We start from the raw sequence: 54,938 nt of genomic DNA, 5'->3' as shown, positions 1-54,938 counted from the left end.
AGGGTTTTCCCCACCACAAAGTCGATCTTATCCAAACTTTCCAAAAAACCCTTCTCCCCAAACCTATCGGCATAGGCCGCTTGCAACTCTCCAGATATCAAAGGAACGGTAATCAAGTATTTTCCATGTGCAATGGGTGTAATTTGATTGTGCTTTTCGGATAGTATCCTGTGGGAGCCATAACTGCCATTTAAGTCATTGGCTTCATAGGAATATAACGCCGCGATGGTTTGGTCAAAATGTTCCGCAATCTTTGTTAGATTCTTGATAGGGATATTGGCGTCTCTCTTTTCATAAAGCTGAATGGTACGTAGGCTTACCCCGACGATTTTTGCCAAATCGGTCTGGCTCATATTTTTTTTTCGTCTCAGTTGCTTTAAAATAAACATAATATTGTATTTTGCGTAATATTTTTACATATTTTATTATTTACGCAATAATAATGCATATATCTGTAATCAAATTACGAGCAAAGATAACAAAATATGCAAGGATATAATGTACCTCCCAGATATACCAGGAATAACAGTCTTTTACTAAAACCTTTACACTATGTTCGAAGAAAACGATTACGGAAAGCCGATCAGTGAAAAACTATCCACTATACTAAGAAGGAACACCGGCAAAGAGGATTATGCGAATATCGCAGCAAGAACCAGTATCAGTTTTTCAACCATTCGGGATGTGGTATACCGGACCAACAGTTTAACCAAATCCAATTCCAGAGCTCTGAAGGTGCTGGTGCAGACTGCTTTTGAAAATGCCCTGGAAAGGCAGCTACAGGCCGAAAACGACAAACTGTTCCTGGACAAGGCCTCCAGGTACGGCCGTTGATCCAAAACCCTCTTTTTTTATCGTTGTCCATAGGGAATTTTGCTACATTTATATCCCAGTACCTATTCTATGTCAGCACCCGGGCCGAAACTGCATTCCAAACTTCCACAAGTGGAAACCTCCATCTTTACCACCATGGGCAAGTTGGCTGTAAAGCACAAGGCCATTAACCTTTCCCAGGGGTTTCCCAATTTTAAGCCAGATCCGGTGCTTCTCGATCTGGTGAGCCGTGCCATGGACGACGGATACAACCAATATGCCCCCATGCAAGGTATCTTCTCGCTGCGTGAGACTATTTCAGAAAAAATTGCCTCCCTCTATGGAAAGCGGTACCATCCCGAATCGGAAATAACGGTAACTGCGGGCGCTACCCAAGCTATTTTTACCATTATTACCGCCTTTATCCGCAGCGGTGATGAAGTCATCGTTTTCAAGCCTGCCTATGATTGCTATGAACCGGCAATCCAGATCAATGGTGGTGTTCCCGTTTTCCAGCAACTGAACGACTCCGATTTCCGTGTAGACTGGGAGGCCTTTCAACAGGCGATTAGCCCAAAGACCAAAATGGTCATTATTAACACGCCCCACAATCCCAGTGGAACCTTGCTTATGGCCGAAGATATGCTACGCTTACAGGAAATTCTGAAAAATACCGACATCATCGTGATCAGCGATGAAGTATACGAACATATTGTGTTTGATGGGAACACGCACGAAAGTGTTGCCAAATATAGCGACTTGGCTTCCCGTAGTTTTATCTGCGCTTCCTTTGGAAAGACCTTTCATGCCACCGGCTGGAAAATGGGGTATTGTGCAGCGCCGGCAGCGCTGATGGTCGAATTTCAAAGGACACACGAGTTCAATGTTTTCTGTGTCAACCATCCGGTACAAAGGGCCCTGAACCAGTACCTGAAAACGCCGGAACACTATCTGGGCCTAAACCGTTTTTATCAGGAAAAAAGAGATTTTTTTCTCGAGGCTCTTCGAGATTCGCGCTTTGAGCCGATTCCCTCCAAGGGCACCTACTTTCAACTGCTGGATTATTCCAATATCACGGAAGAATCGGATATCGCTTTTGCAAAAAGGCTTACCATAGACCACGGTGTGGCCAGCATTCCCATATCCGCATTCAACGTGGACGGGAAGGATAACAAGGTGCTGCGGTTCTGTTTTGCCAAAACCAAGGACACCTTGGAGCGGGCAACAGCTATTTTATGCGGTATTTAAGGCAAAGCTGCCGTCAATCTGTTCATAAATTCCCCGATCATTTTGGGTTCCAACCAACGGGTAACCACCAGCAGGTCGTTCGCTTTGTCAATGATAATGAAATTGCCTCCAAAGCCGGCAGCATAGTAAATGTTTTCCGAGAGGCCCTCCCAATGTCTGTTCCCCTTTCTGTTCAGCCACCACATATAGCCATAATTGACATTGGGCACCGAGGGTTCAATGGCTTCCTGTATCCATTCTGTACTGATCAGCTGTTGGGACCCCCATTTCCCGTCGTTCAGGAACAGGAGGCCAAACCTGGCCATATCTTCCGTATTGATAAACAGACCGGCTCCCGAATGTCCGCCACCCGTAACCGACTTCATTTGAATACCATCGATCTCTGTCCATGCGTTTTCATAGCCGTGCCAGCGCCAAGTGGTGGATGCGCCGATTTTGTCCATAACTTCCTCTTTTAATACCATGGGCAGGGGTTTTCGCCATACATGGGTAAGCGCATAGGCCAGCACGTTCACCCGCACATCATTGTACTCCATTACTGTGCCTGGCTCCCTTAATTCACGGTTTTTCCAATCGTCCAGTCCCCCTTCCCTTGGAGGTCTATCCGCCCAGTCCTTTCCGCCCCAAAGTTCTCCGGACCAGTCCGAATTTTGCTGTAGCAGGTGGGCCCAGGTAATTTTTCCATTGTGTTCCCCGTCAAAAGTACCGTCCCACAGATAGTTTGCCACCTTGTCATTGGTGTTTGCGATAAGCTTCTGGTCAACGGCCAGGCCGGCCATAGTGGACAAAAAGCTTTTGGTAACACTAAAGGTCATATCTACGCGTTTGGTATCGCCCCATTTTGCCACGATATATCCCTGCTTAAGCACAAGCCCTGCCGGGCCGCCCCGTTTCTTGGTAGGCCCCAGGATTTCGTGGAAAGGTTCCCGTTCAAAACCTTTTACTATTGCGATGCGAAGATCTTTTGATCCGGAATATTCGTTTTCCTGGGCAAAATTGATCGCCTCCTTCAGCTTTTTTTCATCAATATCAAATGCTCTGGGCGTTTTTTCTTCCCAAACGCCATTTTTCTCGGGAAAGAAATACGTTTGCTGTGCAAAGGCACCAAAAGGTTGATAACTGTAAAGAACCAGCAGGAGGGCAAGCCCTTTTATTTTTTTCATTTGTCTCATATGTTTAATTTATTGGGTATCTAAACGCATTAACCAATCTATTTGTCTGTCCTTCCCAATATAGTAGGGATGGGTACCAAACTTTATGAATCCATGCTTTTCGTAAAACCGTATGGCGCCCGTATTTTTTTCCCAAACCCCCAGCCACAGATAGGTTTTGCCCCGTTCCGAGGTCAAGCGAGAAACCTGTCGCAGCATCCATTCGCCTAGTTTTTTGCCTTGATATTCGCTTAGCACATAGATACGTTCCAGTTCCAAGGCTGTTTTATCCCTGATGTCTGTTTGGGCATTATTCTCATTGATCTTAAAATATCCCGCCAAACAGCCGTGTAAGTATACAAAATAAAAGGAAACATCGGGGTCTTTCAGTTCCCTTAGGAGGCTATCCTGGGAAAATGCCGTATCCATATAAGTTTTGAAATCTTCAGGGTCATTATCCTTTTCAAAGGCGTCCACAAAGGTCTTCCGGGATATTGCGGCCAGTTGTTCCGCATCTTTAATAGTACACTTAAGAAGCCGTGCTTGCATGGCTTAAAAATAGGCATTTTTGCCCTTTGGTAAAACGGCAAAAAAAAGAGCCCCGATACATCGAGACTCTTTCTAAATCATATGCCAAACAGCTTGTTATAGCATAAACAGCTTTTTGGCCAGCATTAAAATTCCGCTGTAAAAATCATTTCTGTACACCTGCACCTCTTCTTCTGCAGGCAAGTGGTTCATTTGGGGGTCCATAGCTCTTGGGTTTTGTAAAAGGTTAATTCGGGATTTTCTTTTTCTAATCAGATTTCCCTATAAATGTATATCTAAACTTTCTATTCTCGAAATTATTGTTGTGAAGTCCTTTCAAAATGTGGTGTATTAAGAAAAAAAATGGGAATCTTCGATGAAATGCACTATCTGGGCTCATTACAACACCATTTCCGGGATCTCACCATCGATAAGCAAGGTGCCCTCCGTGGCCTGCTCAATTTCGGCCACACTTACCCCGGGCGCCCGCTCCAGTAACTGAAACCCTTTTGGCGTAACGGCGAGGACCGCGAGGTTGGTCACTATTTTTTTTACGCAACCTACCCCGGTCAATGGTAGGGAACACTTTTTTAACAACTTGGATTCCCCGGCCCTATTCGTATGCATCATGGCTACTATGATATTCTCGGCAGAGGCCACCAAATCCATTGCTCCGCCCATGCCCTTTACCATTTTCCCTGGTATCTTCCAATTGGCAATGTCCCCATTTTCCGCAACTTCCATGGCACCCAAAATGGTCAGGTCCACATGTTGGCCTCTGATCATGCTAAAACTTGTGGCCGAATCAAAAAATGACGCCCCAGGTAGGGTGGTAATGGTCTGCTTCCCGGCATTGATAATATCGGCATCCTCCTCCCCTTCAAAAGGAAAGGGACCCATGCCCAAAACCCCATTTTCGCTCTGAAATTCCACACTGATGTCCTCCCGCACAAAATTGGCCACCAAGGTGGGAATCCCTATGCCCAGGTTTACGTAGTAGCCGTCTCTGACTTCCTTTGCTATGCGTTTTGCTATTCCGTTTTTATCTAACATATAAATGTGAAAATTAACTGATGTAACAATTTCATTTGGTCGCGTTTTTTTTGCTTGTACTTACTATCTTATACATAATCAGTCCCAGCTCCTCAACACCAGCATTTAATCTGTTATTAAATGGATATGATTTCGTTCTTTCACATAAAGTTAACCAATACTTGGTCTCTTCCAGCTCTTTTAGTGCAACCTTTATTTTGTGAATGAAATCAGCTCGACTTTCTGCATTTTGTGCCTCGTGAACGTTAGCCCCAATGCTTGTACCTGATTTAAGCAGCTGATTTGCTACCACAAATTTTCTTTCTTTCTCCAGCAACTCGCAAAACTCGATTACCTTGATGGCAAAGTCAATTGATTTTTCTACTACAACATTTTTACGATGCCCCATTACTATATTTTCCCATTGAGTAATCGACTAACTGCGAGATCTAACCGTTCGTTGTTCAATGCGTTTTTCATAATGTGTTCCCTGAAAGATCCGCTGCACAAATATTCCGGGTATGTGTATATCATTGGGATCCAATGCCCCGGCAGGCAACAACTCCTCAACTTCGGCCACGGTGATTTTGGCCGCTCCACACATGCAGGGGTTAAAATTGCGGGCCGTACCCTTGAACATCAGGTTTCCGGCCTCATCGCCCTTCCAGGCCTTTACAAAGGAAAAATCGGCCTTATAGGCTTCTTCCAGAACGTACATCTTGCCGTTAAACTCTCGGGTCTCTTTTCCCTCCGCCACCTCGGTCCCAAAGCCTGCCGGGGTATAGAAAGCGGGAAAGCCGCCTTGGGCCGCCCTGCATTTCTCCGCCAATGTTCCCTGTGGGGTAAGTTCCACTTCCAGTTCCCCACTTAGCATTTGGCGCTCAAACTCATCATTTTCCCCCACATAGGACGATATCATTTTTTTGATCTGGTGTTTTTGCAAAAGCAATCCCAATCCAAAATCGTCCACTCCGGCATTGTTGCTGATACAGATGATATCCTTTATTCCCAAAGACACCAGCTCCGCGATGGCGTTTTCGGGAATCCCACAGAGACCGAAGCCGCCGAGCATAAAAGTCATGCCGTCCTGCACGCCCTTTAGGGCCTCATTTACATTACTAACTGTCTTACGAATCATAGTGTTTTGTTTGGAAAAAATTGGGATGACCCACTCGACTAATTTACGGTTTTTAAACAAAAAAAAGCCCTTAACTTTAGGTTAAAGGCAAAGCGTTCATCTGAAAATAAATTTCCTTAAAAATCCAGGTCCTCCAAATCGTCTTCCAGATCGGTATCCTTTTCTATGGCTTCCCTGATCTTGGTACAATCTATGTTTATGGACATGCCCTCGGGCTCGGGAAATGCCCCGGTGGAAACATCCAGTTCCTCGTTGGCGTAGTTCTTTTTCATATAAAGTCCCCAAATGGGCAAGGCCATGGAAGCGCCTTGGCCGTAAGTAATGGTCTGGAAATGAGTGGCCCTGTCCTCACCGCCTACCCAGACACCGGTGACCAAATTGGGAACCATACCCATAAACCAGCCATCGCTTTGATTTTGCGTGGTCCCTGTTTTTCCCGCTATGGGGTTCTTAAGTTCGTAAGGATATCCGGTAATAATCTCCTTGTATTCCGTGGCCTCCTTCTTATAGGTGTGGCGCAAGCGGGTACCGGACCCTCCTTGGGTAACACCTTCCATCAGGTTGATCATGGCGTAGGATACGTCCTTGCTCAGTACGTCCTTTGTTTTGGGAACATACTCGTATAGTACCGTCCCATTTTTATCCTCTATTCGGGTCACCATGACAGGCTTCACATACACCCCTTGGTTTACGAAGGTGCCGTAAGCCCCTACCATCTCATAGACATTAAAGTCTGGCGTACCCAGGGCGATGGAGGGCACTTCCAGTATTTCCCTGGTGAGTCCCAAGTTCTTTACAATAGAGACCACGGCCTTAGGACCTACCTGGTCTATAAGCTGTGCGGTGACGGTATTGACCGAATTGGCCAGCGCATTTTTTAGGGTCAGCATCTTACCCGAATATTTTCCAACGGAGTTTTTGGGACACCAAGGCTCCGGGTTTCCATGTTTTTCCGCTTCTATGCAGTATTGATTGTCCGGCAAGGAATCGCAGGGGGAATACCGTAGTTGGTCAATGGCCGCAGCGTATACGAAAGGTTTAAAGGTAGAGCCTGCCTGACGTGCGCCCTGTATCACATTGTCATACTGAAAATGTTTGTAGTTAAGGCCGCCCACCCAAGCCTTAACATGTCCTGTCTGTGGCTCCATGGACATCATGGCCGCCCTGAGAAAGGTCTTGTAGTACCTAATGGAGTCCCTGGGCGTCATTACCGTATCTTTTTCCTGTGTCTCACTGTTCCAATCAAAAACGGTCATCTCGGTTTTCTGATCGAAGGAAGTCTTTATTTCTTCTTCGGATTTTCCTTGGGATTTTAACACCCGCCAACGTTCGGAATTCTTCATGGCGCGTTCCATGATCCGGTCTATTTCACTTTTCTCAAGATCTAGGAACGGGGCCGTTGGGTTGCGATCCGGCGTATTTTGATGAAAAAATTCGGCCTGCAAGCGTTTCATGTGCTCCCGCACCGCTTCTTCCGCATTGGCTTGCATACGCGAGTCAATGGTCGTGTAGATCTTTAGTCCGTCCAAATAAATATTGTATTTGTCGCGCTCCCCATCCTGTATGGGCTTAGGGTTTTCCTGGATCCATTTGTTCATAAAACCTTGGAGGTACATCCTAAAATAAGTGGCCAAACCTTCACGATGGGATTCCGGGCTAAAATTGATGTCCATCCTTAGGGCCTGCAGCGAATCTTTCTCCGCCTCGGTGATATAATCGTATTTTGCCATTTGGGCCAAGACCGTATTTCGTCGGTTCAACACCAATTCCTCTCGCCGAATGGGGTTGTAGAGTGAAGAATTTTTGAGCATACCCACCAGCACGGCGGCCTCCTCAATCTTCAGGTCTTTGGGCTCCTTTCCAAAGTAAATTCGCGAGGCAGAGCGGATTCCATCGGCATTGTAGTTGAAGTCATAGATGTTCATGTACATGGCAATGATCTCTTGCTTGGTATAATTCCTTTCCAAACGGGTTGCAATGACCCACTCCTTTACTTTTTGGGTAATCGCTTGAAACTTATTTTTGGAACGGACTCCCACGAACAATTGTCTTGCCAGCTGCTGTGAGATGGTACTGGCACCACCTCTAGTGCCAAGAAAGGCCAAGGCCCTAAGCGTGCCCCTGGCATCAATTCCTGAATGTGAATAGTAACGGGCATCTTCCGTGGCCACCAGGGCGTCTATAAGGTCCTGGGGCAGGTCCTCATAGGAAATTGGGGTCCTGTTGTCGTCCAAATAAAATTTTCCAAGGGTCTTGGCATCGGAGGAAATGATCTCCGTGGCCAGGTTGGTCTGCGGATTTTCCAAACGCTCAAAGGTGGGCATTTCACCGAAGGCTCCCCAGGAGGCCAATAGAAAGACAAGGATCGCCAAAAAAAAGCCCGAGGCAAATAAGATCCAGAACCATTTGATGAATTTAAAAAAGGGATTTTGTTGCTTTTTCTTTTTCACTGCTGCCATACGCTATTACTTGCTTTTTTCAATTTCGAAACCGACATCGACAATGCCGCTCAAATCTACCACCCCGTCCACACTTCCGTTTTTTCGCATGGCATGGGACAGCAGTAAAGTATATACGCCGGTATCGGGAAAAACGATGTTTTCCCGGTACCATAATTTGTTCTCCTTGATACTCCCATATCCTTTCCCCAACCACTGCCCGTCTGGCATGGCCATTTCATACTCCAGGGTATCCCTTACGCTCTCGCCGTTCGGATAGGTGAGCTCGGTTATTAAAAAAAGGTTGCTATAGGGAAAGGTATTATCGTTCCGGATATTGATGAACATATCATAGGGTATTACCGTATCCAGTTCGGAAAAAGAAAACTTGATCGTATCATTCTTGCTCCAGCTGTTTCCCTTTGTTGCCTGATACTCGGAATGCACCGTGCGCTCATTGCAGGAAAGAAGCAAAATGAAAAGTATGCTGATAGCGATAAACTTATGCATTTTTGGCAGGTCTTTTTCTTTGGTTCCTTCTTTTCTTGTTCTTGTTTTTGTTTCGCTTTCTAGTGTTCTTGGGCCTATCGAAACGGGTAAGGCTATCCTGCCCTACAACATTTTCGAAGACCGATCTTTCCTCCTGTATATTGTCTGCCGCGTATTCTTCCAAACTGGCCACCTTCTCCTTTTTTTTGTTTTTTTCGAGGATTTCGTGAACCTGCGCTTTGGTGAGGGCATGCCAATTGGCCGGTTCGTCCTTATAGGAGTACCAGAGGGTTCCCTTGAAAATATCCGTTTTTTGACAAAAGGCTAGGCCCTTTTCCGTAAAGAGCTTGCTATCATGTCCTGGAAAATCCTTTAGGGCCTCGAGATAGACATCCAACTCATAATTAAGGCAACATTTTAGTTTGCCGCATTGTCCGGCAAGTTTCTGGGGATTGAGGGAGAGTTGCTGGTAGCGTGCAGCCGCGGTGCTTACCGATCTAAAGTCGGTCAGCCAAGTGGAGCAACAAAGCTCCCTGCCACAGGACCCGATTCCCCCCAAGCGTTGTGCTTCCTGCCGATAACCTATTTGGCGCATCTCGATTCGAATGCCGAAGGCTTTTGCCATATCCTTGATCAACTGGCGAAAGTCTACCCGTTCCTCTGCGGTGTAGTAGAAGGTGGCCTTGGAGCCATCGCCCTGAAACTCTACATCGGAAATCTTCATTTGCAGTCCCAAAATAATGGCTATTTCCCGGGAGCGTTTTTTTATCTCCTCTTCCCGGTTCCTGCATTTTTGCCATTGATCGATATCCCTTTGGGAAGCTTTGCGGTATAGCTTGGGAAGGTCGCTATCCTTCGCATCCACCTTTTTCCTTTTCATCTGCACCCTTACCAACTCTCCGGTAAGCGTTACCATGCCTACGTCATGGCCCGATTTTGCCTGGGTGGCGACGATATCCCCTATGGAGAGGGATAGGTTATCCGGATTCCTGAAAAAATCTTTTCGGCTATTTTTAAACCGCACCTCAACACAGTCAAATGGTTTTTCCCCAGTAGGTAGGGACATATTGGAAAGCCAATCAAAAACCGTTAATTTGTTACAACCATCTGTGCCACAAGTACCATTGTTCTTGCATCCACGCGGTTGTCCGTCTTTACCGGTCGAACAACTGCTACAACCCATAATCTATATCTTGATTTAACAAAAACCCGTTGTTTTTGCTAAAATAGGTTCATACTAATTTCCCCAAAGATAGTACAAATTGTAGCGGATGCGAAATGCCAAGGACGTGGTAAAAACGGATTTTTGGGATTCACTTCTTAAATTTCAGGACCTCGGAACGTCCTTTTTTAAAAATCTTGTTGCTTGCGCCTTTCCCCTTTCTTAATTTCTTTTGCTCTTCAAAAGGCAGGTTGTGCACCTGTTTGCACTGGTCCGAGCAACAGTTGTCCATGGCCCTGGCACATGCTTCGCATTGAATGAACAACAAATGGCAGGCTTCATTGGCACAGTTTACATATGTATCGCAGGGCTTCCCACATTGATGGCAGTGGGCAATGATATCCTCCGAAATACGTTCGCCCCTTCGGTGGTCAAAAACAAAATTTTTGCCCCTAAACTTGTTCTCCAGTTGCTGTTGCTCTACTTGTCGTGCATATTCAATAATGCCCCCTTCCAATTGATACACCTTTTTAAAGCCTTTGTGCTTATAGTAGGCACTTGCCTTTTCACATCGGATCCCACCCGTACAGTACATGACCAATTTCTTGTCCTCCTTATGGTCTGCAAGATCTTTTTCTATGATATCGAGTGAATCCCGAAAGGTATCCACATCAGGGGTGATGGCATTCTCAAAGTGTCCTATTTCACTTTCGTAGTGGTTGCGCATATCAACCAAAAGGGTATCGTCATCCTCAATAAGCGCATTGAATTCCTTGGCATTTACATGCGTCCCTTTGTTGGTAACATCGAAGGTGTCGTCATCCAAGCCATCTGCCACGATCTTTTTTCGGATTTTTACCTTAAGCTTTAAAAAAGACATATTGTCCTGTTCAATAGCTATGTTCAGGCGGATATTCTCCAAAAAACGAATACTGTCCAAGTGATTTTTGAAGGCCTCAAAATTCTCGGCAGGAACGGATAGTTGTGCATTTACTCCCTCATGGGCCACATAAATGCGGCCCAGGACGTCCAGTGCATTCCAGTGAATAAACAAATGGTTCCTAAATATGGTCGTGTTGTGAATATGCGCATAGGCATAAAAAGAAATCGTAAGGCGTTCCTTTCCCGCTTTTTCGATCAATGCAGCCCTTTCCTTTGCGCTTAATGTATTGTACAGTTGCATGCTATACCTCTAGATTAAGTTGAAGAAATTGTTTAGGGTGCAAAAATAATCATAATACGGTCTATAAATTAAAAAGAGCCTTGAAAATTTTCAAGGCTCTTTGAAGACCACTCCATTTTTTCTTTTTCACAGAATTTAAACCTAGGGTCGTGGCCACCGCTGCCCATGGGCCTTTTACAGCCATGGTATATCTTTGAACTATAGCACTTTTATAGCTTAGATACAGGTTTTCCAAAAAGGTTGCGTGCCCGTTGGGATATGCAAAAAGAAATGCTAATTTAGCATCCCTAAGATTATATGAAATGAGTACCGAAAAAGACGCAAAATTAAAGGCCCTTAAGCTGACCCTTGACAAGTTGGATAAGACATACGGCAAGGGTGCCGTTATGAAGATGGGAGATAGTGTTGTTGAAGATGTGGAAGTAATTCCTTCCGGTTCCCTTGGTCTGGACGTTGCTTTGGGCGTTGGTGGGTATCCTCGGGGTAGGGTAATAGAAATCTACGGTCCCGAGTCTTCGGGTAAGACCACACTTACCCTGCATGCCATGGCGGAGGCCCAAAAGAACGGTGGTATAGCGGCCTTTATTGATGCGGAACATGCTTTTGATCGCTTTTACGCGAAAAACTTGGGTGTGGATATCGATAATTTGATCATCTCGCAGCCCGACCATGGGGAGCAAGCATTGGAGATTGCCGATAATTTAATTCGTTCCGGTGCCATTGATATTGTCATTATCGATTCCGTCGCCGCCTTGACCCCAAAAAGTGAAATAGAGGGGGAAATGGGCGATTCCAAGATGGGACTTCATGCACGCCTCATGTCACAGGCGCTCCGGAAGCTGACCTCTACCATAAGCAAGACCAATTGCACGGTGGTCTTTATCAATCAATTGCGTGAAAAAATTGGGGTGATGTTCGGAAATCCGGAAACGACCACAGGGGGCAATGCACTCAAATTTTACGCCTCGGTGCGGCTCGATATCAGAAGGTCTACCCAAATCAAGGATACCGACGGAAGCGTTCAGGGCAACAAGACCCGTGTAAAGGTGGTGAAGAACAAAGTGGCCCCGCCCTTTAGAACGGCCGAATTTGATATTATGTACGGCGAAGGGATTTCCAAGGTCGGAGAGATTCTTGACCTGGGGGTAGAATATGAAATTATCAAGAAAAGTGGTTCCTGGTTCAGTTATGGCGACACCAAACTGGGACAGGGACGGGATGCGGTAAAAAGCCTACTTCAAGATAACCCCGAGCTCTCCGAAGAATTGGAAACCAAAATAAAGGAAGCCATCAAGGTGGTAAAGGCCTAAACCAAAATTCGGGTATTTCGGCGGATTTGCTCTTTTAACTACGCAACCTTTGTCAAGGCCCAACATCTTTAAACTAAAAAAGTAAAGATGGCTGTAAAGAAGATCTTTTTTATCCTTTTTATTGCTCTGGCAACACTCCTCTTTACATCATGCGATATTGATGATGGAGTAAGTTTCAATTTTGTTCCCTTGCAGATTGTAAGCGTGGAGGTTCCGGAATCCTTTGATTTAAATCGCACCCATCAAATACGCGTCACCTATTTAAGGCCGAACGGTTGCACCAGCTTTCAAGGATTTGATATTAGCAACCCGGACACAACGGTCCGCAATGTGGTCGTAATCGGTGCCGTTAGGGCCGATGAGGCGTGCTCCCAGGAAACAGCCGAGGTGGAGGTCTCGTTTGACTTTATCGCTTTGTTTACAGACACCTACTTATTTCGGTTTTGGACCGGTGAAGACACGGATGGGGAATCTCAATATTTAGAAGTGGAGGTACCTGTCAATGCAACGCCAATCAATTGATTTAAGTAAGTAGATAATCTAACCAACACGTATTTTGAGTCTGGAAGAACTCATAGCCAATTGCAAAAAAGGCAATAGAACAGCCCAAGAACAGCTTTATAGGAAGTATTCCCGTATTCTGTTTGGTATCTGCCTTAAGTACTCCCGCAATAAAACGGAAGCGGAGGATAATCTGCATGATAGCTTTATGACCATTTTCAGCAAAATCGACCAGTTTAAGTTCAAAGGTTCCTTTGAGGGTTGGATCAAACGGATTACGGTGAATACCGTGTTGCAGAAGTACCGTAAGGAGGAATATTTAAACGTGGTCTCGGAAAATATCCAGGAAGAGGCCGAAGTAGATTCGGGCTATGCCGATATTAGTTTGGCGACCCTGTTGCAATATATACAGGAATTGCCCAACAAGTACAGGCTTACCTTTAATCTATACGTTTTGGATGGATATACACATAAGGAAATTGCGGGGCTGTTGGGCACATCTTCCGGAACTTCAAAATCCAATCTTGCACGGGCAAGAATGATTTTAAAAGAAAAAATAGAGACCGACCGCACCAAGGTAATCGTTGGTATGCTGGTCTTTTTTTTGGGGTCTTATGTATAAGGTCTTGAAGAGGGAAAGAACATATAAAATTGCATAATTCATTGCAACATGAGTAAGAAAAAAATTGACAATTTGTTCCTAGCAAAGTTGAAGGACTTTGGTGAAGTTCCCGACGAAAAAGTCTGGAAGGCCATTGTTACTTCCCTGGACCAAAAGAAAAAAACCCGCAGGGTAATCCCCATTTGGTGGAGGCTTGGCGGTGTGGCTGCGCTATTGGCCATTGTATTTTATTTGACAGACCCCTTGAGCGATACGGAAGGTGATACCATTATTACGGATACGCCCCAGGTCGAGGAAAACGACGGTACACTTAGGGACAGTTTTGAGGTCCCCGAAACGGCTGATGAAAAAGTAGCAACATCCCCGGAAAACACCGAGAGCGGTACCAAGGAAGACCAGCAAACGCCCTCCTTGAATACATCCCCCCAGGACACAGGTGAAGACGCACAATTGGCAGGTACGGATAAAGGAACAAACGAAAAAGAAACCCAAGTTGCGAACGTGAAGGGGTCGGCAAGGAACAAAACGACCCAAATTGCCGCGACGGACACACAAAAGGATATAAGCAAGAATCAGGTCCCTGTTGACAGGGATAAAAATGTGGTGGCAATGACGGAAGGAAGGACCAAGAACGACCCGGACAGCGTGGGGGAGAATACCCCTGTGGAGGAAAAGGGCAAGGATGGACTCCCTGTTGAATCCAACTTGAAAAACCCTTCCAGGACGGAGGGAATAGCGGAAGCTCAAGGGCAAAAGGAAGAGAATACGGCGGAAGAAGCAAATAAAAAATCTATTTTCGAAGCCATTGCGGAACAGGAAGAGGAAACCCTGGTAACAGAAAACAAGGGTGGTAAATGGTCCGTAGGACCAAATGTAGCTCCGGTATTTTTCGATTCCTTCGGCGAGGGATCTCCGATCCATTCGAGCTTTGCCTCCAATTCCAAATCCGGGAATTTAAATCTCAGTTATGGGCTTTCCGTTTCTTACGAGCTCAGCAAGAAATTGAGCGTCCGCACGGGAGTCCACAGAGTGGATTATGGCTACGATACCGATGAAATCTTATTCTCCTCATCCATAGATGGCTCTACCAATGACATCATTGATAATATTAATTATGCCCAAGCTTCTAGAAATTTGGTGGTGCAGAGCAAGGCCGATGGTAATCTCGATTTTGCGTCGGCCAACCTTGAGTTTGCTGCGGATGTTCCCTCGGTAGATGGTAGGATGGTACAGGAATTTGGTTACCTGGAAGTACCGTTGGAACTCAACTATGCCCTGGTAGATAAAAAAGTTGGGGTAAACATCGTTGGCGGTGTAAGCTCCCTGTTCCTCGTGGACAATTCCATTACGTTGGTGGGCAACGGACTTTCCACAGAAGTAGGGGAGGCCAATAATTTAAACAGTGTAAACTTTAGTACAAACATAGGTTTTGGTATAAATTATAAGTTTAACCCTAAGGTACAATTGAATGTGGAGCCTGTATTTAAATATCAACTGAACACTTTTTCGGAAACGGCTGGCAGTTTTAGACCGTTTTCCATAGGTGTCTACAGCGGGCTCAATTTTAAATTTTAAAGAGGTTGGTTAGGTTAGTTATTGCCCCAAGCAATAACGCCTTTGACGCCCTGGCGATACCGTCAGGGCGTTTTTTCTGGTTCTTTGTGGCCCATATCGGCCTTTAGTTCCTGTAGAATCACATTTCTCACCTGTTCCCGCAGTATGGATTTATCCTCCTCTTTCAGTTGATCCGTTTTGAAAAAAGTATGTACCCTTACCCTGGTCCTACCCGGACCCCCGCTAAAAAAGGTGAACGAAAATCGCTTTTTGTTGTCATAGAAGGTAATGGGAACAACGGGAATGCCATGGGCTATGGTCATCTTAAAGGCGCCGTCCTTAAATTCGTCCAACAGCACATGTTCCTCGGGGACCCCGCCTTCGGGAAAAATACAAATGCTCAGGCCTTGGCCCAACCTTCTTTGCGCCCGCATATAGACCCCTGTTCTACTCCTGCTGTCCTCACGATCTACCATGATGCAGACCCGTTTATAAAAAAACCCAAAAATGGGAATCTTCACCAATTCCTTCTTTCCCACAAAGACAAAGGGGTTTTTACTTGTTCTGAGCATGAGCATAATATCGAGCATACTGGTGTGGTTGGCCACCAACATATAACTCTTTCCCCGAACCATCTTCTGTTCCCGGATAATCCTTGGGAAACACCCCATGCCATAAAGAATAGGTGCTGCCCATAGGTTGCGGGCCAGCCAAAAAAACTGGGGATAGGTCCTTTCGGAAAGGGTAGACAACAAGAGGAATGGAAAAAAAAGTGCGATGGGAAGGGTAACCAAAATATAAAACCAAATACGGTAGAGGGTATAGCCAGTTTTTTTCAAAAGGGAAAGCATAGGGCCAAAAATACTAATTTAGCGCAGTATTCCTTTCATCTTTTTTGTGTTGGAATCCTTGTTTGGCCGATAATGCCAGCGACCGCGAGAAAGCCCTCAAAACATACCAATAAGTATTTTTGTGGTTTTATTTCCTTTGGCACCGATGCCCGAATTAATCGGATTTCTTTTACCTTTGAGGTCTTAATTCATTTAAATGGCACGAATCCTTACGGGAATACAGAGTACGGGGACCCCTCATCTGGGCAATATTTTGGGCGCAATAATCCCTGCAATTGGCATGGCTCAAGATCCAAAAAACGAATCCTTTCTCTTTATTGCGGATATGCATTCGCTCACCCAGATAAAGGACGGAAACACACTTCGCGCCAACACCTATGCAACCGCCGCGACTTGGATGGCCTTTGGGCTCGATATTGAAAAGACCGTCTTCTACCGTCAAAGTGATGTGCCACAGGTTACAGAGCTAGCCTGGTATCTCAGCTGTTTTTTTCCATATCAACGGTTAACGCTTGCCCATTCCTTTAAGGACAAGGCCGATCGCTTGGAGGATGTTAATGCCGGTCTGTTTACCTATCCGATGTTGATGGCGGCCGATATTCTTCTATACGATGCCCATATCGTTCCGGTAGGTAAGGATCAATTGCAACATTTGGAAATGACACGTGATGTGGCCTCACGTTTTCACAATCAATTGGGGGAGACCTTTGTACTGCCCGAGGCCCAGGTTCAGGAGGAGACGATGTACGTTCCCGGTACCGATGGTGAAAAAATGAGCAAAAGCAAGGGGAACATCATCGATATCTTTCAACCCGATAAAAAATTGCGGAAGCAAATTATGGGCATCATAACGGACAGTACTCCTATGGAAGACCCGAAGGATCCCGACAGTGATAACGTATTCGCCCTTTATAAAATACTCGCTTCGGCCGAGCAAATTGATGAAATGCGCTCCAATTACACCAACGGTAATTATGGGTATGGACATGCAAAGCAGGCGCTTTTTGAGCTTGTTCTTGAAAAATTCGGCAAGGCCAGGGAACAATTCGATTATTACATAAACCACCCCAAGGAAGTGGACGAAGCACTGTTTGTAGGGGCCGAAAAGGCCAGAAAAGTGGCTGATACCGTACTGGACAGGGTCAGGAACAGGTTGGGGTACTGATTTAGCGGGTAAAAAACCACTCGGTCGGTTTAACATCCCAAGCTGCGCCCTGTTTTTGTCTGACTTCGGATTTCTCAACCCCTTTTATCGATTAAGTACTGGAAACAATGCATTGAGCAGGCCTTAATTCTTAGGGAAAAACCGTTTGGTCGGTTAAAATGCTAGATCGCTTCGAACAATTTTCCCGGCAGCGGACGTATAACCCCTTTCATTTCCATGTTCAAAAGGGTGGCGGACGCCTTAAAAATTGGAATTTGACATTCCAAGGCTATCCGGTCCATAAGTTGCCTGCCCTCTTTTTGCAGATAGGTATAGATTACCTTTTCAATTCCATCCAACTCCACAAACAGCTGCTTTTGTACCCCTGTGGCCTTTTTTTCGGCCACTTCCCAATTCAAAAGATAGACCAGGTCCGCAGCGGAGGTCATTATATGTGCTTTTTGCTGCTTTAGCAGCTTGTTACAGCCTACACTATACTTGTCCTTAATTCGCCCAGGCACAGCAAAAACATCCCTGTTGTAGCTATGGGCAATGTCTGCTGTGACCAAACTGCCCCCCTTTTCGCCAGACTCAACAACAACCGTTGCTTCGCTTATACCGGCAATAATCCGATTTCTTCTAAGGAAGTTTTCCCTTTCCGGCTGGCTAGTACTCCAAAACTCCGTTATGAATCCCCCGTTTTTTTCAATTTCCTTTACGTATTTCCGGTGGATTTTGGGATAGGTCTGGTTAAGTCCGTGTGCCAAGCAACTTATGGTCTGCAATCCATTGGCAAGGGCCGCCCGTTGTACACAGATGTCCACTCCGTAGGCAAATCCGCTCACGATCACCGGGTTTAAAGGGGCCAATTGGGCCATAAATTCTTCACAAAAGCTAGCTCCGTAACTGGTAATGTTCCTAGTGCCCACCACGCTGATCACCTTACGTCCCTTAAGGTCAATATTGCCCCTTTTAAACAATAGGATAGGGCCGTCCAAGCAATGTTTTAAATAAGCGGGGTAGTCGGCGTCCCCAAAGTAGGAATAGGAAATATTACGATTCTCAATATATCGGAATTCGGCTTCCGCCGCCCGTAAATACTGGGTATCGTGCAAATGTTTGACCGTGAGGGAGCCTATTCCCTCTATTTTTAAGAGCCGCTGCACTTTATCCTGAAAAACTGCAATTGGACCACCACAATGGGCAATTAGCTTTTTTGCCTTAACGTCGCCGATATTTGGGATATTCTGCAAACGAAGGACCGCAACTAGTTCATCTTTAGTCATTTACGAATTCCTTTTGGTTAGTTGTTCACAAAACGCATATGGTATAATGTTAATAAAAAGTTAGGTATGGTGCATAGAACCTTTGGAATTTTTGCAATATTTGTTCCTATGGGAACGGAAAACTATATAGGAGAGCTTCTATATAGGTACAATTGTGTGGTTGTGCCCCAGTTTGGTGCGTTTCTTACGCAACCCAAGTCTGCCGTTATCCACAAGGCCACCAATACCTTTTACCCCCCCTCAAAAACCCTTGCCTTTAACGAACAACTTTCCACGAATGATGGATTGTTGGTGTCCTATATGGCTGAGGCGGAAAAAAGAACCTATGAGGAAGTGCTCCAACAGCTTCAGGCAACGGTGAAGTTATGGAGGCAAACATTAAAAAAGGAACGTTTGCAGTTATCCAATATCGGAGAACTATGGTTGAATAAGGAGGGCAAAATCCAATTTCAGCCTTCTTATCAGACCAACTATTTAACCGCTTCCTATGGGATGTCCTCTTTCGTTTCTGTTCCTGTGGTACGGGAGGAGTTAAAAGAGGAAGTGGTGGCGCTGGAAGAAAAAATTCCGTTTATCATTACCCCGGAACAACGCAAAAAAACCTCGTATAGGCCCTATCTGAAATATGCGGCCATCCTTCTATTAGCTGTTTCCACGGGACTTACGGGATATAAGTTCTACAATGAGAATCTGGGTACGCAGGAGTTGGTAAGGGAACAGGCTCAGGAACAACTTTCCAAGAACATACAGGAAGCAACCTTCTTCAATACCGCGCCGCTAGAGCTGCCGAGTCTTACGGTAGAGGTGGTAAAAAAGAACCGCAGGACCCATCATGTAATCGCCGGAGCCTTTAGAATTGCTGGAAACGCTGATAAGAAGGTGCTGCAACTTCAAAAAAGAGGGTTCGATGCCGCCAATATCGGCACCAATCAATACGGCTTGCACCAGGTTACCTATGCCAGTTTTACTGATGCCCAAGAGGCTTTGGAATTCCTGAGAAAAGTAAAACGCACCGAGTCTAGCGAGGCTTGGTTGCTCTCCAAAAAATAATCCTTCCTCCGCTTTCCGTTCTCTTTTCCCGATGTATCTTTGTGCAAAATTACAACTATGCGTTCCAAAACACCCAGTAATTCCAGAACCGTTATGACCGATATGGTCCTCCCAAGCGAAACCAACCCCTTGAACAACCTTTTTGGCGGTGAGCTTTTGGCCCGAATGGATCGGGCGGCAAGTATTGCCGCAAGACGGCATAGTAGAAGAATTACGGTGACCGCTTCGGTTAATCATGTCGCATTTAACCGTGCTGTGCCCTTGGGTAGCGTGGTAACCGTTGAGGCAACGGTATCCAGAGCCTTTAGTACCTCAATGGAGGTATACCTGGATGTTTGGATGGAAGATCGTTTTAGCGGGGAACGTTCCAAAGCCAACGAGGCCATCTATACCTTTGTAGCTGTGGATGATACCGGAAAACCTACCGCGGTTCCACCAATAGCGCCGGAAACCGAACAGGAAAAGGAGCGTTTTGAGGGTGCTTTGCGAAGAAAACAATTAAGTTTGGTCTTGGCGGGCAAGATGAATCCCAACGAGGCTACGGAGCTCAAGGCCCTGTTCACGAATTAAACGGGCATTCAGCTCAAAAATCAAAATTATCGGGGTCGGGACCAAAGCGTTGCCCTTTGTCCAAGCTGTCCAAAAAGGCCACGTCTTCCGCAGATAGTTCAAAATCAAAGATTTCCGCATTGCGCTGTATCCGCTCTTCCTTTACCGATTTTGGAATGGTTATCACCCCCTTTTGCAAGTCCCATCGCAATACGATCTGGGCAACGGATTTCCTGTATTTACTGGCCAGTTCCTTAAAACTGTCCATGGCGAAAATTTTGCCTTGCATCATTGGCGACCAGGCTTCATACTGTATTCCCTTGGCTTTACAGAAATCCAGCAAGGGCTGTTGAACCAAATACGGATGGAATTCCATTTGATTTACCATAGGAACGACTTCGGCCTGTTCCATTACATCTTCCAAATGATGTTGCATAAAATTACTTACTCCTATGGCACGTATGCGCTTTTCCCTGTACAATCGTTCCAATGCCCTCCAAGTCTCCTTGTATTTGTGCGCCACAGGCCAATGAATCAAATATAGGTCCAGATAATCCAGGTCCAACCGTTGTAAGCTGGCATCAAAGGCCCTTAGGGTGCTATCGTAACCCTGATCTGCGTTCCATACTTTGCTTACCACAAATACCTCTGAACGGGCTATGTCACTTTCCTTAAGGCCCTGGCCCACTCCCTCCTCATTCCTGTATATGGAGGCCGTATCGATATGACGATAGCCTGTCTGAAGCGCCCATTTAACCGCATTGATTACTTCCTGACCGTCTTCGGACAAATATACCCCTAGACCAAAATAGGGCATTTCAACTCCATTGTTTAGCGTAAAGGTACCTTGCAGATCCGTAATTTGCCTCATTTTTTTGTTGATTACAATTGATATATCCAGTCTTCCGGGTTTAAGCGTGTGGTATTCTTATACAAATAGAACTTAAGCTGTGTCTTGCCATTAAACCGATTGGTATATACTTCGCCCAGCTCGTCCTTGGCAGTGACCCTATCCCCTTTCTTAACATAGAGATTGGATAGATTATAATAGGTACTAATGTAGTTGCCGTGTTTTATTTGCACTCCTTTATTGCCCCCCGGAACGGCAAGTATGGCTATCACCTCTCCCTCAAAAACCGCACGTGCCTTGGCGCCCTGGTCCGTTGCGATGATTACCCCGTTGTTCTGATGTTTTATTCCCGGGTAAACGGCATCCTTGTATACGCCAAATCCTTGGCTTTTGATGCCCTTTTCCACGGGCCATATAAGCCTGCCCTTGTTTGCCGAAAAATTATCGGCGACTATTTTGGCCTCCGGCGTAAGGACAAACTTGCCGCTAGTGGCCCGGTTGCCGGCTTTTTTGTTGGAAGCGGCAATGGCCCTGCGAATCAAGCGCTCTATTTGTTGGTCTATTTTCTTAGTTTCCTGTTTTTTCTTTTGGATGGCCGCGGCATATTTGCTCTCGTTCTGTCTTATGCTGCCCAACAGGTCTTTTTGAATGCCCATTTCCTGCATCAACTGTTTTTTAGCGGATCGGTTCTCGGCCAGCAGCTTGTCCTTTTCTTTGCGCTGCTCGGTGAGGTCCCTGTTCAATTTGGTAAGCGTGTCTGTCTTCGCCGCAATTTGCTCTCCCTGCTCCTTTCGGTATTTGGTATACTGTTTCATGTATTGCAGCCGTTTAAAGGCCTGAAAGAAGTTATCGGAAGATAAGAAGAACATCAACCTGTTTTGTGTTGAACGGCTTTTATAGGACTTTTGAATCAAGACAGCGTATTCTTTCTTAAGGGTTTTTAGGTCCTCCCTAAGTTTGCCAATGTTGCGGATATTGGTGTTGATCTTTCGGTTCAGCAGGTTCGATTGTTGGTTGGTTACCCGTATCAATTGCTGGCGAACATTGATCTTTTGGTCCAGGGACTCCATTTGATCTAGCACGTTCCCTTTTTCCTTTTTCTCCGCGAACAACAATCTATTGATTTCCCGTATTTCCTTTTGAAGCCTTTCCCTCTTGGCCTCCAAAGCTTTTTGCTCGTTGGTCTGCGCCTGTGTAGATATCCCTATGGATAAGAACATAAGTAGCACAAAACAAAGTCGGTATAAGGGATTTATTCTCATTTTACTTTAAAACAATCTCTTTGAAACCTTTTGGTATTTTATATGGAAAATTCAAGGGTCTATTTAGTTCTATATTCTTAAAGGTTAGATCGATCAAATTTTTATGGGTATCATCCACTGCCGTTATAGCAATTTCGTTCGGCAGGACACGCCTGTCGATTTCCTGATAGCTCTTATACCGAATTTCCAGTACCCGTTTTTTTCCAGGTTGGGACAATTGTTGGGCGGCCATCTTAAAATTCTTGGGTTCCAGTAGAAACAGGGTCTTAAAAAGTTCCATGGGTTTCCTGGGTTTTAACTCATAGGTATTTCCATATACCGAAGCCTCGTACTTTTTCTCCCTGAGGTCTAACAAGGCCTCCCCCAACAGCAGGTTCTGGATTTTTTCAAAATCAAGTTCCGTACCCAGCAAATTGCTCAGGTAGGTAAAATCGCCATCGAAGTATTCGTTTTCCAACTTATTGTAAAAGGTTACTCTTTCCGGGGTAATGTAGGCCTTTACGATGCCCAGGGTGGCGCTGATCCATATGGCTTTGTCTTTTTCTATTCGAAGACTTACATTAAATCCTTGGGAGGAGGTTCCATCGGAATAGTCGATCTTTAACCTTCCCCGAAGTGTATTGAAGTTCAGCTGATTGTTGTAGTGCCCTTTGATGATGTTTTTTGCGGATAGGTTCTCATTGATCTCGCCATCCGTCAAGATCTTAGTGGCCTTACAGGAAGAAAGCAATAGCATAATGATTGCTAGCCAAGTCCACTTTAGCGACCCCACCAAATTACCCATTTTCATATCAGGAACCAGGTTTTATTTTACGAAGATACATATTTGCCTTGGAAGTATTTCCCAAGGTATTATAGGCCTTCCCGAGCGCTTTATAGATTTTATTGGCCAGTTCAGGGTCGTCCAAAAGATAATCCAGGGCCTCCAGTAAGGGCTGCAAGGCCGCTTTTGACTCCCCGGTTTCATTAAGGGCCGTGCCATAGGCATAATAAAAGTACGGTTGTGAGGGAAAACGCTCCAGAGCTTCTTTGCTCAAGGACAATGCCTCAACAAAATTTGCATTGGTAAGATGCAGATCGATCTTAGACCGGTAATCCTCTAGCGGGTTCCTGACAACATCTTCTTTGCTTTGCCCATTTTTTGTGGGCGTCTGTTTGGCCAGGGCCATAGAATCCTTGAGCTTTGACATAAGGGCATCGGAAAAGGCCGTTGTTTTAGTAGCGCTCAATACATTCATAGCCTTTTCATAGTTGCCCTGTCTATAATAGATAAGGGCCAGGTTCTGCTGCAGCTCGTTATCGTTGAAAGGAAGTTCCGATTTTACCCCCTCAAGGGTATTGCCCTGCTTTTGTAGGATATCGACCAGGGTGTTCAGGTACCAACGGTTTTTGGGCCGTGCTTTAACCACGGAAATGGCGTACCCTTGGGCCAATACATAGTCTTTTGATGCCATATACGCCTTGGCAAGTTCGTGATCCACCACCGGATCATCCGGAGCAATTCGCTTGCATTCCAACAGTAGGTTTATGGCCTTGTCATAGTTTTCTATTCCCTTTTGCTTCAGTGCCTCAAAAAAGTTTTCTTGAAAACTGTCGGAATACGCCTCCAAATAGAGTTCGGCACTGCCCTCTTCTTGGGCAAAGGCTGTCCATGGAGTAAAAAAAACTCCGAGGTAGAAGAGAAGTATATGGGGTCTCATTTTCATTGCACCCTTGCTGCCTTAAATTAAAACGGTGGTCCCTTATACGGCCACAACAATTATTCCATTACCGAATAATCCCCTATGCTTATGGTTTCAAAATCACCTTTGAAGACCACGTGGTTTCCTATCATGGCATGATTTAGGTCCGCATTTTGGATTTTGCTACAATTCTGTATCAAACTGTCCCTTATGGAGGAGTCTTCTACCACGGTCTGATCTCCTATAGACACGTAAGGCCCTATAGTACTGTTCTTTAGCACCACATTCTCACCGATAAAGCACGGTTCAATAATATGGGAGTTTTCCAAATGAACCGATTTGGCGACCAAGGTTTCCTTATCCTTCTCCAAAAAGCCCAACATGCGCCGGTTGGTTTCCACGGTTACATTCTTATTGCCGCAATCCATCCATTCGTCCACCGTGCCCGTTTTAAAGATTCTGCCTTGCTGCATCATCCGTTTGATACCATCATTAATCTGGTACTCGCCTCCGTTGACGATAGCATTGTCCAAGACGTATTGCAGCTCCTTCCTAAGCACACCGATATCCTTGAAATAGTAAATACCGATGACCGCCTGATCGCTGACAAAATCCTTGGGTTTTTCCACCAACTCCACAATCTCCCCATTGCCGTTCAGCTTTACTACGCCGTAGGCTTCCGGATTGTCTACCCGTTTTGTCCAAATAACGCTGTCCGCGGTCTTGTCCAGGTCAAATTGTGCCCGTATAAGCGTATCGGCATAGGCCACAACAGCCGGTCCGGAAAGCGATGCTTCCGCACACATAATGGCATGGCCCGTGCCCAGGGGATCTAACTGCCGGTAAATGCTTGCTTTGGCACCAAGACCCTTGGCCAGGGCTTCAAGGCTTTGCTCCACATCACGGCCAAAAAAAGCCGGGTCTCCCAGAATAAAAGCAATTTCATCGATATCTTCGTTCAGCACCTTCGCAATATCGCTTACCAATCGGTGCACTATAGGTTTCCCTGCTACCGGTATTAAGGGTTTTGGAACCGTTAAGGTATGTGGTCTTAGGCGAGAACCTCTTCCGGCCATTGGGACAATTATTTTCATTTGTTATACACTAGTTTATGAATTGAAAATCACGGTAGCAAGCGTATAGCAGCTACCTTATTTGGTTTGTTATTTTGTTCCGGTACTCCCAAAGCCTCCTTTGCCCCTGGTCGTTTCGGACAATTCCTGTACTTCCTTCCATACGGCCCGTTCATGTTTGGCAATCACCAATTGGGCCACCCGTTCCCCATTTTCCACCACAAAAGGTTGGGAAGAAAGGTTGATCAATATCACCCCGATCTCTCCCCGATAATCCGCATCTATCGTTCCCGGGGCATTCAGTACGCTTATTCCCTTTTTGGCCGCTAGGCCGCTTCTGGGTCTTACCTGGGCCTCGAACCCGATGGGAAGTTCAATAAAAAGTCCGGTCTTTATGATCGCCCTCTCTAAAGGTTGTAACGTTATAGGTTCAATAATATTGGCCCTGAGGTCCATTCCCGCCGAAGCCAGGGTTTCATAATGGGGCAGGTCATGATCCGACCTGTTGATTATATTGATTTTCATTTTCTCAAGAATATTTTTTTCAGCTTATCATTTTCCAGCTTATACACCAGGCCCAAAAATACTAAAAGTAAGATGCTGCCGACGATTAAATTCCTGTTAAAAATATAGAAGGACAATACGGAAAATACGATGGATAACACCAGGTAGAACGTTATTTTTCGAAAGTTATAGGGAATTGGGTAGTACATTCGTCCAAAAAAGAAAGAAAGGAACATCATAGTGCCGTAAGCGACCAGTGTGGCCATTGCCGATGCCCTATATCCAAAGTCAGGAATGAAGGTATAATTGATAACAATGGTCAAAATGGCCCCGATAACCGAAATATAGGCCCCAAACTTGGTCCGGTCCGTGACCTTGTACCAAACCGACAGGTTGTGATAAATCCCTAAAAAGAAACTGGCCAAGACGATAATGGGAACCACGGTCATGGCTTCCCAATAGGCCGAATCCTGTATAAAAATAATCTTTAGGACATCGGCAAAAACCACCACGGCCAATAAAATTATACTTCCCAAAATGACAAAGTAATTGGTAATCTGGGCGTAGGCCCTTTGTGGGTTCTCCGAAGTGGAATGGCTAAAGAAAAAAGGTTCTATCCCCATCCTAAAGGCCGTGGCGAACAGCGTCATAAACAGCGCCAGCTTATAACAAGCGGAATATTTTCCAATTTCATCCTTGGCAACATCCGGATGCAATAGTTCCGACAACATTACCCGATCAAAGACCTCGTTGATCGTAAAGGCAATTCCCGCAATCATGACGGGAGCTGCGTATTTCATCATCCTTCGCCAAAGTACGGCATCAAACACATAAGGTCTTCGAAGATATATGCGAAACATCATTAAAAAAGTGATGCCACTGGCGATAAGGTTGGAGATGAAGATATAGGAAATTTGAAAATTGGGCCTGTATATACTTTGGAAAACACCTTCCGGTTCAGCTTCCACCAGACCCGGCAATACCAACAACAAAAAGATGTTCAGTCCCAAATTAACGGCCACATTGGTGATCTTTACTACCGCGTAGCGGGCAGGCCTCTCGTTTGCCCTGAGCCAAGCAAAGGGCACTACCACCAACGCATCCAAGGCCAAAATAAAAATGACGTATTGAATGTATTGGGGGTCAATGTTCAAAAAGTCGGCAAGACTTTCCTGAAAGCCCAATGCCAACAGTGCAAAGACCATTGTGGTACTTCCTAGGGAAACCAAGGCGGTTGAAACCACGCTGTTCTTATTGTCGGATTTGCTATAGAACCTAAAGAATGCCGTTTCCATACCATAGGCCAGTACTACATTAAAAATGGCGAACCAGGCAAAGATCAGGGTTACCTCACCATAGGAGCCAGGGGCCATTACCTCGGTATATAGCGGCACCAAAATAAAAGAAAGCATTCTTGGCAACACCGTTGCCAAACCATAGATAAAGGTTTGCTTGAAAAGTTTTTGAAACAGTGTCAAAAGGTGTACAGTTAGGGCCTAAAAATAGGTATTTAAACCCTGTAAACAAAGTTAGGTAACAGCCACCTCCTAGTAGATCTGCCCAGGCCGCTCTTCAATTCCGTAAATTTTTATGAATTTTTCCAAGCCGTTTTCCAGATAGCTCATTACCGCTTGGTCCCTTTCCAGTTCAAAGGGAATTTCCGCGCGATTCCCGACGTTCAGTATAGGGGGTTGGTTGCCTACTTCCCTTTTGGGGTCTGCATGCATAATGATGTCGGGTTTCAACATTTTGGGGTCCTCAAATTTGGCCAACACGAACATTTGGTCATTTACCCGCTCCGTTTGGAGTTCCGCACTTCTTCCTCGAAAAAACAGGGTTTTAAACAGAATGTCTCCTTTTAAATGGGCAATTGGAATCCTTACCGTACGTCCAGAAATGTCCTCCTCAATACCGCCCGTCCATTCCTGATAGCTTGCCGGTCCCAAGGTAAAAGGGGCCTTGCGCTCCAATTTTTTTTGCGATGAACATCCGGACAGTCCCATGCTAAGTACAATTAAAATACAACCTAAATGTCTCATTTTTTGTCGAATTGATCCCTATTGGTACTGTTCATCCAAATTTGATGCCAAATTCTGTCATATGCGCTTCAGCATAGATGCTATAGCATGCCTGATAAAGGTTTTTGTAAAATAGCGGGCATTTTTAGTAACTTTAGAAACCGGTACCATAAACAACCTCTATGAAAACCCTAATAAACCTGTCGCTCCTCGTCCTTGTTCTTTTGTTCATAACGTTATCCCCAAAGAAGAAGGAACCCATGATCCAGGAAAAACCGAACATCATTTTTATCATGTCCGATGACCATGCCTATCAGGCTATCAGCGCGTATAGCGATAAGCTCATCGAAACTCCGAATATTGATCGCTTGGCCAAAGAGGGCATTACCTTTACCAATGCCTGTGTCTCCAACTCTATTTGTGCGCCTTCCCGCGCTACCATCCTCACCGGAAAGCACACCCATATCAATGGAAAAATTGACAATCAGATGCCTTTTGACACCACCCAGGTGACCTTTCCACAGCTATTTCAGCAAGCGGGCTATCAAACGGCCATGTTCGGAAAACTGCATTTTGGAAACAACCCGAAAGGGGTGGACGAATTTATGATCCTGCCCGGGCAGGGCTCCTATATCAATCCCGATTTTATTACCAGCAAGGGGGATACCACCATTACGGGTTATGTAACGGACATTATTACCGACCTTACCATCAATTGGATAGATCAGCAAAGAGACCCCGAAAAACCCTTTATGCTGATGTACCTCCACAAGGCGCCGCATAGGCCATGGTGGCCAAGTCCGGAAAAATTTAAGGAGTTTGTTCAAAAGGAATTTCCTGAGCCGGCTTCCCTTTTTGATGATTACGCCAATAGGGGAACCGCCGCCAAAACCGCGGAGATGAATTTGCTGTATGATATGATGTACAACCACGACAGCAAAATTAGGCCGGAGACCACGGCCTCGATGTCCAATTTGGAGCCTGCCGTGCGCGAGTATCCAAATGGTTTTTATGGGCCTTACGGGCGTGCAAACGCCGCGCAACGTGCCCTCTATGACCCTATTCTGGATTCCATCAACCAATCCTTCAAGGAAAATTGGCCTTCCATGACCACGGAGGAAAAAATGCGTTGGAAATACCAGCGGTATATGCAGGATTACCTTGCCTGTGTTTCCTCTGTGGATGACAATGTAGGCAGGGTGCTCGATTATTTGGATGCACACGAGCTCGCGGACAATACCATGGTGGTATACACCTCGGACCAGGGATTTTATTTGGGTGAACACGGCTGGTTCGACAAACGTTTTATTTATGAAGAGTCCTTTAAAACCCCCTTGTTGGTGCGTTGGCCCAACGAAATTAAGGCGGGCATTACCAATGAACAGATGGTCCAAAACCTCGATTTTGCACAAACATTCCTGGAAGCGGCCCAAATCAAAGCGCCGGAAGATATGCAGGGCGAAAGCCTTATGCCCTTATTGACCAGTGACAATGCCGCCTGGGACCGCGATGCGGTATATTACCACTATTACGAATACCCTGCGGTTCATCAAGTTAAAAGGCACTACGGCATTGTTACCATTGATTACAAGTTGGCCCATTTCTATTACGATGTTGATGAATGGGAACTGTACGATCGCAAAAAGGACCCCAGCGAGATGAACAATGTTTATAACGACCCGGCCTATGCCGATGTGGTAGCCGAACTAAAGACAAAGCTGGCGGCGCTTCGCGTCCAGTACAAGGATTCCGAGGAGTTGGATAAGTATTATATAGAACTGCACAAAAAGAACAACATACGCCCACCTTTGGAGAAATCCGACAAGCACTGATATCTCAATTAAAAAACCCGCCGATTGGCGGGTTTTTATATGTTTACCGGGTTATGTTCCTGCCCTGTTCTTTTAATTATTAAGCGCTTCGGCCCCTCCTACTATCTCCAATATCTCATTGGTAATGGCGGCCTGTCTCGCCTTGTTATAAGTAAGGGTCAATTGATCCTTCAATTCCGAGGCATTGTCCGTGGCCTTGTGCATGGCCGTCATACGGGCCCCGTGCTCACTGGCGAAGGAATCCCGAACGGATTTGAACAGTTGTGTCTTTAAGGACTTAGGTATCAACTGTTCCACAATCTCCACTTTGGACGGCTCAAAAATATAGTCGGCCGCCGTACTTGTACCATCTTCCACAGCAACTATGGGCAAAAACTGCTCGGTCATGACCAGTTGGGTAGCTGCATTTTTGAACTTATTGTATACAATCACAATCTTGTCATAGGAGCCGTTTACGAAAAGTTCCATCAACTCCTCCGCCACCTTGGCTACATTGTCAAAGGTGAGGTCATCAAAAATTCCACTGTGATTGGCAATCACCTGATGCTTTTTGGCCAAAATGTCATTACCCCTCTTCCCTATGGTTAGGAAATCTACCTGTTTCCCCGCATAGGTTTCATTAGCCAGGACAACGCCATGTTTTATGATATTGGAGTTAAAGGCCCCGCACAATCCACGGTTTGATGTTATAGCAACCACCAGTACCTTGTTTACCTCACGATTATCGGAAAACGTGCTGCCCGAGTCGGCATCCAAACTGGCGCTTAAGCTCTGCAACAGTTCGGTAAGTTTGTTGGCGTAGGGGCGCATGGCGGTAATCGCATCCTGGGCCTTCTTCAGTTTGGCCGCAGAGACCATTTTCATGGCACTGGTAATCTGCATGGTAGAAGATACCGATGCTATCCTATTCCGTATTTCCTTTAAATTGGCCATTTTTTTGAGTTATGAATTATGGGTGATGGAGTTATGAATTCCTTACAATACCGACCAGAATCCCAATCAACCCGAAACATTTACCTTTCAGCTATATTTGCTCGCCAAATCCTTACATACCATCGTGAGGGTATCCGTGGCCTCATCGGTCAACTTCCCTGCTTTCAAGGAATCCAATACATCCCTATGTTTCGTATTCAAGAACTCTATGAAATCGGTTTCAAATTCCTTTATTTTTTCCACGGGCACATCGCGCAGCAGGTTTTTTGAGCCTGCATAGATAATGGCCACCTGATCCTCAACGGTAAAAGGGTCGTTCTGCGCCTGTTTTAGGATCTCCACATTACGGCGCCCCTTTTCAATAACGTTTAAGGTTGCCGCATCCAAATCGGATCCAAACTTGGCAAACGCCTCTAGTTCCCTAAACTGGGCCTGGTCCAATTTAAGCGTACCCGCTACCTTTTTCATGGACTTTATCTGGGCAGAGCCCCCAACACGCGATACGGATATCCCCACGTTGATCGCAGGTCGTACCCCTTGGTTGAACAGATCCTGCTCCAAGAATATCTGCCCATCCGTAATGGAGATTACGTTGGTCGGGATATAGGCCGATACGTCACCCGCCTGTGTTTCAATAATAGGTAATGCTGTCAACGATCCCCCTCCTCTTACCATAGGACGAAGAGGTTCCGGCAAATCGTTCATGTTCTTTGCGATATCGTCATCTGAAATCACCTTGGCGGCGCGTTCCAACAATCTGGAGTGCAAGTAGAATACATCCCCAGGGTAAGCCTCGCGTCCCGGTGGTCTTCTCAATAAGAGGGAAACCTCACGATAGGCAACGGCCTGTTTGGAGAGATCATCATAAATGATCAACGCAGGTCTTCCTGTATCCCTAAAATACTCCCCGATGGCCGCTCCCGCAAAAGGGGCGTACACCTGCATGGGAGCAGGGTCGGAGGCATTGGCCGCTACAATGGTGGTATAGGCCAATGCGCCCTTGTCTTCCAAAGTTTTGGCTATGGCTGCCACGGTAGATGCCTTTTGGCCTATGGCAACGTAGATACAGTATACCGGCTCTCCGGCATCGTAAAATTCTTTTTGGTTCAAAATGGTATCGATACAAACGGTGGTCTTCCCCGTTTGGCGGTCACCAATTACCAGTTCTCGCTGTCCCCTTCCGATCGGAATCATGGCATCGATCGCCTTTACCCCGGTCTGCAGGGGTTCATTTACCGGTTGGCGGAAAATAACACCTGGCGCTTTGCGCTCCAATGGCATTTCGTATAGCTCCCCAGCAATGGCACCTTTACCGTCTATAGGAGTTCCCAAAGTGTCCACAACGCGGCCTACAATGCCCTCGCCCACATTAATGGACGCGATACGCTGTGTACGCTTCACGGTAGCACCTTCCTTGATTTCCTTTGACGGGCCTAGCAATACCACCCCAACATTATCCTCTTCCAGGTTAAGAACGATACCTTCAAGACCACCATCAAACTCTACCAATTCGCCATACTGGGCGTTGGATAGGCCGTAGACCCTTGCGATACCATCACCTACTTGTAATACGGTACCTACTTCGTCCAAGGAAGCGGTAGCTTCAAATCCCGATAATTGCTTTTTCAATATTGCTGATACCTCAGCGGCTTTTACTCCTGCCATTTTTCTAGATATAAGATTTTGGATGTGGGAGTTAACTCCCTTTATCCCGATATTTTATTATAATGTATTTGTAAATTCTCTCTTTAGGTTGCTCAACTTGTTTGCGATGCTGGCATCATATTGTAAATCGCCCACGCGCAATACAAAACCTCCGATGATGTTTTCATCCACCTTGTTCTCCAAGGTTACCTTGTTTCCTGTAAGCTCGCCCACTTTTTTTAAGACGCTTTTTTCCAAAGCATCGGTCATAGGGACCGCTGTGGTAACGAAAGCCACGTGCTCTCCCTTTAATTTCTCACTGAGGATAATATATTTTAGCGCCACTTCATTCAACAGGGGTACTCTTTTATTGGTGGTCAAGGTAGCGATCAAACCTTGTGTAATGGCATGGCTGCCCTCAAAAATTGCGTTCAAGGCATCTTGTTTTATACTTGCCGTCACCACAGGGCTCGCCAACATCTCCTGAAGCTCCTTGCTGTCGGAAATGGTCTTGGCCACGGTTCGCATATCTTGCTCAACAGCATCGGCCGCCTTGTTCTCCGTTGCCAGTTCCAAGGTGGCTTTTGCGTATCGAATGGCCGCTCTTGACTCGTTCATGCTTCGCTTAGTTTAGTTTGATGTCGCCCAACATACTTTCAACAAGCTGTAGCTGCTTGTCCTTGTTGGACAGTTGCTCCTTGATTACCTTCTCCGCAATCTCCAGGGAAAGATTGGCTACCTGGTTTTTGATATCGGTGACCGCAGCTTTCTTTTCGCTTTCAATAGTGGCCTGTGCCTGCTGGATCATTTTATCGGCCTCTACTTGGGCCAGTTCCTTGGCATCGGAGACAATTTTGTTTTTCATGTCCCTGGCATCCTTGAGCATGGCTTCACGTTCCGCCCGTGCCTCTTTCAGAATGCGTTCATTGTCCGCCTGGAGGTTTTGCATTTCCTTACGGGCATTTTCGGCTTCGGCCAGCGCTTTTTTAATGGAATCTTCACGATCTCCTACCGCACCAAGGATGGGTTTCCAGGCAAACTTTCTCAACACAAAAAGTAGAATGGCAAAAGTCAATGCCGTCCAAAAGATGAGTCCTATTTCCGGTTTAATTAAATCCATATGTTATGCTTTATTCATTTTTTTAAAATACTAAGGCACAACCAACCGTTGTGCCTTAATATAAGTTCTAACCTAAGACACCCATTAGTCCTACAACAACCCCAAAAAGTGCTACCGCCTCAATAAAGGCGATAAGTACGATCGCAGACCCTTGTAGTTTTCCTTGCATCTCTGGCTGGCGGGCCATAGCCTCCATGGCAGCCCCACCAATTTTACCAACACCGATTCCTCCGCCGATAGCAGCCAATCCTGCTCCAATAGCAGCAAATGCTCCATAATCAACAGCGGCAGCGGCCTCTTGTACTAATGCTAAACTCATAGTTTACGTATTTAAAAAAATTAATTAATGATCATGTTCTTCTTCCAGCGCTTGTCCAAAATACAAGGCGGAAAGCATGGTAAATATATAGGCCTGAATAGCAACCACCAGCACTTCTATCACACTAATAAACAGCGTGAACAGGACAGAAATGGGGGCCACCCAGAACGTTTCGAAAATAAATATCAACCCAATCAAACTCAGCACAATTACGTGCCCTGCGGTAATATTGGCAAACAAACGAATCATAAGGGCAATGGGTTTCACAAACATGCCTATGATTTCAATAGGAGCCAGGAACAATTTCATGGGTACCGGCAAACCGGGCATCCACAACATATGCTTCCAATAGTATTTCTTACTGCTAAAAATTGTAATGACAAAAGTGATTACCGCTAGCGTAAGGGTAAAGGCGATATTACCACTTAGATTTGAGCTAAAAGGGAAAAAGGGAATAAGTCCGATTACATTGTTGATCCAAATAAAGAAAAACAAGGTCAACAAAAACGGCATATATCTTTTGTAGTGATGCTCCCCGATATTGGGAATGGCCACCTCGTCCCTTATAAAAACAATGATAGGCTCCATGAATCGGCCAATGCCGCTGGGCATATTGGTATTCGATTTTTTATACGATCTGGCAGAAAACAGGAAGATCAAAAGTATAAGCGCCATGGACAGGAACATGGAAAAGACATTTTTCGTGATGGAAAAGTCCAGAGGTCTTGTGGCATTTGTAGCATGTTGGTCTTTATCGAGTGTAACGGCCAAGGCCCCAGCATCCAACTGATATATCTTATCGTGTAGATTTGTGAATTTCAACCCCTTCCTTTCAACCATTACCTTGCCGTCCACATCGTGATGGAATTCGCTGGACATAAAAGTGACCAGGCCGTTATCTGTCCATAAAATGACGGGTAATGGAATCGTCAATGCGGCCGGGAAATGGTCTTCATCGCTTCCGTAAACGTGAAAGCTATGCGAGTCGCCAATATGATGAAAAATTAATTCTGAAGCGTTGAATGGTTCATCCCCCTCCGAGGAATCTTTGGCAGCAGTTTTTGATGCCGCAAAACCTAAACTATAAAAAGATAAGAATAGAATCGCAAAAAATGCTCTGAATGTACTGACCTGCATTGAAATTTTGATTTAAAACCCCTCTGAAAAATTCGCTGCAAATGTACATACATTAAATTAATTGGCAAACTATATTATTTGCTTTATTTAGGTTTTTTGAAGAAATTTATTTATGGCGATAGTCTCGAACAAAAGGAGCAAAAAATACGGGATAAAAAAATTGAAGACCTCCACTAGGGTATGATCCGATTTCTTAAGAAAAAGTGGGAGCAAAAAGATGATCACCAAGGCCATTTTTGCTATGGTTAGCATCAGAAAAATTTTGAAAACGTTTTTACTTTCCTGGGCCGCATACCATCTTAAGACCACGTATACGGCCAAAACCAAAGCCGCATTAAAAAGATAGATGCCCCAAAGTGGAAAATAGAGGGTGCCGGAAAAGAGCTGTAACAAAATATAAAAATGCACGGCGAACAGCAGCCCGGCAAACGCCAGGAGCTTCACCAGAAAAACACCCATTTCCTTACCCATTGGATGAATTTTGTTTTTTTGAAATATTGGACACTTGTTTTACGACCATATACATGGCCAGAGCAACGGATCCCAAAGAACATACCAAGGTGAACACATGGTATTGGTTTGGATAGGCTTCATCCAATTTTACTCCGCCAAAACTGCCCAGACCTATGATGACGATCATCTGAAGGGCTATGCCTGAAAATCTAGCGTATGAATTTAGTGGGTTCTTCTTCCTAGGATGCTTTTGCGGGTCCATTACTGCTTGTCCTCAAAGGCTGTTTATAACTACTGGCAGCGCTTGAACTGGACGTTGAGGCAGCCGTACTCGCAGTGCTGGTGCTCGCTGCGGAAGCGCCCCCTTTGCCTTTCATGGTACAGGATGCATTAAAGGTTGCTCCAGGCTCAACGGCCAATTTGGTAACGGAGACCGTTCCCTCTATTACGGCAGAGGCCTTAAGGGAGAGCAGGTCCGACACCAACAGTTCCCCGTTGAAGCTTCCTTCGATATCTGCGTTCACACATTCTACCTTTCCATGGATATAGCCACCTTTGCCGATAACTACTTTTCCGGAGGTCTTTACATTACCGTCCAATTTTCCATCGATCCTAAAATCCGCTTCGGAGATGATATCTCCTTTGATTTTGGTGTTCTTTTCAATTCTGTTGGGTTGTCCGCCTATTTCTGTCATAACACGAGGTTTTTTGTTATCTGAAAACATTATTCTATGGTTTTGGGGTTAAGAGTTCTTTTTTGTATTCCTCTAAATTTTTGTGTACTTGAATGATTTTATAGTTGGATGACAAAATTACAAAATTCTCATTGTCAACCTTGTAATCCTTGTTAATTTTTAGCAGTTCCACATAGCCTAGGGCAAAATCCTTGGACTTAAACCCGTGAACGACCACAAATTGGTCTTCCAAACTGTAGATGTCCTTGGACACCCTGTTCTTGTATTTCAGGTCTACGATGGATTTTTCCAAAAGCTCCTTGAGCTCCTGGGCCTGTTCATCATCACGTATCTTAAATGGAAAGACCACCTTCCAATTTCCTTTGCCCGAAACTCCTGTTTCCTGTGAAAACACTTTAGGTTCCAGCTTGGGAAGTTGTTCGGCCACCATCTGCTGTGCCTTTTGCCCCTCAGGATTGTTGGGATAGTTAAGGGCCACGAAATTAAGCGCATCCTTAAACGCTTCATATCCTTGCAGCCTACCTATGGCATTGGCCTTGAGCATTTCAAACTTTGGTACGATCTCATCCCCTGTATACCGATTGATGTTTTCCTCCGCCCCTTTGATAACACCCACATACTCTTGCTCCAAATATCTTTTGTACAACTGGGTATATCGTGCATCTGGGCTATCGGTGGCGTTGGCCAGTACCGCTTGTGGATTTAGAAGTATCTCGGCGTAACGGGAATTTGGGTGGTTTTTAATGATATCGGCTTTCATTCCTGCCGCCAATGGACTTTCCAATTCCTCATAGATCTTGTACAGATTATACTTGGATGGAAGTACCAGTCGTTCTTCGGGGTCTGCCTTTAGCACGCCGTTCAATTTGTTGGCCGCCAAAAAGTTTTCCTTGAATTTTTCCTTGTAGATCAAGCCCAATTGATAGTTGGCAAAATTTCTTTCGGTCTTCAAACTGTCTATGACACCCTCGTCCGATGGTATACGGTCCAAATAAAAATCCACCGAATATTTTTGTTCATCGGTAACCGCTTCCTCCACATTCCCCGAGGCCACCCCGATTTCATCCGTTTGTTGTACTGGTAAGGCCCTATTCTTATTGGACCAACGCCAATCGTCCTCCAACACCCGCTCTCCCCATTTGTTCCTGAAATCGGTTTTCCCATATCCAAGGCTGGTGATATTGTAGAAATAAAATTTGCCCTTGGTAGCCTTGCCGGCCTTGCTCTGGGAAAAAACATCCAGGCCCGCGTTTAACCGCTCTTCCTCTTTTAATGCCTCGGCTTCTTCCTTTTCCCTCATCTTGGCAATATAGGTTTCAAAATAGGCCACTCGTTCTGTCTCGTCCATATGGTATAGCGTAATTACACTATCTGCATATTGTACCACCTCCTCATAGGCGATTACATCTTCCAAATTGTCCAATTTCTTTTTTACGGAACGGTATTTTTTTGTGTTTTCCCGGAGGTTGGTCAAGGTGCTATCGTAATAGGCTCCCGCGGTCTTATAACCGTTTTGGTCAAAATGGTATTCCGCGAGGTTTTCATAGTTCAGGGCGTTCAACTGCGGAACGTTCTGGGTAGCACGGAGCGATTTGTTGAAGTAGACCAGGGCCAAACTGTCGGAGCCATTGGTCAAATGGTATTCCGCTTCCTGTCTGTAGATCTTATCCAAAAAGGGACGGTTTTCCCTGTTTTCCTCCAAATCGATGAGGTACTCCAACAAGGCCTCCTTGTTCTCCTGGGTAATTTCCGTGTTCTGTATTTTTTTTAAATGGGCGTTGATCATATAAACCCTGGGTGATTTTCGATTGAGGGCAATGATCTTGTCAAAGGCGTAGTTGGCGCTATCCTTATGCCCCAACTGGTCATAGAGCTGCCCAATGATAAAATAATATCGGCCTTTTTCCGGATTTTTACGGGTATAGGCAGAGGCAATCTTCAATTGTTGTATGGCCGTATCAGGGGCATTCAGGTTTATATAAGCTTGGGCCATCATGGCACGTGCATCCGCGTACTCCTGGTCCCGTAAATCCTCGTACTTGAACAAGCGCTTCAGGTTTTTGATCGCCAATTCCTCATTTTCCAAACGGATGTTCACTTTCTCCCTCCATATGGTGGCTTCGTTGAGCTTATCGCTTTGTGTGTATTTGCGAAGCACATAATTGAAGGCTTCCAGCGCAGGGATATAGCGTTGGTCAAAATAGCGCGCCTTGCCCAATAGGAGAAAAGCTTCATCGGTCTGGGGATTGCGCTCCTCGTCCTTAATGTCCATGCTGTGCTTTTGTATGGCCTTGGTGGCCTTTTCCTCGGCAAGCAAAAATTGTGGGGTATTGTTTTCAGAATCCAATTTTACCTCATCCGTCACCTCCAAACGTTCTACGGGAAGGACTTCCCAGTAGTTATCCCGATACGAAGCATTGAGTTGTTCGCGCCCCTCCTCAAAAGCGATATTGCCGTTGTAAAGTACGTTGTACTTGGTGTTCAGGCCGTGCCAATTGCGATTGACAAAAGCGTCCTTTTTGGTGGAACATCCGTTAAACAGGATTCCAGCCAAAATCAGAAGTGGAAAAAGTTTGTGCTGAAGCTTCAAAATTCCTTGGTATTCGTATGTAGTCTTAACTTAAAAACATCCAGATTATTATACCGCTCATCGGTAAAATGCACATTATTTTCATTTCGAGGAAAAAAAACAAAAATCCAATAATCCCAATGCACTTTGCCAAGGGCTTCGCTCGTCCCTAAAACTACCAGGTGGTGGGGCTTTCAAAATCTACCAAATCCCTATTGTATTTGCTCTTATAGGCTACCGGCGATAGGCCCACATATTTTTTAAAGACCGATCTAAAGGCCTTCTGATCGGAGTACCCCACTCCGAACATTACCTCGGCCACATTGTGCTGGGTAGATTCCAAACGCTTTTTGGCGGCCTCGATCTTTACGCGTTGTATGTATTCCAAGGGCGTATTCTGGGTAGCTTTTTTAAATCGCCTTACAAAGTTGCGCCGGCTTACCGAATACATCCCTGCTAATTGCTGTACCGATATTTTATCGGCCACATTGCCTTCTATGTACCTTTGCGCTTGTTTAATGACCTGATCTTCATGGTCTTTCTGCCCTTGAAAAATGGCGAACTGGTTCTGGCTTTCCCGATCAATTTCGATCTCGAAAAACTTGGAAATAAAAATGGCCGTGTCGCGCCCGCAGTATTTTTCTATCAAATGCACGACCAAATTCAGAAAGGAATAAGCGCCCCCACTGGTATACAATCCGTCCTCCTCGGTCACCACCTTGTTGGATACCACATTGATCTTTGGATACATTTTTTTCAAAACATCGGTACCGGCCCAATGCGTCGCGCACTGTTTCCCATCTACCAATCCGGTCTCGGCCAAAATAAAAGCGCCCAAACAAAAACTGGCCACCTCGGCACCATGGTCCAATCTTTGCTTTTTGATCCATGGCACAAACTCCTGGTTGTTGCGTACATCCGCCAACAGATCGTTGGGCTTAAAGGAGGGTATCAATATCAAGTCTGTTCGTTCCACCTCGGAAAGGACCTTATCGCAGTGTATGCTAAAGGCTCCATCGTACAATACGGTATCCTTTTCCACGCCCACCAAATGGATATCAAAGGGAGGCTGGGCTCCATTTTCTGTTTGTGCCAAAAATTCATTGGCCGCATTAAAAATCTTGTAAGGCCCTATGACACTACTAAGTATGGCATTGCTCTTGGGAACCAATATGCTTACGTGCTTCATTATGTAATAGGTTTATGTTCAAAAATAACCTAATTATTTGGCATAAACAACCCTCCAAAGTGGCTGATTTACCCATTTCGGCCCTGTCCTATGTTTCGTAGCTTTGAAACCAGATGCCCGTTTTATGGAGTTTGAACTGTTCGAAAAAATTAGGGATGCCTTTTGCGCAAAACATACTCATGTAAGTGTGGGTACCATGATGAGTTCTCCTGCAATACACTACAAGGGCAAGGTATTTGCCTTTTTTTCACGACGGAGTACCATGGTGTTCAAACTGGGCAAGACCTATCCAGTGGATGCATTGGAAATCGAAATAGAGGAATTCAACCCCTTTAAGAACAAAGCGCCTTTGAGCGGATGGTACGAGGTAGGGTTCAACGACCATGCGGAGTGGGATGGGCTCACCTCCAAAGCGTTGGAGCTCATGGCATTAAATCCAAAAAAATAAGTATGGGAACAAAAGGGGACAAACTGAACCAAGAGGCCACATTGGCGGCAGAGGCATTGGTCGCAAAGCTGAACGGAATCGATGGGATTACATCAAAAAAGATGTTCGGGGGCCATGGGATATTCCATCATGGGAAAATGTTCGGAATCGTCAATTCCAAAGGGCAGTCCTTTTTAAAGGCAAATGCCTTCAACAAAATGGATTTTGAGAAAAGTGGATCTCATCAACACGGTAAAATGCCCTATTTCTCTATTCCGGATGCAATCGCAAACGATACGGACAAACTTGTGGAATGGGCCAACAAGGCCCTGAAAACCATTAAATCAGAATCGTGATGAAACATGTTATGGTGCCGTTTACGATAAAACCGGAAGCATTGGGAGCGGTAGGCCCCATCATTGGCAAATTCATTTCTGCCATCAAAAAAAATGAGCCCAAAACCCTATTGTACCAATCATTGCAACAGGCTGATGAGCCTACAAAGTTCATCCATGTAATGACCTTTTCGGATGACGCATCGGAAACTTACCACAAGAAATCCAAGCACTGTGCAGAATTCGTTGCGGCCTTGTACCCCTTATGCGAAATTATGCCTAAACCTATAGTATACAATGAAACCAATACCGATATGTGATGGTTGACGTGCTCACGGACATACAAATTTTTTGCCCCCGGCATCGGGTTGCCGAATACGTGGCCAATCCGGATAATGCCCATGAATGGTATGTAAATATAAAGTCGGCCGTATGGTTGACTCCCAAACCGGCGGAAATCGGCACACGGATAGCTTTTAAGGCCAATTTTCTGGGAAGGCAGCTTATGTATACCTACGAAATAGTTGAATTTGTTCCCATGAAAAGGCTGGTGATGCAAAGCGTCGATGGGCCATTCCCTATGGAAACCAGCTACACCTGGGAAGATTTCAATGGCGGACATACCCATATGACCTTGCGAAACAGGGGCAATCCCACGGGCTTTTCAAAATTCGTGGCTCCCTTTATGGCCGCTGCCATGAAAAGGGCAAATGGAATAGATTTAAAACGGCTTAAGAAAGTCCTCGAAAACAAAAACCATGCAAGCTAAAACCAACCCGGAAGTAGATAATTTTCTGAAGGAGAAAAAACATCCTTTGACTCTTGAGATACAGGAGGTCCGAAGAATTATTTTGGAGTCGGACCACCGTATTGAAGAGACGATAAAATGGAAGACTCCCACTTTCATGTACAAGGGGAATATTGCCTCCTTTTTCTTCAATGCCAAGAAATTTGTAAGCTTAATGTTCCATAAGGGAGCGTTGATCCCTGACGTTTCCGGATTGTTGGAAGGCGATGGCAAAGAAAGTCGGGTAGCCCGATTTTATGGTTTGGAGGACATTGGCAAAAAGAAGGGTGCACTACAAGATGTCATCAAGGAGTGGATCAAAATCCAGGATACCAAAAAATAAAAGGACCCTATGTTTACGGCAGCCTATACCCATTTTTTTCAAGAACTAAAGGAAAACAACAGTTCCGCTTGGTTTCATGCCCATAAAAAAAGATATGAGGAAGTGGCCAAGGGGCCCTTTTTGGAATTGCTCAACCGTTTGTTGCCCACCCTTACGGAATGGGATCATCGAATCCTCCCGGATGCCAAAAAAGCGTTATTCCGAATCAACCGGGATATCCGCTTTTCCAAGGACAAATCGCCCTATCATCTCATCTTAAAGGCCGGTTTTTCCCCCAATGGAAAAAAGTCGGTGCTCCCGGGCTACTATCTGGGGATAGATGCGCACCATATCCATGTAGGAGGTGGCTTGTTCATGGTACAAAGCCCAGAACTAAAAAAAATACGGACCCATATTGCTGAAAATACCCCTGCGTTCTTGAACCTAATGGGTTCCGAGAACTTTAGGCAGCACTTTGGCGCTTTGAAGGGCGAAAAGGCGAAACGATTGGACAAGGATCTTCTCCCTGTGGCCGACAAGACCCCTTTGATCTATAACAAGCAGTTCTATGCCATGGCCGAATTTCCACTGGAGCCCTTTTACCAATCGGAAAAGCTCCCGGAAGAAATTTTGGCGCATTTTGCCGGTATTCGCCCATTAAACGAGTATCTCAATCAGGCCCTACACTGAAAAAGAAATCCATAACGATTTATGAATTATAAAAACGAAAGATCATGACAACACAGGAAGTAGCAAATCAATTGGTAGCGTATTGCAAACAGGGGCAGTTCAATGAAGCCATTAATGCCCTTTACGGGGACAATATTGTGAGTATAGAACCAGATGGAGCGCCCATGAAAGAGGTGCGGGGCCTGGATGCCGTAAAACAAAAGTCGGAACACTTCAATAGCATGGTAGAGGAAGTGCACGGTATGGAAATTTCGGAACCCATAGTCGCCGATAAGTTCTTTGCCTGCACCATGAAAATGGATGTGACCTTCAAAGGGGCTCCAAGAAGCAGTATGGAGGAGGTATGTCTGTACAAAGTGGAAAATGGGAAAATTACCCAGGAAGAATTCTTTTTTACCCCGCAGAACCCGCAGGGGTAGGATTATGTCTAAACGGTCCGTTGGGCAACATTGAAAGCACAGCGCGCTTTTCAATGTTGTTCTTCGCGACGGTTTTTACCCGGCAAAGAAACTTTCCAATTCCCTTAAGGTCGCTTCAGAAGTTTGTATGTCCCTTACGATTTGGCCCTTGTTCAGTACCACGATCCGCTCACAGACCTCCGTTACATGGCTAAGGTCGTGACTCGAAACCAATACGGTTACTTCCCCCTTCTTGGCCAAATCCTTGATTATTCCCTTTAGTCTGATCTGCGTGGTCGGGTCCAAATTGGCAAAGGGCTCATCCAAGATGACCACTTCGGGATTTCCGATGAAGGAAGCTACAATACCCGCTTTCTTCTGGTTTCCCTTGGACAGATCACGGAGGTACTTCTTTTGTCCTAGGATCTCTCCGTGGAAAAAGTCTTCAAATTGGGACAGTAGTCCATCCACATCGGCTTTGTTCTGCCCGCGCAACTCCCCGATAAAATAAAAATATTCTTCCGGGGTAAGGTAACCGATCAAAAAGGTCTCGTCTATAAAGGAGGAGGTAAAGGGTTTCCAGGCCTCGCTCGTGTTCACTTGGACCCCATTATTAATGACGTGTCCCGTGGTAGGCTGTATTAAATCGAGCAACAAGCTGAAAAATGTGGTCTTTCCTGCACCGTTATTGCCCACCAGACCAAAGCTCTGCCCTTTTGGGATTACCAGATCCTCTATGTTTAATACGGTCTGTGACCCGTATGTTTTAGTAAGGTTTTTTGATTGTATCATCATATCCCTATGTTAGCTGTTCTTTTCCTTAAATCCGGCAATCATGCCGTATTTCTTTTTTCGATAAATTTCGGTGATCCTGTCCAGCATGGGCTTTCTAAAAGCAATGCCCACCAGCCCCAGGGCGGAGAGCACGCCCAATGCGACCTCAAAGGAAATTAGAAATTTCAACGCCGGAAAAATAATCATAGGTACTCCCAAGAGTGGTATGAGGACCAAAAACTGCGTGGCCCCCGTGCCCTGCATATTTGAAAAAGCACTTTTATCCAAATCGATCCTCTTTTTGTTCATGGACCCAAAGAACAGGATAAGCGGAATGTTGATTCCCAAATTGTAAAGTGCACTGCTAAGGTTTATAGCCAGGGCCTGCCAGCCAAAATACACATAGGGAATGGAAAGCAGGAACATGACCACCACACTGGCGGAAATGAGCCCTGCCTTGGACTCCAGATACTTGCGCAGTGGAATGTTCTGCGCCATCATCATACTATAGTAGGCGCTGTCCCAAGCGGGGATGAACTGCCCAAAGTTCACCAGGAAGATGCCCGTAATAAAAATCCCGGCAAAAACCATCATGGCGGAGGTGTTGGAAAATTCGTCCATGGTGTAAAAAACCAGGCCATAGAAAATCATGGCCAGGGAGAGAAAGACCTGTGTTTTGGTGCGTTTGTTGCGCCAGATTAGTTTAAGGTCCAGTTGTAGAAAGGGAGCGATACTTCCAAATTTTTTGGTCCACCCCAGATCAGCCGTAACGGCTTCCTTGGTTTTCTTTTTGAGGGAGGCATCGAGAAATATCCGCCTGCGCAAAAAGCGATAGTTAAAAGCGTACATCCCAAGTGCCAAGGCAAGGGGCGCCAAAATTGTTGGCGGGTACTCGTAAAAGGCATAGAATACTTTGCCCGTTAGCTCCGTGACCGATAGTAGGCCAAAATAGTTAACAGCGTACAACCCAATTATCACCACGGCCAACCCGATAAGCGCCCGGTCATTTTTGTTGATCAGAAAGTTCAAGTAATTTACAGTGAGCGAGATGCAGACCAGAGCGAAGAGCCACGATAACAAATTCGGTAGTGGATACTCATGAATGGCCAGCATGACCACAAAGGGGGCGAACAGGACTAGGGAAAAAAAGTTATAAAAGGACAGTCCCGATTTAGCCAGAATGTAATGGGTAATGACCCCTTTTTTCACCGGGAGCAGGAGCAATGGCTTAACGTCCAGTACGGGAAGCTTTTGCATAAAATATCTGAAGAAGAGCTCCATTAGAAACCAATACACCACATACTCGCTGAGCTTAAGCAACAGATCGGCGCCCGGAAAAAACTTCTCCAGGAGAAAATAAAGTCCCACACCGGCCAGGGCAAGGGAAACCAACATATAAACGGCAAAGAAAATCATAAGGACCTTGATGGCCATATCCTTGCCCAAACTGGCGGATCGAAAAAAGGATTTCCATTGCAGGTTTACAAAATGCTTAAACATGTAGTCTGTAGCTTGCTCTGAGGGGTTAGTGTAGCAAATATATATTTTGTTACAACCACCAACTATTTTTAGGCCATCCTATTTTAAATAACACAGCTTTGCTTAGTTTTGCACAAAAATTGATTCATGAGCGATTTTCATTCCCTGACCGTATCTTCGGTGGAAAGACTTACCCCAAACGCAGTTGCAATATCGTTTTCCATTCCCAAGGAACTAAAGGATACCTTTTCCTTTCTTTCGGGCCAATACATTACCATAAAACATCCCATGAACGGCGGGGAAATCCGCAGGGCCTACTCCATTTGTTCCCTGCCCACCGCCCCGGGAATTTCTGTGGGGGTCAAAAAAGTGGAGGACGGAACCTTTTCGGTATATGCCAATACAGCGATAAAGGCTGGGGATGTTATGGAAGTTATGCCGCCCGAAGGGCGCTTTGTCTTCCATCCGTCCAACCGGGAACAGCACATCGCTGCCTTTGCCGCCGGAAGTGGAATCACACCTATTTTGAGCATTGCCCAAAACGTATTGGAAAGCCATTTGAACAGCACTTTTGTACTGGTATATGGCAACCAAAGCCCTGAGGAAACCATGTTTTATAGGAACCTCCGGGCTTTATCTAAAAAATATACCAACAGGTTTTTTATTCAGTTCGTTTATAGCAAGGCACAGGAAGAGGGTTCTCTTTTTGGGCGAATCGATACCTCCACTGTGAACTTCATCATCAAGAACAAATTTAAGGAGGTCTCTTTTGACCGCTTTTATCTTTGCGGGCCGGAACCAATGATCCATGTGGTTTCGGATACGCTTAAAGTTGCCGGGGTGCCAGATGCCGATATCCTTTATGAACTTTTTACCTCAACGGAGGCTGTGGATACCATAGCGGAGAATTTGGATGGCACCACCAAGGTGGAAGTCGTGGTGGACGACGAGACCTATTCGCTCTCCATGGACAAGAAGACCTTGGTGCTCGATGCCGTGCTCAAGGAGAATATCGATGCACCCTACTCCTGCCAAGGCGGGGTTTGCAGTAGCTGTATTGCAAGAATTACCGAAGGAAAGGCAGAAATGGTCAAAAATCAGATTTTAACGGACGGCGAAATCGCCGAAGGCCTCATTTTAACTTGCCAGGCTCACCCACTTACCCCAACCTTAAAGGTAGATTACGACGATGTGTGATACCGGGGGAAGTCCAGCTTCCTGTGGCCTGCCCCAACTAATCCGTTAAAAGCGCTTTGTCCAAGGCCCTTATGGCATTTTCATACCCGATCAGGTAGGCCTTTTCCATTCCTTTTCTGTCCAGAATGCCAATATTTTCCAGGGCTGGCGGCGCAATAAGGATATCGCAGGCCCCTATCTTTTCCTTGCTGGAGGCATAGACCATAAGCCCGGTGACGCGCCCGGTGAGCTGTAGGGCGTTCTTCAGCGATCTTTTGGGGAGTCGACTTACAATGGATACATTGCTTCCCAAGATAAAATCAGTGGTGTCCATAAGGGGCTCCAGAGGAAAATTATTCATAATACCCCCATCTGCATAGAGTTCGCCCTGTAAGAGAACAGGGCTAAAAACCGGGGGAAGAGCAGCTGAGGCCAATAAGGGACGGATCAATTCGCCCGAGGAAAAGAACGCCTGATCTCCCTCCTGCAGATTGGTGGCCACGACGTGCAGCTCCTTGTCCAGGGCTTCAAAGGAATCCTGGGGAAAATAATCCTTGAACAAGGCGACGTATTTATCCGTGTCTATAAGCCCCGGTTTGCTTATGGTAAGGAAGTTGTATTTGAACAGCGGGGTCTCTTTAAAAAACAGGAGCATGTCCTCTACCGTATGGCCTTGGGCATAGAGCGCACCTATCAGGGCTCCAACGCTGCTACCGGAAACGGCTCCAGCCGATATGCCCAGTTCATTCATGGCACGGATAACCCCGATATGGGCCATTCCGCGGACACCTCCTCCCGAAAGCACCAGGCCAACGGACTCTGATTTTTTGATTTTAGACCTTACTTCTCCCATGCTATTGAACCTTCAGCTTGATTCTTGTTCACCTTGGTGTATAGGTGTACAAAAATACGGTGTTTTTGCACCAAAACGCCTGTAGGGCACAATCGTTGACGAAGATTTTACAGACCATACGGTCGGCGGCGCTCTTTTGAACGCCATACCATGGCAACTAAGTAGCTCTTTATCCTGTTTTGTTATTTTTTTACCCTATTTCCAGAACAAAAAAGAGGACATGAACTATTGGGTCAAAGACCATTTGGTTGGTTTTTCCAAAAAGGGGCCTGTTTGTTAAATTTAACCAGAGCTGTAATTGCGAAAACGCTTTGGCGACTAAATTCTTTGTAAATTTACCGGTGAACCACAGGTTTATGCAAGCTTCTTTTTCACATACCACGGCTATTTTGGTATTTGCAAATTCCTCCAAGGAGGAATTAAAGCACAAGACCTTTGTCCAAGATGGTCAGCTGTTCGATATGCTTACGGCACAAACCTTGCGTACAGTGAAAAGTACGGGGCTTCCCTATTTTCACTATTCGGAAGACCAGCAATTGGGCGGTTCCTTTGGCGAACGCTTTACCAACGCCATTGAAGCTGTGTTTCACAAGGGATATGATGCGGTCATCACCCTGGGCAATGACACTCCGGAACTTAGCAAGTCCCATATTCTGGAAGCTTACGCTTGTTTACAATCGGGCCGACCGGTGTTGGGACCCTCGTTGGACGGTGGTTTTTATTTGATGGGAATCACGAAAGCCTTATTTGACGTCTCCCATTTTTTGCATTTGCCCTGGCAGACTGCTACCTTGGCCAAACAGCTAGGCCAGTTTCTAGGTACTTTTCCTGCCCGATTGGTATGGTTGCAGCGGTTTTCGGATTTGGATGCACTGTCCGATCTACAGGTTTTGGCGAATAGCCATCGCCTTGGGAAGGCACTCCAAGGGCTTATTCGTAATTTGCTCGCCTGTGCCCGCCATCTATTTCATTTCTCCCAGTCCTTTATCGATTCCTATCTCGTACAGACCTATTACAACAAGGGGTCTCCAGTATTTCTTCATTCCTAGACTTAAGCGGATTATTCAACGTCCGATTTTATTGTTGGAAACGTGTTCAATCTTGCCCTGTTTCAGGTCAATGAAATACTAATTCCAATAAGTTTTTACCCTTATTACTATTCGTCACTAAACAGAAAACAATGGCAAATTCATATTATGATCCCGCAGACTTGAGAAAATTCGGGAATATCACCGAATGGAGCGAAGAGCTCGGAACCAAATTCTTTGATTATTATGGCAAGGTATTCGAGGAGGGCGCTCTATCGGCTAGGGAAAAGTCGCTTATCGCACTCGCCGTGGCCCATGTGGTAAAATGTCCTTACTGTATAGACGCCTATACCAAGGATGGCCTGCAGCGGGGAATTACCAAGGAGGAAATGATGGAAGCGGTACATGCCGGGGCCGCCATAGAAAGTGGTGCCACCCTGGTCCATGGGGTGCAAATGATGAACAAATACAACAAACTATCCATGTAACGCAGGCATTGGCCCTGCAAAAACAAAAAAATGGCTACAAAATCACTAAAGGCGAGACACGAAGAACTGGCCGAGACAAACAAACAATTGGAAATCCTGAACGGAGGTATCTTTGCCGAAGGTGAGCTGCCCTTTTTTAAGGACAAAATTGCCAATATTGGCCAGTTTCCACTACGGCCAAAAAAACTGGAGATATTGCAGATCAATGTGGGCTATATGTGCAATCAGGTCTGTGAACACTGCCATGTGGATGCCGGCCCGGACAGGAAGGAGATCATGACCCGGGAAACTATGGCACAATGTCTTGAGATAATTCGTAATACCGGTGCCCATACCCTGGACCTTACAGGCGGAGCTCCGGAAATGAATCCAGATTTCCGTTGGTTTGTGGAAGAAGCGGCCAAGGCAGGAATCCAAGACTTTATTGTCCGGTCTAACTTGACCATTATCCGCGCCAACAAAAAATACTACGACCTTCCCGAGTTCTTTAAAAAACACAACGTACATGTTATTTCCTCCATGCCACATTATACCAGGGGAAAAACGGACAAACAACGAGGCGATGGCGTTTTTGACAAATCAATAAAAGCACTACAGGAACTCAATGCCGTTGGTTACGGCATGCCCGGCAGCAAACTACGCCTGGATTTGGTGTATAACCCCTCAGGAGCCTTTCTTCCCGGGGACCAGGCAGCATTGGAAATGGATTTCAAAAAAGCGCTAAAGGAAGATTTCAACATTGATTTTCACCAGCTTTTCGCCATTACCAATTTACCCATTTCCCGCTTTTTGGATTATCTGATCGCCTCTGAAAACTATGAGGACTATATGTATGCACTGGTAGAGGCCTATAATCCGGAAGCCGTGGCCAATGTGATGTGCACCAATACCATTTCGATAAGTTGGGACGGATGGCTCTACGATTGCGATTTTAACCAGATGTTGGATCTTAAGGTGGCCAGCAAGGTAAAGCACATTAAAGATTACAACGAGGACGTTCTCCAGGACCGGAATATTATTATTTCCCAACACTGCTATGGATGTACAGCCGGAGCGGGTAGCAGTTGCCAGGGTACCGTGGCCTAAAATTTCTAGGTTACAGGGCTCTTTTTCCGGATTTTTGAATCCCCGTTTGGGTCCCAGCATCCGTTTGTCGAGCTTTTTTACCGACCAAGTGGTCGGTTCTAATTTCATTTCCGGGTGTTGTTCGTCCCGATTATGACATTTTAACGAGTTTTTGACCTCGTATATCCTTAAATCTTTAGGAAACCATGGATTCGCAGGTTCTTTGTTAAAGACTTAACCGTCTTTTTTCATAAAACCCAAATCTCATGGAAAAAAATCTAAAACGCATGGCAACCATGCATCGAATGCAGGTCACTGGCCTTGAATTGTTTTATAAGCAAGGGTATTACAACACCAGTATTGATGACATTTTAAAGCACCTATCGCTTTCCAAAGGAGCTTTCTACTACCACTTTCAATCCAAGGAAGACTTTTTCATCAGCATTGTACAGAACCTCATTGTCCAGAAGGTGTACAGTATGCTCATTGAACCTATTGAAGGCAAGGAAGACCCGTTCAACGTCATCTCCAACTGTTTTGAGAACGCCTTGGAAACGGCGGAACACAACGAAATGGATTACGGTTTTGTCCTGAGCAATTTTATTTCAGAGTTCAACCGTAGAAATCCTGAGATTATGCGCTATTTAAAGGATATCCTTAAAGTATGGGAGGTAAATCTGATTTCCATCCTGCAAAAAGGAAAATCGGACGGCTATGTGGATCGACATGTGGATAGTGAAGGTGTTGCCGTATACCTTATCTCATCCTATATAGGCATCCGCACCCTGATGGTAGACGGTAACTGCAAGACGCTTCGATACAAATACATGCAGCAATTGAGACAATACTTCAAATTGTTAAAGCAAAAGGAAATCGCCTAGGGAAAAACATTACGCACTATCCAGAACTTCCAAAATCTTGTGAAAAACCGCTTCGGGTGAAATGGTGTACATGGCCTTTTCATACCCCTTGGGAAGTTTCTTTCCATAAACAGAGGTAGGAATCCGGGGATACTTTCCCCTGTCGGCCAAGAGCGCATAGCCACTGTCCTGTTTAAACGGATAGAAGCCCGCATAGGGGTGGGTAACACCCCAAAGTGTAATGGTGGGAATTCCATAAATAGCAGCGAGGTGTCCATTGCCACTATCCATGGACAGCATGAGATCTAAATTTGAGATCAAGACCAATTCTTCTTCGAAAGTGCATTGTCCCACCATAGATACCGCGTCTTCAAAACGCGTTACCCATTGATCCAAGATATCCTTTTCTTTTGTCCCACCACCGAAAAAAAACATTTTATAGGCCTTGGTGTCCGCTATGCGTTGGATTACATCTGCCATGAGGTCCAATGGGTATTCCTTCCCCTGAAAGGCCGCGAAAGGTGCTATGCCTATCCATTTTTTGGCATCCTTTCCTGCAATTTCCAAAACCCTCGTCGACAATGGCTGTCGGGCCAAAGGAGATGCCTTGTCCAACTGAATCGGAACCCCTAGTTTGCCAAACACGTTGGCGTAACGTTGGTGGGTGGATATCAATGGGCCAAAAACTTTATTTTTTGCTGCTGTTAAGTGTCTTTTTTCGGGTCTTCCCTTGTCTATTTGAGCAAAAGGAAGTTTCCCAAGGAGAAAATAGCGTTTTAATATGTTGCTCCGCAGCACATTGTGCAGGTCGGCCACTGCATCCACCGATAAAGGTTTTAACCCCTGGTATAGTTTCCAGAGTCCCACCACACCTTTATGCCTTCCCTTCAAGTCGGCAGCAAAGACCGATACGTTTGGAATCTGTGCAAACATAGGGGCAAAGAACGCCCGGGTAAGCACGGTAACCCTTACTTCCGGGTATTGCTCTGTAAGGGCCGCGAGCACAGGGACCGTCATGGCCACATCGCCCATAGCCGAAAAACGGATGACAAGAAGGTGTTTCGGTGGTTTTTTTATCGTGGAAAGCTGACTATTTTTGGCCACGGAGGATAGGGTTTAGTTCCTCGTCATTGTACATTTTCATTTGCTTGTAGACCTTCATGAATTTGTTCCCTGATTCAAAATCCGATAAGAGCTGGTCTATGGCTGTGGACAGATCCCTTTTTTGTTCCAGCAATACTTCCAGTTTTTCCTTGCATTTGGCGTTGTGTTCCGGGGACGCGTCTTTTCGATCCGCTTCTTCCTGCATATGATAGATCTTCAGGGCCAGGATGGAGAGCCGGTCTATGGCCCAAGCAGGGCTTTCCGTATTTATAGTGGCATTCGGCTTAATCTGGACCGATTGGTATTTTTTTAAAAAGTAGCTATCTATATACTCTACCAGGTCTGTACGGTCCTGATTGCTGGCATCTATTTTGCGTTTTAACCCGAGCGCGGAGACCGGATCAATATCCGGGTCCCGTATGATATCCTCGTAGTGCCATTGTACGGTATCTATCCAATTTTTCCGGTACAATAGATGGGCGATATCCTCTTTTGGATAAGGGTTCTCAAAAGTTTGGTAAACATCATCCTTGACATGATAGGCCGTAATGCACTTTTCAAAAATCGTATAGGCAAATTCGCTGAACATGAATCGAAATATTTTGGCAAAGATACCCCAATTTATTTTATCATGAGGTGGCTGAGTAGTAGCACAAAGGGCACTAAAATAGTAAGTATCAGTACCATTTCCCTGATTTTAGGTTTTTTGATCCCTTCCACATAACTGGTGATGAAAACCACGGCGGGAAAGAAGGTGACCATAATAGGGAAAACATCGAAGGAAGCCTTTAACCAGGTAAGCAGTAGGCCCAAACCATAGGAAATGGCAATTAACCGTACGGTTACAATTCTTCCCAGGCCTGATTTTCCGAGTTTGAGAAAGGTAAGGATCCCTGCCAGGCCCACGATGAAAATATATATCAAAAATTTGGTGCTGTTCTCCCAATCATAAAAATATGCGGTATTGAATTCAAGGGAAAAAACATAATGGTCTGCCAAGAAAGCTAGATTGTTGGACAAGACCAACACCGCCACCGCAATCATAAAAACCGTAAAGATACCCACCGCAGGCACCAGCCAATTTCTGATGTTCTTGGCCTCATAGAAGGAAATGGCCACAAAGACCAAAATGAGATAAAGCAGGGCCCAATCGTAGAACAAACTGGCCAGGCCGATCCACAGGGTGGCATCAAAAATTTTGTGTTTAATATTTTTCAATGATTTTATACTCAATAGCCTTCGCGTGGCCAATAAGAGGAAGAAACTGCAAAAAATGGCATTGTTGTCCAGTAAAACCTCTGGGAAAACCACCATTAAAAGGGTATAAAATAGGATGGCGAAGGAGTTTGTGCCGGTAATTTTGTTGCGTTTTACAATAAAATTCACCCAAAAAATGCTAAAGAGCAATATGCCCAGAACAAATATTTGTAGCATTAAAGGTTCGGGGCCATAGGTCTTTTGGAACACAAAAAAATGCATGGTCCAGTAGAAGGCAAAAAGGAAACCCAGCAGGATGATGTAATTTATTGGCTTTGTTTTTCCAAAAATGCTTGAAATCATCTAGGGTTTTTATATTTTTGTGGAGTAAATATAATTAAGATGAGAGCATTTTTTGAAGGCATCGAGGATTTATTTGTGAATAGCCTTTTTTGGCCTTTTGATTTTTTCCGGTTTATGGAGAACTGGTGGGCCTCAAACGCCTTCAACTGGCTGTTGGCCATCATTGGTTTTGTAGCAATGATTTATTGGTTGCTTGAGTTAAAGAAATTCAATGATGCCGGAGAGGAGGATAAGAGCATTACCGCGCATGACTACCTATAGGTCAAATCCGATATCCTTACGATAATTCATCCTGTCAAAATGCAGTTTTTCTATGTTTTGATAGGATTTTTTTAGGGCTTCCCTAAAATTGTTCCCGTAGGAGCTTATGGCCATGACCCTTCCACCGCTGGTCACAACCTTACCGTCTTTCTGTCGCGTACCCGCGTGAAAAACCAAGGAGTCCTCTATATTTTCAAAACCACTGATTTCCATCCCTTTTTCGTAGGTCTCAGGATATCCGCCCGATACGGTCATTACCGTGGTCACCGTGCGGTCATCGATTTTTAAGTCAATGGTATCGAGCTGTTCCTCGGCCACGGCCTGGAACACCGCTACCAGATCGTTCTGTATCCTGGGAATGACCACCTCCGTCTCCGGATCTCCCAAGCGCACGTTATACTCAATAACATAGGGGTTTTCACCTACTTTTATCAGGCCTATAAAGATAAACCCCTTATAGGGAAGGCCATCCTTTTGCAGGCCCTCTACGGTAGGTTTTACGACCTGTTCATGGATCTTTTCCATAAAGGTTTTATCTGCAAAGGGCACGGGGGAAATGGCGCCCATGCCGCCGGTGTTCAGTCCGGTATCCCCCTCACCGATCCGTTTGTAGTCCTTGGCCGTGGGCAGGACTTTGTAGTGCTTCCCATCGGTAAGCACAAATACGCTGAGTTCAATTCCGGCTAAAAATTCTTCTATGACCACTGTGGCGCTTGCCTGCCCGAATTTTGCCCCTACCAGCATAATTTCCAATTCCCTTTTGGCCTGTTCCAGATCGTTAAGGATCAGCACGCCCTTGCCCGCTGCAAGACCATCGGCCTTAAGCACGTAGGGCGGACTCAGGGTCTCCAAAAAGGCGAAGCCTGCTTTTAAGTTATCTGCGGTAAAACTCTGGTAGGCCGCCGTAGGGATGTTATGCCGCTCCATAAATTCCTTGGCAAACTCTTTGCTGCCTTCCAAGGTGGCAGCTGCCTTTTGCGGACCTATTACTGAAATATCCTTGAGTTCGGCATCGTTAAGGAAAAAATCGTGTACTCCATTGACCAAAGGGTCTTCAGGTCCTACCACGACCATATCTACCTGTTTGGCAAGTACCGTTTTTTTCAGTGCTTCGAAATCATTGACCCCAAGGGGTACGTTTTCCGCTATGGCCGCGGTGCCCGCATTGCCCGGTGCTACGAAGAGTTTGTTGAGCTTGGGGCTCTGTGCCAATTTCCAGGCCAGGGTGTGTTCCCTTCCACCTGACCCGAGGATAAGAATGTTCATGCTATTCCATTTTTGGGCAAAAATAGAACAATTCTAAGTTCTGAATTCCGATTTCTGAATTACTTTTTGTTCCTGTCCGAAAAGTCGCGATGCTCCGTTCTTTTCAGATCCTCCTGTGATAGGGTCTTGAAATAGTCAAAGGTTTTTTTCATGCCTTCGGCCCTGCCCACTTTGGGTTCCCATCCCAGAATTTCCTTGGCTTTGGAAATATCCGGTTGGCGTTGCATGGGATCGTCCTTGGGAAGCGGTTTGTAGACAATTTTCTGATCGGTACCCGTCAATTTAATAATCTCCACTGCAAAGTCCTTGATGGTTATCTCATGTGGATTGCCAATATTTACCGGTAAGGTATAATCGCTCATCAACAATCTATAGATTCCTTCGATCTCATCATCTACATAACAGAAGGACCGTGTTTGCGAGCCGTCACCGAACACCGTAAGGTCCTCGCCCCGCAGGGCCTGGCCCATAAAGGCCGGGATAACCCTACCGTCATTGAGGCGCATACGTGGGCCATAGGTATTAAAGATCCGAACAATACGGGTATCCAGGCCATGGAACCGGTGGTAGGCCATGGTAATGGACTCCTGAAAGCGTTTCGCCTCATCATAAACCCCTCTAGGGCCAATAGTATTCACATTGCCGTAATATTCCTCGGTCTGTGGGTGCACCAAAGGATCCCCGTATATTTCCGAAGTTGAGGCGATCATAAAGCGAGCCCCCTTTTCCTTGGCAA

The 54,938-nt window shown here is 45.5% G+C and carries 62 protein-coding genes (2 of these 62 cut by a window edge); 23 read left to right on the top strand and 39 right to left on the bottom strand.

Annotation, left to right across the window (positions count from 1 at the left end; all coding sequences use genetic code 11):
- Nucleotides 1-389, bottom strand: partial view of a helix-turn-helix transcriptional regulator gene (locus ACRD67_RS00525; RefSeq protein ID WP_430964993.1) — the 5' portion only. It extends 322 nt beyond the left edge of the window; the window shows 389 of its 711 coding nt (coding positions 1-389); the start codon lies at nt 387-389; its stop codon lies off the left edge, out of view.
- A 163-nt stretch (nt 390-552) separates the two neighbouring features.
- Between ACRD67_RS00525 and ACRD67_RS00520 the strand changes: the two genes are divergently transcribed.
- Nucleotides 553-834: a hypothetical protein gene (locus ACRD67_RS00520; RefSeq protein WP_430964992.1), complete on the top strand. Its 282-nt coding sequence runs from the start codon at nt 553-555 to the stop codon at nt 832-834.
- 69 nt (nt 835-903) lie between these two features.
- The gene (locus tag ACRD67_RS00515) at nt 904-2,061 is read left to right on the top strand and encodes a methionine aminotransferase (protein ID WP_430964991.1); all 1,158 of its coding nucleotides are present in this window, start codon (nt 904-906) and stop codon (nt 2,059-2,061) included.
- Here ACRD67_RS00515 and ACRD67_RS00510 read toward each other — a convergent pair.
- From ACRD67_RS00510 to trhO, 9 genes are all read right to left on the bottom strand, one after another.
- Complete coding sequence (locus tag ACRD67_RS00510; RefSeq protein ID WP_430964990.1) at nt 2,058-3,224, bottom strand: serine hydrolase domain-containing protein; 1,167 nt, start codon at nt 3,222-3,224, stop codon at nt 2,058-2,060. The genes ACRD67_RS00515 and ACRD67_RS00510 overlap by 4 nt on opposite strands.
- A gap of 18 nt (nt 3,225-3,242) precedes the next feature.
- On the bottom strand, nt 3,243-3,761 hold the full coding sequence (locus ACRD67_RS00505; protein ID WP_430964989.1) for a GNAT family N-acetyltransferase: 519 nt from the start codon (nt 3,759-3,761) through the stop codon (nt 3,243-3,245).
- 378 nt (nt 3,762-4,139) lie between these two features.
- Nucleotides 4,140-4,793 (bottom strand): 3-oxoacid CoA-transferase subunit B, encoded by a 654-nt coding sequence (locus ACRD67_RS00500; protein WP_430964988.1) that lies wholly within the window; start codon nt 4,791-4,793, stop codon nt 4,140-4,142.
- A gap of 31 nt (nt 4,794-4,824) precedes the next feature.
- Nucleotides 4,825-5,181, bottom strand: coding sequence for a four helix bundle protein (locus ACRD67_RS00495; protein ID WP_430964987.1), 357 nt, complete (start codon nt 5,179-5,181; stop codon nt 4,825-4,827).
- Between the two features lie 27 nt (nt 5,182-5,208).
- Nucleotides 5,209-5,910 (bottom strand): CoA transferase subunit A, encoded by a 702-nt coding sequence (locus tag ACRD67_RS00490; RefSeq protein WP_430964986.1) that lies wholly within the window; start codon nt 5,908-5,910, stop codon nt 5,209-5,211.
- Nucleotides 5,911-6,026: 116 nt separating this feature from the next.
- On the bottom strand, nt 6,027-8,369 hold the full coding sequence (locus tag ACRD67_RS00485; protein WP_430964985.1) for a penicillin-binding protein 1A: 2,343 nt from the start codon (nt 8,367-8,369) through the stop codon (nt 6,027-6,029).
- Between the two features lie 6 nt (nt 8,370-8,375).
- Entirely contained in the window at nt 8,376-8,858 is a 483-nt protein-coding gene (locus ACRD67_RS00480) for a gliding motility lipoprotein GldH (RefSeq protein WP_430964984.1), read from the bottom strand.
- The gene (locus ACRD67_RS00475; RefSeq protein WP_430964983.1) at nt 8,851-10,020 is read right to left on the bottom strand and encodes a PSP1 domain-containing protein; all 1,170 of its coding nucleotides are present in this window, start codon (nt 10,018-10,020) and stop codon (nt 8,851-8,853) included. Before ACRD67_RS00475 ends, ACRD67_RS00480 begins: the two co-directional genes overlap by 8 nt.
- Nucleotides 10,021-10,150: 130 nt before the next feature.
- Nucleotides 10,151-11,182, bottom strand: a complete 1,032-nt coding sequence (gene trhO / locus ACRD67_RS00470) for an oxygen-dependent tRNA uridine(34) hydroxylase TrhO (RefSeq protein ID WP_430964982.1) — start codon at nt 11,180-11,182, stop codon at nt 10,151-10,153.
- Nucleotides 11,183-11,484: 302 nt separating this feature from the next.
- Between trhO and recA the strand changes: the two genes are divergently transcribed.
- The 4 genes from recA to ACRD67_RS00450 all read left to right on the top strand — a co-directional run bounded on the left by recA (nt 11,485) and on the right by ACRD67_RS00450 (nt 15,190).
- Nucleotides 11,485-12,492: a recombinase RecA gene (gene recA / locus ACRD67_RS00465; protein WP_430964981.1), complete on the top strand. Its 1,008-nt coding sequence runs from the start codon at nt 11,485-11,487 to the stop codon at nt 12,490-12,492.
- An 87-nt stretch (nt 12,493-12,579) separates the two neighbouring features.
- The gene (locus ACRD67_RS00460; protein ID WP_430964980.1) at nt 12,580-13,014 is read left to right on the top strand and encodes a hypothetical protein; all 435 of its coding nucleotides are present in this window, start codon (nt 12,580-12,582) and stop codon (nt 13,012-13,014) included.
- Between the two features lie 34 nt (nt 13,015-13,048).
- Nucleotides 13,049-13,615, top strand: coding sequence for an RNA polymerase sigma factor (locus tag ACRD67_RS00455; protein ID WP_430964979.1), 567 nt, complete (start codon nt 13,049-13,051; stop codon nt 13,613-13,615).
- A 48-nt stretch (nt 13,616-13,663) separates the two neighbouring features.
- Nucleotides 13,664-15,190 carry an outer membrane beta-barrel protein gene (locus ACRD67_RS00450; protein WP_430964978.1) on the top strand — a complete coding sequence of 509 codons (1,527 nt, stop codon included), beginning with the start codon at nt 13,664-13,666 and terminating at the stop codon, nt 15,188-15,190.
- 62 nt (nt 15,191-15,252) lie between these two features.
- Here the strand turns inward: ACRD67_RS00450 and ACRD67_RS00445 are convergent, their stop codons facing one another.
- Nucleotides 15,253-16,020 carry a lysophospholipid acyltransferase family protein gene (locus ACRD67_RS00445; protein ID WP_430964977.1) on the bottom strand — a complete coding sequence of 256 codons (768 nt, stop codon included), beginning with the start codon at nt 16,018-16,020 and terminating at the stop codon, nt 15,253-15,255.
- 196 nt (nt 16,021-16,216) lie between these two features.
- Here ACRD67_RS00445 and trpS point away from each other — a divergent pair, with 196 nt between their 5' ends.
- The gene (gene trpS, locus ACRD67_RS00440; protein WP_430964976.1) at nt 16,217-17,185 is read left to right on the top strand and encodes a tryptophan--tRNA ligase; all 969 of its coding nucleotides are present in this window, start codon (nt 16,217-16,219) and stop codon (nt 17,183-17,185) included.
- Nucleotides 17,186-17,346: 161 nt separating this feature from the next.
- Here trpS and dprA read toward each other — a convergent pair whose 3' ends face one another.
- Entirely contained in the window at nt 17,347-18,450 is a 1,104-nt protein-coding gene (dprA, locus tag ACRD67_RS00435) for a DNA-processing protein DprA (RefSeq protein ID WP_430964975.1), read from the bottom strand.
- Nucleotides 18,451-18,558: 108 nt separating this feature from the next.
- Here dprA and ACRD67_RS00430 point away from each other — a divergent pair, with 108 nt between their 5' ends.
- Together ACRD67_RS00430 and ACRD67_RS00425 are read left to right on the top strand one after the other, a co-directional pair.
- The gene (locus tag ACRD67_RS00430; RefSeq protein WP_430964974.1) at nt 18,559-19,500 is read left to right on the top strand and encodes an HU domain-containing protein; all 942 of its coding nucleotides are present in this window, start codon (nt 18,559-18,561) and stop codon (nt 19,498-19,500) included.
- Nucleotides 19,501-19,557: 57 nt separating this feature from the next.
- The gene (locus ACRD67_RS00425) at nt 19,558-20,070 is read left to right on the top strand and encodes an acyl-CoA thioesterase (protein ID WP_430964973.1); all 513 of its coding nucleotides are present in this window, start codon (nt 19,558-19,560) and stop codon (nt 20,068-20,070) included.
- A 13-nt stretch (nt 20,071-20,083) separates the two neighbouring features.
- On the opposite strand, the gene ACRD67_RS00420 is transcribed toward ACRD67_RS00425, so the two are convergent.
- From ACRD67_RS00420 to ACRD67_RS00385, 8 genes are all read right to left on the bottom strand, one after another.
- Entirely contained in the window at nt 20,084-20,920 is an 837-nt protein-coding gene (locus tag ACRD67_RS00420) for an aldo/keto reductase (RefSeq protein ID WP_430964972.1), read from the bottom strand.
- 11 nt (nt 20,921-20,931) lie between these two features.
- Nucleotides 20,932-22,161, bottom strand: a complete 1,230-nt coding sequence (locus tag ACRD67_RS00415; RefSeq protein ID WP_430964971.1) for a murein hydrolase activator EnvC family protein — start codon at nt 22,159-22,161, stop codon at nt 20,932-20,934.
- A 1-nt stretch (nt 22,162) separates the two neighbouring features.
- Nucleotides 22,163-22,945 (bottom strand): lipoprotein insertase outer membrane protein LolB1, encoded by a 783-nt coding sequence (gene lolB1 / locus ACRD67_RS00410; RefSeq protein ID WP_489672312.1) that lies wholly within the window; start codon nt 22,943-22,945, stop codon nt 22,163-22,165.
- 7 nt (nt 22,946-22,952) lie between these two features.
- The gene (locus ACRD67_RS00405) at nt 22,953-23,861 is read right to left on the bottom strand and encodes a tetratricopeptide repeat protein (protein ID WP_430964969.1); all 909 of its coding nucleotides are present in this window, start codon (nt 23,859-23,861) and stop codon (nt 22,953-22,955) included.
- Between the two features lie 59 nt (nt 23,862-23,920).
- On the bottom strand, nt 23,921-24,937 hold the full coding sequence (locus tag ACRD67_RS00400) for a sugar phosphate nucleotidyltransferase (RefSeq protein WP_430964968.1): 1,017 nt from the start codon (nt 24,935-24,937) through the stop codon (nt 23,921-23,923).
- 69 nt (nt 24,938-25,006) lie between these two features.
- The gene (gene dut / locus ACRD67_RS00395; RefSeq protein ID WP_430964967.1) at nt 25,007-25,441 is read right to left on the bottom strand and encodes a dUTP diphosphatase; all 435 of its coding nucleotides are present in this window, start codon (nt 25,439-25,441) and stop codon (nt 25,007-25,009) included.
- Nucleotides 25,438-26,898: a lipopolysaccharide biosynthesis protein gene (locus ACRD67_RS00390; RefSeq protein WP_430964966.1), complete on the bottom strand. Its 1,461-nt coding sequence runs from the start codon at nt 26,896-26,898 to the stop codon at nt 25,438-25,440. The genes dut and ACRD67_RS00390 overlap by 4 nt, the downstream gene beginning before the upstream one ends.
- A 69-nt stretch (nt 26,899-26,967) precedes the next feature.
- Nucleotides 26,968-27,459, bottom strand: a complete 492-nt coding sequence (locus ACRD67_RS00385; RefSeq protein ID WP_430964965.1) for a hypothetical protein — start codon at nt 27,457-27,459, stop codon at nt 26,968-26,970.
- A 161-nt stretch (nt 27,460-27,620) separates the two neighbouring features.
- Between ACRD67_RS00385 and ACRD67_RS00380 the strand changes: the two genes are divergently transcribed.
- A complete protein-coding gene (locus ACRD67_RS00380; RefSeq protein WP_430964964.1) occupies nt 27,621-29,270 on the top strand; it encodes a sulfatase family protein in 1,650 nt (549 codons plus the stop codon).
- A gap of 72 nt (nt 29,271-29,342) precedes the next feature.
- Here the strand turns inward: ACRD67_RS00380 and atpG are convergent, their stop codons facing one another.
- The 11 genes from atpG to ACRD67_RS00325 form a co-directional block, all read right to left on the bottom strand.
- Nucleotides 29,343-30,203, bottom strand: coding sequence for an ATP synthase F1 subunit gamma (gene atpG, locus ACRD67_RS00375; RefSeq protein WP_430964963.1), 861 nt, complete (start codon nt 30,201-30,203; stop codon nt 29,343-29,345).
- Between the two features lie 87 nt (nt 30,204-30,290).
- The gene (gene atpA, locus ACRD67_RS00370; RefSeq protein ID WP_430964962.1) at nt 30,291-31,868 is read right to left on the bottom strand and encodes a F0F1 ATP synthase subunit alpha; all 1,578 of its coding nucleotides are present in this window, start codon (nt 31,866-31,868) and stop codon (nt 30,291-30,293) included.
- Between the two features lie 57 nt (nt 31,869-31,925).
- The gene (gene atpH / locus ACRD67_RS00365) at nt 31,926-32,465 is read right to left on the bottom strand and encodes an ATP synthase F1 subunit delta (protein WP_430964961.1); all 540 of its coding nucleotides are present in this window, start codon (nt 32,463-32,465) and stop codon (nt 31,926-31,928) included.
- A 7-nt stretch (nt 32,466-32,472) separates the two neighbouring features.
- Complete coding sequence (locus tag ACRD67_RS00360) at nt 32,473-32,967, bottom strand: F0F1 ATP synthase subunit B (RefSeq protein WP_430964960.1); 495 nt, start codon at nt 32,965-32,967, stop codon at nt 32,473-32,475.
- A 67-nt stretch (nt 32,968-33,034) separates the two neighbouring features.
- Nucleotides 33,035-33,286: an ATP synthase F0 subunit C gene (atpE, locus tag ACRD67_RS00355; RefSeq protein WP_430964959.1), complete on the bottom strand. Its 252-nt coding sequence runs from the start codon at nt 33,284-33,286 to the stop codon at nt 33,035-33,037.
- Between the two features lie 24 nt (nt 33,287-33,310).
- Complete coding sequence (gene atpB, locus ACRD67_RS00350) at nt 33,311-34,423, bottom strand: F0F1 ATP synthase subunit A (protein WP_430964958.1); 1,113 nt, start codon at nt 34,421-34,423, stop codon at nt 33,311-33,313.
- Between the two features lie 87 nt (nt 34,424-34,510).
- The gene (locus tag ACRD67_RS00345) at nt 34,511-34,894 is read right to left on the bottom strand and encodes a hypothetical protein (RefSeq protein WP_430964957.1); all 384 of its coding nucleotides are present in this window, start codon (nt 34,892-34,894) and stop codon (nt 34,511-34,513) included.
- The gene (locus ACRD67_RS00340) at nt 34,887-35,138 is read right to left on the bottom strand and encodes an AtpZ/AtpI family protein (RefSeq protein ID WP_430964956.1); all 252 of its coding nucleotides are present in this window, start codon (nt 35,136-35,138) and stop codon (nt 34,887-34,889) included. Before ACRD67_RS00340 ends, ACRD67_RS00345 begins: the two co-directional genes overlap by 8 nt.
- On the bottom strand, nt 35,116-35,601 hold the full coding sequence (locus ACRD67_RS00335; RefSeq protein WP_430964955.1) for a bactofilin family protein: 486 nt from the start codon (nt 35,599-35,601) through the stop codon (nt 35,116-35,118). The genes ACRD67_RS00340 and ACRD67_RS00335 overlap by 23 nt, the downstream gene beginning before the upstream one ends.
- 4 nt (nt 35,602-35,605) lie before the next feature.
- A complete protein-coding gene (gene porW, locus ACRD67_RS00330) occupies nt 35,606-38,161 on the bottom strand; it encodes a type IX secretion system periplasmic lipoprotein PorW/SprE (RefSeq protein ID WP_430964954.1) in 2,556 nt (851 codons plus the stop codon).
- 154 nt (nt 38,162-38,315) lie between these two features.
- The gene (locus ACRD67_RS00325; RefSeq protein ID WP_430964953.1) at nt 38,316-39,329 is read right to left on the bottom strand and encodes a GlxA family transcriptional regulator; all 1,014 of its coding nucleotides are present in this window, start codon (nt 39,327-39,329) and stop codon (nt 38,316-38,318) included.
- Nucleotides 39,330-39,432: 103 nt separating this feature from the next.
- Between ACRD67_RS00325 and ACRD67_RS00320 the strand changes: the two genes are divergently transcribed.
- The 7 genes from ACRD67_RS00320 to ACRD67_RS00290 are packed head-to-tail and all read left to right on the top strand — an operon-like array spanning nt 39,433 to nt 42,309.
- The gene (locus ACRD67_RS00320; RefSeq protein ID WP_430964952.1) at nt 39,433-39,777 is read left to right on the top strand and encodes a hypothetical protein; all 345 of its coding nucleotides are present in this window, start codon (nt 39,433-39,435) and stop codon (nt 39,775-39,777) included.
- A gap of 2 nt (nt 39,778-39,779) precedes the next feature.
- A complete protein-coding gene (locus ACRD67_RS00315) occupies nt 39,780-40,112 on the top strand; it encodes a TfoX/Sxy family protein (RefSeq protein WP_430964951.1) in 333 nt (110 codons plus the stop codon).
- Nucleotides 40,112-40,411: a putative quinol monooxygenase gene (locus tag ACRD67_RS00310; protein ID WP_430964950.1), complete on the top strand. Its 300-nt coding sequence runs from the start codon at nt 40,112-40,114 to the stop codon at nt 40,409-40,411. Before ACRD67_RS00315 ends, ACRD67_RS00310 begins: the two co-directional genes overlap by 1 nt.
- On the top strand, nt 40,411-40,860 hold the full coding sequence (locus tag ACRD67_RS00305) for an SRPBCC family protein (protein WP_430964949.1): 450 nt from the start codon (nt 40,411-40,413) through the stop codon (nt 40,858-40,860). Before ACRD67_RS00310 ends, ACRD67_RS00305 begins: the two co-directional genes overlap by 1 nt.
- A complete protein-coding gene (locus tag ACRD67_RS00300; protein WP_430964948.1) occupies nt 40,850-41,221 on the top strand; it encodes a DUF1801 domain-containing protein in 372 nt (123 codons plus the stop codon). Before ACRD67_RS00305 ends, ACRD67_RS00300 begins: the two co-directional genes overlap by 11 nt.
- A 9-nt stretch (nt 41,222-41,230) precedes the next feature.
- Nucleotides 41,231-41,890 carry a DUF2461 domain-containing protein gene (locus ACRD67_RS00295; protein ID WP_430964947.1) on the top strand — a complete coding sequence of 220 codons (660 nt, stop codon included), beginning with the start codon at nt 41,231-41,233 and terminating at the stop codon, nt 41,888-41,890.
- 44 nt (nt 41,891-41,934) lie between these two features.
- On the top strand, nt 41,935-42,309 hold the full coding sequence (locus tag ACRD67_RS00290) for a SnoaL-like domain-containing protein (RefSeq protein ID WP_430964946.1): 375 nt from the start codon (nt 41,935-41,937) through the stop codon (nt 42,307-42,309).
- Between the two features lie 75 nt (nt 42,310-42,384).
- Here the strand turns inward: ACRD67_RS00290 and ACRD67_RS00285 are convergent, their stop codons facing one another.
- Both ACRD67_RS00285 and ACRD67_RS00280 read right to left on the bottom strand, forming a co-directional pair.
- Nucleotides 42,385-43,080 (bottom strand): ABC transporter ATP-binding protein, encoded by a 696-nt coding sequence (locus tag ACRD67_RS00285; protein WP_430966169.1) that lies wholly within the window; start codon nt 43,078-43,080, stop codon nt 42,385-42,387.
- A 12-nt stretch (nt 43,081-43,092) separates the two neighbouring features.
- A complete protein-coding gene (locus ACRD67_RS00280) occupies nt 43,093-44,562 on the bottom strand; it encodes a DUF5687 family protein (protein ID WP_430964945.1) in 1,470 nt (489 codons plus the stop codon).
- Between the two features lie 126 nt (nt 44,563-44,688).
- Between ACRD67_RS00280 and ACRD67_RS00275 the strand changes: the two genes are divergently transcribed.
- A complete protein-coding gene (locus ACRD67_RS00275; protein WP_430964944.1) occupies nt 44,689-45,738 on the top strand; it encodes a 2Fe-2S iron-sulfur cluster-binding protein in 1,050 nt (349 codons plus the stop codon).
- A gap of 37 nt (nt 45,739-45,775) precedes the next feature.
- Here the strand turns inward: ACRD67_RS00275 and ACRD67_RS00270 are convergent, their stop codons facing one another.
- A complete protein-coding gene (locus ACRD67_RS00270; protein WP_430964943.1) occupies nt 45,776-46,570 on the bottom strand; it encodes a patatin-like phospholipase family protein in 795 nt (264 codons plus the stop codon).
- 356 nt (nt 46,571-46,926) lie between these two features.
- Here ACRD67_RS00270 and ACRD67_RS00265 point away from each other — a divergent pair, with 356 nt between their 5' ends.
- From ACRD67_RS00265 to ACRD67_RS00250, 4 genes are all read left to right on the top strand, one after another.
- A complete protein-coding gene (locus ACRD67_RS00265; protein ID WP_430964942.1) occupies nt 46,927-47,619 on the top strand; it encodes a TIGR04282 family arsenosugar biosynthesis glycosyltransferase in 693 nt (230 codons plus the stop codon).
- 131 nt (nt 47,620-47,750) lie between these two features.
- Nucleotides 47,751-48,086: an arsenosugar biosynthesis-associated peroxidase-like protein gene (locus tag ACRD67_RS00260; RefSeq protein WP_073178763.1), complete on the top strand. Its 336-nt coding sequence runs from the start codon at nt 47,751-47,753 to the stop codon at nt 48,084-48,086.
- 30 nt (nt 48,087-48,116) lie between these two features.
- A complete protein-coding gene (gene arsS, locus ACRD67_RS00255) occupies nt 48,117-49,172 on the top strand; it encodes an arsenosugar biosynthesis radical SAM (seleno)protein ArsS (protein ID WP_430964941.1) in 1,056 nt (351 codons plus the stop codon).
- Between the two features lie 245 nt (nt 49,173-49,417).
- The gene (locus tag ACRD67_RS00250) at nt 49,418-50,032 is read left to right on the top strand and encodes a TetR/AcrR family transcriptional regulator (protein ID WP_430964940.1); all 615 of its coding nucleotides are present in this window, start codon (nt 49,418-49,420) and stop codon (nt 50,030-50,032) included.
- Between the two features lie 9 nt (nt 50,033-50,041).
- On the opposite strand, the gene ACRD67_RS00245 is transcribed toward ACRD67_RS00250, so the two are convergent.
- Genes ACRD67_RS00245 through ACRD67_RS00235 form a run of 3 tightly spaced genes read right to left on the bottom strand, consistent with a single transcriptional unit; the run spans nt 50,042 to nt 52,675 of the window.
- Nucleotides 50,042-51,115, bottom strand: coding sequence for a glycosyltransferase family 9 protein (locus ACRD67_RS00245; protein WP_430964939.1), 1,074 nt, complete (start codon nt 51,113-51,115; stop codon nt 50,042-50,044).
- Nucleotides 51,102-51,704, bottom strand: a complete 603-nt coding sequence (locus ACRD67_RS00240; protein WP_430964938.1) for a DUF4254 domain-containing protein — start codon at nt 51,702-51,704, stop codon at nt 51,102-51,104. Before ACRD67_RS00240 ends, ACRD67_RS00245 begins: the two co-directional genes overlap by 14 nt.
- Before the next feature lie 32 nt (nt 51,705-51,736).
- Entirely contained in the window at nt 51,737-52,675 is a 939-nt protein-coding gene (locus tag ACRD67_RS00235; protein WP_430964937.1) for a hypothetical protein, read from the bottom strand.
- Nucleotides 52,676-52,714: 39 nt separating this feature from the next.
- Between ACRD67_RS00235 and ACRD67_RS00230 the strand changes: the two genes are divergently transcribed.
- Nucleotides 52,715-52,936, top strand: coding sequence for a DUF6341 family protein (locus tag ACRD67_RS00230; RefSeq protein ID WP_430964936.1), 222 nt, complete (start codon nt 52,715-52,717; stop codon nt 52,934-52,936).
- Here ACRD67_RS00230 and purD read toward each other — a convergent pair.
- Both purD and ACRD67_RS00220 read right to left on the bottom strand, forming a co-directional pair.
- Nucleotides 52,931-54,202, bottom strand: a complete 1,272-nt coding sequence (gene purD / locus ACRD67_RS00225) for a phosphoribosylamine--glycine ligase (protein WP_430964935.1) — start codon at nt 54,200-54,202, stop codon at nt 52,931-52,933. The two genes, ACRD67_RS00230 and purD, sit on opposite strands and share 6 nt — an antisense overlap.
- Before the next feature lie 59 nt (nt 54,203-54,261).
- Nucleotides 54,262-54,938: the 3' portion of a UDP-glucuronic acid decarboxylase family protein gene (locus ACRD67_RS00220; protein ID WP_430964934.1), read on the bottom strand. It continues 310 nt past the right edge of the window; the window shows 677 of its 987 coding nt (coding positions 311-987); its start codon lies off the right edge, out of view; the stop codon is at nt 54,262-54,264.

The sequence above is a fragment of the Eudoraea algarum genome, from assembly GCF_050589645.1.
In the GTDB taxonomy this organism is placed as follows: Bacteria; Bacteroidota; Bacteroidia; order Flavobacteriales; family Flavobacteriaceae; genus JBNGOQ01.
Note: the sequence above shows the minus strand (reverse complement) of the source record. Positions and strands in the feature narration are given on the sequence as shown.

What these genes read in the sequence shown, in the direction of transcription:
- ACRD67_RS00520 (WP_430964992.1), top strand. Translation starts at nt 553, where the DNA reads ATGTTCGAAGAAAACGATTACGGAAAGCCGATCAGTGAAAAACTATCC.
- ACRD67_RS00515 (WP_430964991.1), top strand. Translation starts at nt 904, where the DNA reads ATGTCAGCACCCGGGCCGAAACTGCATTCCAAACTTCCACAAGTGGAA.
- ACRD67_RS00510 (WP_430964990.1), bottom strand. Translation starts at nt 3,224, where the DNA reads ATGAAAAAAATAAAAGGGCTTGCCCTCCTGCTGGTTCTTTACAGTTAT.
- ACRD67_RS00505 (WP_430964989.1), bottom strand. Translation starts at nt 3,761, where the DNA reads ATGCAAGCACGGCTTCTTAAGTGTACTATTAAAGATGCGGAACAACTG.
- ACRD67_RS00500 (WP_430964988.1), bottom strand. Translation starts at nt 4,793, where the DNA reads ATGTTAGATAAAAACGGAATAGCAAAACGCATAGCAAAGGAAGTCAGA.
- ACRD67_RS00495 (WP_430964987.1), bottom strand. Translation starts at nt 5,181, where the DNA reads ATGGGGCATCGTAAAAATGTTGTAGTAGAAAAATCAATTGACTTTGCC.
- ACRD67_RS00490 (WP_430964986.1), bottom strand. Translation starts at nt 5,910, where the DNA reads ATGATTCGTAAGACAGTTAGTAATGTAAATGAGGCCCTAAAGGGCGTG.
- ACRD67_RS00485 (WP_430964985.1), bottom strand. Translation starts at nt 8,369, where the DNA reads ATGGCAGCAGTGAAAAAGAAAAAGCAACAAAATCCCTTTTTTAAATTC.
- ACRD67_RS00480 (WP_430964984.1), bottom strand. Translation starts at nt 8,858, where the DNA reads ATGCATAAGTTTATCGCTATCAGCATACTTTTCATTTTGCTTCTTTCC.
- ACRD67_RS00475 (WP_430964983.1), bottom strand. Translation starts at nt 10,020, where the DNA reads ATGGGTTGTAGCAGTTGTTCGACCGGTAAAGACGGACAACCGCGTGGA.
- trhO (WP_430964982.1), bottom strand. Translation starts at nt 11,182, where the DNA reads ATGCAACTGTACAATACATTAAGCGCAAAGGAAAGGGCTGCATTGATC.
- recA (WP_430964981.1), top strand. Translation starts at nt 11,485, where the DNA reads ATGAGTACCGAAAAAGACGCAAAATTAAAGGCCCTTAAGCTGACCCTT.
- ACRD67_RS00460 (WP_430964980.1), top strand. Translation starts at nt 12,580, where the DNA reads ATGGCTGTAAAGAAGATCTTTTTTATCCTTTTTATTGCTCTGGCAACA.
- ACRD67_RS00450 (WP_430964978.1), top strand. Translation starts at nt 13,664, where the DNA reads ATGAGTAAGAAAAAAATTGACAATTTGTTCCTAGCAAAGTTGAAGGAC.
- ACRD67_RS00445 (WP_430964977.1), bottom strand. Translation starts at nt 16,020, where the DNA reads ATGCTTTCCCTTTTGAAAAAAACTGGCTATACCCTCTACCGTATTTGG.
- trpS (WP_430964976.1), top strand. Translation starts at nt 16,217, where the DNA reads ATGGCACGAATCCTTACGGGAATACAGAGTACGGGGACCCCTCATCTG.
- dprA (WP_430964975.1), bottom strand. Translation starts at nt 18,450, where the DNA reads ATGACTAAAGATGAACTAGTTGCGGTCCTTCGTTTGCAGAATATCCCA.
- ACRD67_RS00430 (WP_430964974.1), top strand. Translation starts at nt 18,559, where the DNA reads ATGGGAACGGAAAACTATATAGGAGAGCTTCTATATAGGTACAATTGT.
- ACRD67_RS00425 (WP_430964973.1), top strand. Translation starts at nt 19,558, where the DNA reads ATGCGTTCCAAAACACCCAGTAATTCCAGAACCGTTATGACCGATATG.
- ACRD67_RS00420 (WP_430964972.1), bottom strand. Translation starts at nt 20,920, where the DNA reads ATGAGGCAAATTACGGATCTGCAAGGTACCTTTACGCTAAACAATGGA.
- ACRD67_RS00415 (WP_430964971.1), bottom strand. Translation starts at nt 22,161, where the DNA reads ATGAGAATAAATCCCTTATACCGACTTTGTTTTGTGCTACTTATGTTC.
- lolB1 (WP_489672312.1), bottom strand. Translation starts at nt 22,945, where the DNA reads ATGGGTAATTTGGTGGGGTCGCTAAAGTGGACTTGGCTAGCAATCATT.
- ACRD67_RS00405 (WP_430964969.1), bottom strand. Translation starts at nt 23,861, where the DNA reads ATGAGACCCCATATACTTCTCTTCTACCTCGGAGTTTTTTTTACTCCA.
- ACRD67_RS00400 (WP_430964968.1), bottom strand. Translation starts at nt 24,937, where the DNA reads ATGAAAATAATTGTCCCAATGGCCGGAAGAGGTTCTCGCCTAAGACCA.
- dut (WP_430964967.1), bottom strand. Translation starts at nt 25,441, where the DNA reads ATGAAAATCAATATAATCAACAGGTCGGATCATGACCTGCCCCATTAT.
- ACRD67_RS00385 (WP_430964965.1), bottom strand. Translation starts at nt 27,459, where the DNA reads ATGAGACATTTAGGTTGTATTTTAATTGTACTTAGCATGGGACTGTCC.
- ACRD67_RS00380 (WP_430964964.1), top strand. Translation starts at nt 27,621, where the DNA reads ATGAAAACCCTAATAAACCTGTCGCTCCTCGTCCTTGTTCTTTTGTTC.
- atpG (WP_430964963.1), bottom strand. Translation starts at nt 30,203, where the DNA reads ATGGCCAATTTAAAGGAAATACGGAATAGGATAGCATCGGTATCTTCT.
- atpA (WP_430964962.1), bottom strand. Translation starts at nt 31,868, where the DNA reads ATGGCAGGAGTAAAAGCCGCTGAGGTATCAGCAATATTGAAAAAGCAA.
- atpH (WP_430964961.1), bottom strand. Translation starts at nt 32,465, where the DNA reads ATGAACGAGTCAAGAGCGGCCATTCGATACGCAAAAGCCACCTTGGAA.
- ACRD67_RS00360 (WP_430964960.1), bottom strand. Translation starts at nt 32,967, where the DNA reads ATGGATTTAATTAAACCGGAAATAGGACTCATCTTTTGGACGGCATTG.
- atpE (WP_430964959.1), bottom strand. Translation starts at nt 33,286, where the DNA reads ATGAGTTTAGCATTAGTACAAGAGGCCGCTGCCGCTGTTGATTATGGA.
- atpB (WP_430964958.1), bottom strand. Translation starts at nt 34,423, where the DNA reads ATGCAGGTCAGTACATTCAGAGCATTTTTTGCGATTCTATTCTTATCT.
- ACRD67_RS00345 (WP_430964957.1), bottom strand. Translation starts at nt 34,894, where the DNA reads ATGGGTAAGGAAATGGGTGTTTTTCTGGTGAAGCTCCTGGCGTTTGCC.
- ACRD67_RS00340 (WP_430964956.1), bottom strand. Translation starts at nt 35,138, where the DNA reads ATGGACCCGCAAAAGCATCCTAGGAAGAAGAACCCACTAAATTCATAC.
- ACRD67_RS00335 (WP_430964955.1), bottom strand. Translation starts at nt 35,601, where the DNA reads ATGTTTTCAGATAACAAAAAACCTCGTGTTATGACAGAAATAGGCGGA.
- ACRD67_RS00325 (WP_430964953.1), bottom strand. Translation starts at nt 39,329, where the DNA reads ATGAAGCACGTAAGCATATTGGTTCCCAAGAGCAATGCCATACTTAGT.
- ACRD67_RS00315 (WP_430964951.1), top strand. Translation starts at nt 39,780, where the DNA reads ATGGGAACAAAAGGGGACAAACTGAACCAAGAGGCCACATTGGCGGCA.
- ACRD67_RS00310 (WP_430964950.1), top strand. Translation starts at nt 40,112, where the DNA reads ATGAAACATGTTATGGTGCCGTTTACGATAAAACCGGAAGCATTGGGA.
- ACRD67_RS00305 (WP_430964949.1), top strand. Translation starts at nt 40,411, where the DNA reads ATGGTTGACGTGCTCACGGACATACAAATTTTTTGCCCCCGGCATCGG.
- ACRD67_RS00300 (WP_430964948.1), top strand. Translation starts at nt 40,850, where the DNA reads ATGCAAGCTAAAACCAACCCGGAAGTAGATAATTTTCTGAAGGAGAAA.
- ACRD67_RS00295 (WP_430964947.1), top strand. Translation starts at nt 41,231, where the DNA reads ATGTTTACGGCAGCCTATACCCATTTTTTTCAAGAACTAAAGGAAAAC.
- ACRD67_RS00290 (WP_430964946.1), top strand. Translation starts at nt 41,935, where the DNA reads ATGACAACACAGGAAGTAGCAAATCAATTGGTAGCGTATTGCAAACAG.
- ACRD67_RS00285 (WP_430966169.1), bottom strand. Translation starts at nt 43,080, where the DNA reads ATGATACAATCAAAAAACCTTACTAAAACATACGGGTCACAGACCGTA.
- ACRD67_RS00280 (WP_430964945.1), bottom strand. Translation starts at nt 44,562, where the DNA reads ATGTTTAAGCATTTTGTAAACCTGCAATGGAAATCCTTTTTTCGATCC.
- ACRD67_RS00275 (WP_430964944.1), top strand. Translation starts at nt 44,689, where the DNA reads ATGAGCGATTTTCATTCCCTGACCGTATCTTCGGTGGAAAGACTTACC.
- ACRD67_RS00270 (WP_430964943.1), bottom strand. Translation starts at nt 46,570, where the DNA reads ATGGGAGAAGTAAGGTCTAAAATCAAAAAATCAGAGTCCGTTGGCCTG.
- ACRD67_RS00265 (WP_430964942.1), top strand. Translation starts at nt 46,927, where the DNA reads ATGCAAGCTTCTTTTTCACATACCACGGCTATTTTGGTATTTGCAAAT.
- ACRD67_RS00260 (WP_073178763.1), top strand. Translation starts at nt 47,751, where the DNA reads ATGGCAAATTCATATTATGATCCCGCAGACTTGAGAAAATTCGGGAAT.
- arsS (WP_430964941.1), top strand. Translation starts at nt 48,117, where the DNA reads ATGGCTACAAAATCACTAAAGGCGAGACACGAAGAACTGGCCGAGACA.
- ACRD67_RS00250 (WP_430964940.1), top strand. Translation starts at nt 49,418, where the DNA reads ATGGAAAAAAATCTAAAACGCATGGCAACCATGCATCGAATGCAGGTC.
- ACRD67_RS00240 (WP_430964938.1), bottom strand. Translation starts at nt 51,704, where the DNA reads ATGTTCAGCGAATTTGCCTATACGATTTTTGAAAAGTGCATTACGGCC.
- ACRD67_RS00235 (WP_430964937.1), bottom strand. Translation starts at nt 52,675, where the DNA reads ATGATTTCAAGCATTTTTGGAAAAACAAAGCCAATAAATTACATCATC.
- ACRD67_RS00230 (WP_430964936.1), top strand. Translation starts at nt 52,715, where the DNA reads ATGAGAGCATTTTTTGAAGGCATCGAGGATTTATTTGTGAATAGCCTT.
- purD (WP_430964935.1), bottom strand. Translation starts at nt 54,202, where the DNA reads ATGAACATTCTTATCCTCGGGTCAGGTGGAAGGGAACACACCCTGGCC.